The organism is Micromonospora sp. CPCC 206171 (assembly GCF_036906755.1).
In the GTDB taxonomy this organism is placed as follows: Bacteria; Actinomycetota; Actinomycetes; order Mycobacteriales; family Micromonosporaceae; genus Micromonospora; species Micromonospora purpureochromogenes.
On sequence record NZ_JBAKHT010000030.1, the window covers coordinates 1 to 56,489 of the forward strand.

The 56,489-nt window shown below is 73.2% G+C and carries 55 protein-coding genes (1 of these 55 running past the window's edge); 20 read left to right on the plus strand and 35 right to left on the minus strand.

Annotated features, from left to right (window positions below; genetic code table 11):
* Positions 1–121: 121 nt before the first annotated feature.
* Together V6U89_RS25775 and V6U89_RS25780 are read right to left on the minus strand one after the other, a co-directional pair.
* Entirely contained in the window at positions 122–778 is a 657-nt protein-coding gene (locus tag V6U89_RS25775) for a DedA family protein (protein WP_334574442.1), read from the minus strand.
* A 126-nt stretch (positions 779–904) separates the two neighbouring features.
* Positions 905–1,264, minus strand: coding sequence for a VOC family protein (locus tag V6U89_RS25780; protein WP_154936058.1), 360 nt, complete (start codon positions 1,262–1,264; stop codon positions 905–907).
* Between the two features lie 160 nt (positions 1,265–1,424).
* Between V6U89_RS25780 and V6U89_RS25785 the strand changes: the two genes are divergently transcribed.
* Complete coding sequence (locus V6U89_RS25785) at positions 1,425–4,277, plus strand: aconitate hydratase (RefSeq protein ID WP_334574445.1); 2,853 nt, start codon at positions 1,425–1,427, stop codon at positions 4,275–4,277.
* A 375-nt stretch (positions 4,278–4,652) separates the two neighbouring features.
* Here V6U89_RS25785 and V6U89_RS25790 read toward each other — a convergent pair whose 3' ends face one another.
* On the minus strand, positions 4,653–4,967 hold the full coding sequence (locus V6U89_RS25790) for a hypothetical protein (RefSeq protein WP_334574447.1): 315 nt from the start codon (positions 4,965–4,967) through the stop codon (positions 4,653–4,655).
* A 230-nt stretch (positions 4,968–5,197) separates the two neighbouring features.
* Here V6U89_RS25790 and V6U89_RS25795 point away from each other — a divergent pair, with 230 nt between their 5' ends.
* Together V6U89_RS25795 and V6U89_RS25800 are read left to right on the plus strand one after the other, a co-directional pair.
* Positions 5,198–5,962: a DUF5753 domain-containing protein gene (locus V6U89_RS25795; RefSeq protein ID WP_334574449.1), complete on the plus strand. Its 765-nt coding sequence runs from the start codon at positions 5,198–5,200 to the stop codon at positions 5,960–5,962.
* Entirely contained in the window at positions 5,953–6,141 is a 189-nt protein-coding gene (locus tag V6U89_RS25800; protein WP_334574451.1) for a DUF397 domain-containing protein, read from the plus strand. Before V6U89_RS25795 ends, V6U89_RS25800 begins: the two co-directional genes overlap by 10 nt.
* A 142-nt stretch (positions 6,142–6,283) precedes the next feature.
* Here V6U89_RS25800 and V6U89_RS25805 read toward each other — a convergent pair whose 3' ends face one another.
* From V6U89_RS25805 to V6U89_RS25840, 8 genes are all read right to left on the minus strand, one after another.
* The gene (locus V6U89_RS25805) at positions 6,284–6,886 is read right to left on the minus strand and encodes a GTP-binding protein (RefSeq protein WP_088961285.1); all 603 of its coding nucleotides are present in this window, start codon (positions 6,884–6,886) and stop codon (positions 6,284–6,286) included.
* The gene (locus V6U89_RS25810) at positions 6,867–7,250 is read right to left on the minus strand and encodes a DUF742 domain-containing protein (protein ID WP_334574456.1); all 384 of its coding nucleotides are present in this window, start codon (positions 7,248–7,250) and stop codon (positions 6,867–6,869) included. The genes V6U89_RS25805 and V6U89_RS25810 overlap by 20 nt, the downstream gene beginning before the upstream one ends.
* A gap of 5 nt (positions 7,251–7,255) precedes the next feature.
* Entirely contained in the window at positions 7,256–7,678 is a 423-nt protein-coding gene (locus V6U89_RS25815; RefSeq protein ID WP_088961283.1) for a roadblock/LC7 domain-containing protein, read from the minus strand.
* Positions 7,679–7,764: 86 nt separating this feature from the next.
* Positions 7,765–10,296 (minus strand): sensor histidine kinase, encoded by a 2,532-nt coding sequence (locus tag V6U89_RS25820; RefSeq protein ID WP_334574458.1) that lies wholly within the window; start codon positions 10,294–10,296, stop codon positions 7,765–7,767.
* A gap of 91 nt (positions 10,297–10,387) precedes the next feature.
* A complete protein-coding gene (locus V6U89_RS25825; RefSeq protein ID WP_334574460.1) occupies positions 10,388–12,001 on the minus strand; it encodes a prenyltransferase/squalene oxidase repeat-containing protein in 1,614 nt (537 codons plus the stop codon).
* Positions 11,998–12,900, minus strand: a complete 903-nt coding sequence (locus tag V6U89_RS25830; protein WP_334574463.1) for a terpene synthase family protein — start codon at positions 12,898–12,900, stop codon at positions 11,998–12,000. The genes V6U89_RS25825 and V6U89_RS25830 overlap by 4 nt, the downstream gene beginning before the upstream one ends.
* 5 nt (positions 12,901–12,905) lie before the next feature.
* Positions 12,906–14,288: a cytochrome P450 gene (locus V6U89_RS25835; RefSeq protein ID WP_334574465.1), complete on the minus strand. Its 1,383-nt coding sequence runs from the start codon at positions 14,286–14,288 to the stop codon at positions 12,906–12,908.
* 180 nt (positions 14,289–14,468) lie between these two features.
* Positions 14,469–15,389 (minus strand): GNAT family N-acetyltransferase, encoded by a 921-nt coding sequence (locus tag V6U89_RS25840; protein ID WP_334574467.1) that lies wholly within the window; start codon positions 15,387–15,389, stop codon positions 14,469–14,471.
* Between the two features lie 84 nt (positions 15,390–15,473).
* On the opposite strand from V6U89_RS25840, the gene V6U89_RS25845 reads away from it, so the two are divergent.
* Positions 15,474–15,722, plus strand: coding sequence for a DUF2630 family protein (locus V6U89_RS25845; RefSeq protein ID WP_334574470.1), 249 nt, complete (start codon positions 15,474–15,476; stop codon positions 15,720–15,722).
* Between the two features lie 82 nt (positions 15,723–15,804).
* On the opposite strand, the gene V6U89_RS25850 is transcribed toward V6U89_RS25845, so the two are convergent.
* The 3 genes from V6U89_RS25850 to V6U89_RS25860 form a co-directional block, all read right to left on the minus strand.
* On the minus strand, positions 15,805–16,734 hold the full coding sequence (locus tag V6U89_RS25850) for a serine protein kinase RIO (RefSeq protein WP_334574473.1): 930 nt from the start codon (positions 16,732–16,734) through the stop codon (positions 15,805–15,807).
* 185 nt (positions 16,735–16,919) lie between these two features.
* Positions 16,920–17,564, minus strand: a complete 645-nt coding sequence (locus V6U89_RS25855) for an HAD family hydrolase (RefSeq protein ID WP_334574475.1) — start codon at positions 17,562–17,564, stop codon at positions 16,920–16,922.
* 59 nt (positions 17,565–17,623) lie between these two features.
* Positions 17,624–18,496, minus strand: coding sequence for a carbon-nitrogen hydrolase family protein (locus V6U89_RS25860; RefSeq protein WP_334574477.1), 873 nt, complete (start codon positions 18,494–18,496; stop codon positions 17,624–17,626).
* A 105-nt stretch (positions 18,497–18,601) separates the two neighbouring features.
* On the opposite strand from V6U89_RS25860, the gene V6U89_RS25865 reads away from it, so the two are divergent.
* The 6 genes from V6U89_RS25865 (at position 18,602) to mug (ending at position 23,092) form a co-directional block, all read left to right on the plus strand.
* Positions 18,602–19,174 carry a TetR/AcrR family transcriptional regulator gene (locus tag V6U89_RS25865; protein ID WP_334574480.1) on the plus strand — a complete coding sequence of 191 codons (573 nt, stop codon included), beginning with the start codon at positions 18,602–18,604 and terminating at the stop codon, positions 19,172–19,174.
* A gap of 108 nt (positions 19,175–19,282) precedes the next feature.
* The gene (locus V6U89_RS25870) at positions 19,283–20,185 is read left to right on the plus strand and encodes a TIGR04222 domain-containing membrane protein (protein WP_334574545.1); all 903 of its coding nucleotides are present in this window, start codon (positions 19,283–19,285) and stop codon (positions 20,183–20,185) included.
* Positions 20,182–21,000 carry a DUF692 domain-containing protein gene (locus V6U89_RS25875; protein WP_334574481.1) on the plus strand — a complete coding sequence of 273 codons (819 nt, stop codon included), beginning with the start codon at positions 20,182–20,184 and terminating at the stop codon, positions 20,998–21,000. The genes V6U89_RS25870 and V6U89_RS25875 overlap by 4 nt, the downstream gene beginning before the upstream one ends.
* Entirely contained in the window at positions 20,997–21,482 is a 486-nt protein-coding gene (locus V6U89_RS25880) for a hypothetical protein (RefSeq protein ID WP_334574483.1), read from the plus strand. The genes V6U89_RS25875 and V6U89_RS25880 overlap by 4 nt, the downstream gene beginning before the upstream one ends.
* A gap of 48 nt (positions 21,483–21,530) precedes the next feature.
* Positions 21,531–22,292 (plus strand): SDR family oxidoreductase, encoded by a 762-nt coding sequence (locus V6U89_RS25885; protein WP_334574485.1) that lies wholly within the window; start codon positions 21,531–21,533, stop codon positions 22,290–22,292.
* Entirely contained in the window at positions 22,289–23,092 is an 804-nt protein-coding gene (gene mug / locus V6U89_RS30270) for a G/U mismatch-specific DNA glycosylase (RefSeq protein ID WP_442933988.1), read from the plus strand. Before V6U89_RS25885 ends, mug begins: the two co-directional genes overlap by 4 nt.
* A 33-nt stretch (positions 23,093–23,125) precedes the next feature.
* Here mug and V6U89_RS25895 read toward each other — a convergent pair whose 3' ends face one another.
* From V6U89_RS25895 to V6U89_RS25905, 3 genes are all read right to left on the minus strand, one after another.
* Complete coding sequence (locus V6U89_RS25895; protein ID WP_334574548.1) at positions 23,126–25,105, minus strand: ABC transporter ATP-binding protein; 1,980 nt, start codon at positions 25,103–25,105, stop codon at positions 23,126–23,128.
* Between the two features lie 114 nt (positions 25,106–25,219).
* A complete protein-coding gene (locus V6U89_RS25900; protein ID WP_334574487.1) occupies positions 25,220–25,987 on the minus strand; it encodes an enoyl-CoA hydratase/isomerase family protein in 768 nt (255 codons plus the stop codon).
* A 46-nt stretch (positions 25,988–26,033) separates the two neighbouring features.
* Positions 26,034–26,261, minus strand: a complete 228-nt coding sequence (locus V6U89_RS25905; protein ID WP_007462679.1) for a helix-turn-helix domain-containing protein — start codon at positions 26,259–26,261, stop codon at positions 26,034–26,036.
* Between the two features lie 209 nt (positions 26,262–26,470).
* Between V6U89_RS25905 and V6U89_RS25910 the strand changes: the two genes are divergently transcribed.
* A complete protein-coding gene (locus V6U89_RS25910; RefSeq protein ID WP_334574489.1) occupies positions 26,471–27,073 on the plus strand; it encodes a cadmium resistance transporter in 603 nt (200 codons plus the stop codon).
* Between the two features lie 23 nt (positions 27,074–27,096).
* On the opposite strand, the gene V6U89_RS25915 is transcribed toward V6U89_RS25910, so the two are convergent.
* A complete protein-coding gene (locus V6U89_RS25915) occupies positions 27,097–28,701 on the minus strand; it encodes an ABC-F family ATP-binding cassette domain-containing protein (protein ID WP_334574491.1) in 1,605 nt (534 codons plus the stop codon).
* Positions 28,702–28,945: 244 nt separating this feature from the next.
* On the opposite strand from V6U89_RS25915, the gene ypfJ reads away from it, so the two are divergent.
* Positions 28,946–29,857, plus strand: a complete 912-nt coding sequence (gene ypfJ / locus V6U89_RS25920) for a KPN_02809 family neutral zinc metallopeptidase (protein ID WP_334574550.1) — start codon at positions 28,946–28,948, stop codon at positions 29,855–29,857.
* A 114-nt stretch (positions 29,858–29,971) separates the two neighbouring features.
* Here ypfJ and V6U89_RS25925 read toward each other — a convergent pair whose 3' ends face one another.
* Entirely contained in the window at positions 29,972–30,658 is a 687-nt protein-coding gene (locus V6U89_RS25925) for a TMEM175 family protein (protein ID WP_334574493.1), read from the minus strand.
* 57 nt (positions 30,659–30,715) lie between these two features.
* Entirely contained in the window at positions 30,716–31,375 is a 660-nt protein-coding gene (locus V6U89_RS25930) for an acVLRF1 family peptidyl-tRNA hydrolase (RefSeq protein ID WP_334574495.1), read from the minus strand.
* 128 nt (positions 31,376–31,503) lie between these two features.
* Here V6U89_RS25930 and V6U89_RS25935 point away from each other — a divergent pair, with 128 nt between their 5' ends.
* Positions 31,504–34,770: a penicillin acylase family protein gene (locus tag V6U89_RS25935; RefSeq protein WP_334574497.1), complete on the plus strand. Its 3,267-nt coding sequence runs from the start codon at positions 31,504–31,506 to the stop codon at positions 34,768–34,770.
* A 10-nt stretch (positions 34,771–34,780) separates the two neighbouring features.
* Here the strand turns inward: V6U89_RS25935 and V6U89_RS25940 are convergent, their stop codons facing one another.
* From V6U89_RS25940 to V6U89_RS25980, 9 genes are all read right to left on the minus strand, one after another.
* Positions 34,781–35,404 carry a LysE family transporter gene (locus V6U89_RS25940; protein WP_334574499.1) on the minus strand — a complete coding sequence of 208 codons (624 nt, stop codon included), beginning with the start codon at positions 35,402–35,404 and terminating at the stop codon, positions 34,781–34,783.
* Between the two features lie 230 nt (positions 35,405–35,634).
* Positions 35,635–36,036, minus strand: a complete 402-nt coding sequence (locus V6U89_RS25945) for a metal-sulfur cluster assembly factor (RefSeq protein WP_334574501.1) — start codon at positions 36,034–36,036, stop codon at positions 35,635–35,637.
* Complete coding sequence (sufU, locus tag V6U89_RS25950; RefSeq protein WP_154943622.1) at positions 36,033–36,506, minus strand: Fe-S cluster assembly sulfur transfer protein SufU; 474 nt, start codon at positions 36,504–36,506, stop codon at positions 36,033–36,035. Before sufU ends, V6U89_RS25945 begins: the two co-directional genes overlap by 4 nt.
* Positions 36,506–37,810, minus strand: a complete 1,305-nt coding sequence (locus tag V6U89_RS25955; protein WP_334574503.1) for a cysteine desulfurase — start codon at positions 37,808–37,810, stop codon at positions 36,506–36,508. The genes sufU and V6U89_RS25955 overlap by 1 nt, the downstream gene beginning before the upstream one ends.
* 25 nt (positions 37,811–37,835) lie before the next feature.
* The gene (gene sufC / locus V6U89_RS25960) at positions 37,836–38,609 is read right to left on the minus strand and encodes a Fe-S cluster assembly ATPase SufC (protein WP_179805760.1); all 774 of its coding nucleotides are present in this window, start codon (positions 38,607–38,609) and stop codon (positions 37,836–37,838) included.
* On the minus strand, positions 38,609–38,935 hold the full coding sequence (locus V6U89_RS25965) for a non-heme iron oxygenase ferredoxin subunit (protein ID WP_334574506.1): 327 nt from the start codon (positions 38,933–38,935) through the stop codon (positions 38,609–38,611). The genes sufC and V6U89_RS25965 overlap by 1 nt, the downstream gene beginning before the upstream one ends.
* Complete coding sequence (gene sufD / locus V6U89_RS25970; protein ID WP_334574508.1) at positions 38,935–40,077, minus strand: Fe-S cluster assembly protein SufD; 1,143 nt, start codon at positions 40,075–40,077, stop codon at positions 38,935–38,937. The genes V6U89_RS25965 and sufD overlap by 1 nt, the downstream gene beginning before the upstream one ends.
* A gap of 87 nt (positions 40,078–40,164) precedes the next feature.
* On the minus strand, positions 40,165–41,595 hold the full coding sequence (gene sufB / locus V6U89_RS25975) for a Fe-S cluster assembly protein SufB (protein WP_334574510.1): 1,431 nt from the start codon (positions 41,593–41,595) through the stop codon (positions 40,165–40,167).
* Positions 41,592–42,299, minus strand: a complete 708-nt coding sequence (locus tag V6U89_RS25980) for a helix-turn-helix transcriptional regulator (protein ID WP_334574552.1) — start codon at positions 42,297–42,299, stop codon at positions 41,592–41,594. Before V6U89_RS25980 ends, sufB begins: the two co-directional genes overlap by 4 nt.
* A gap of 215 nt (positions 42,300–42,514) precedes the next feature.
* Between V6U89_RS25980 and V6U89_RS25985 the strand changes: the two genes are divergently transcribed.
* Entirely contained in the window at positions 42,515–43,492 is a 978-nt protein-coding gene (locus V6U89_RS25985) for a COX15/CtaA family protein (RefSeq protein WP_334574554.1), read from the plus strand.
* 116 nt (positions 43,493–43,608) lie between these two features.
* On the opposite strand, the gene V6U89_RS25990 is transcribed toward V6U89_RS25985, so the two are convergent.
* From V6U89_RS25990 to V6U89_RS26000, 3 genes are all read right to left on the minus strand, one after another.
* Positions 43,609–44,523: an ATP-grasp domain-containing protein gene (locus V6U89_RS25990; RefSeq protein WP_334574512.1), complete on the minus strand. Its 915-nt coding sequence runs from the start codon at positions 44,521–44,523 to the stop codon at positions 43,609–43,611.
* Positions 44,524–44,529: 6 nt separating this feature from the next.
* Positions 44,530–44,862, minus strand: a complete 333-nt coding sequence (locus tag V6U89_RS25995; protein ID WP_210779747.1) for a hypothetical protein — start codon at positions 44,860–44,862, stop codon at positions 44,530–44,532.
* Between the two features lie 250 nt (positions 44,863–45,112).
* Entirely contained in the window at positions 45,113–46,066 is a 954-nt protein-coding gene (locus V6U89_RS26000) for a heme o synthase (protein ID WP_334574519.1), read from the minus strand.
* 266 nt (positions 46,067–46,332) lie between these two features.
* Between V6U89_RS26000 and tkt the strand changes: the two genes are divergently transcribed.
* The 6 genes from tkt (at position 46,333) to pgl (ending at position 54,908) form a co-directional block, all read left to right on the plus strand.
* The gene (gene tkt / locus V6U89_RS26005) at positions 46,333–48,471 is read left to right on the plus strand and encodes a transketolase (protein ID WP_334574521.1); all 2,139 of its coding nucleotides are present in this window, start codon (positions 46,333–46,335) and stop codon (positions 48,469–48,471) included.
* A gap of 16 nt (positions 48,472–48,487) precedes the next feature.
* Positions 48,488–49,666, plus strand: a complete 1,179-nt coding sequence (tal, locus tag V6U89_RS26010; protein ID WP_334574523.1) for a transaldolase — start codon at positions 48,488–48,490, stop codon at positions 49,664–49,666.
* Between the two features lie 72 nt (positions 49,667–49,738).
* The gene (locus V6U89_RS26015; protein ID WP_334574525.1) at positions 49,739–51,388 is read left to right on the plus strand and encodes a glucose-6-phosphate isomerase; all 1,650 of its coding nucleotides are present in this window, start codon (positions 49,739–49,741) and stop codon (positions 51,386–51,388) included.
* A 10-nt stretch (positions 51,389–51,398) separates the two neighbouring features.
* Entirely contained in the window at positions 51,399–52,940 is a 1,542-nt protein-coding gene (zwf, locus tag V6U89_RS26020) for a glucose-6-phosphate dehydrogenase (RefSeq protein ID WP_442933989.1), read from the plus strand.
* Positions 52,941–53,001: 61 nt separating this feature from the next.
* A complete protein-coding gene (locus V6U89_RS26025; protein WP_334574529.1) occupies positions 53,002–54,018 on the plus strand; it encodes a glucose-6-phosphate dehydrogenase assembly protein OpcA in 1,017 nt (338 codons plus the stop codon).
* A 119-nt stretch (positions 54,019–54,137) separates the two neighbouring features.
* Positions 54,138–54,908, plus strand: coding sequence for a 6-phosphogluconolactonase (pgl, locus tag V6U89_RS26030; RefSeq protein WP_334574531.1), 771 nt, complete (start codon positions 54,138–54,140; stop codon positions 54,906–54,908).
* A gap of 52 nt (positions 54,909–54,960) precedes the next feature.
* On the opposite strand, the gene V6U89_RS26035 is transcribed toward pgl, so the two are convergent.
* From V6U89_RS26035 to tpiA, 3 genes are all read right to left on the minus strand, one after another.
* Positions 54,961–55,305: an RNA polymerase-binding protein RbpA gene (locus tag V6U89_RS26035; RefSeq protein ID WP_334574533.1), complete on the minus strand. Its 345-nt coding sequence runs from the start codon at positions 55,303–55,305 to the stop codon at positions 54,961–54,963.
* Between the two features lie 131 nt (positions 55,306–55,436).
* Positions 55,437–55,697 carry a preprotein translocase subunit SecG gene (gene secG, locus V6U89_RS26040; protein ID WP_210776685.1) on the minus strand — a complete coding sequence of 87 codons (261 nt, stop codon included), beginning with the start codon at positions 55,695–55,697 and terminating at the stop codon, positions 55,437–55,439.
* 95 nt (positions 55,698–55,792) lie between these two features.
* A protein-coding gene (tpiA, locus tag V6U89_RS26045; RefSeq protein ID WP_334574536.1) for a triose-phosphate isomerase crosses the window boundary here: on the minus strand, positions 55,793–56,489 show its 3' portion. Its footprint extends 95 nt past the window's final position; only the last 697 of its 792 coding nucleotides appear in the window; the start codon falls outside the window, past its right edge — the gene reads right to left on this strand; its stop codon occupies positions 55,793–55,795.

A 56,489-nucleotide genomic window follows, 5' to 3' on the forward strand; every position in this document is an offset into this window, starting at 1 on the left:
GCGTCGACAACCTCGCCGACTGGATCGCCACCCGCGGCTACTCCGCCACCGCCTGACCCACCAACGACAAGGGCCGGCCCCACCCGGGGCCGGCCCTTTCGTCGTCTCTGGTGGTGGCGGGTCAGCCGTCGCGGCCGGCCCGGACCGGCTCGGCCGGCTCCGACGTGGGCTCCTGGCCCAGGTGCCGGGCCCGGCGCCGCAGCCACCAGGTGCTGCCCAGTCCGGCGAGCACCGCGAGGACCAGGCCCGCCCAGGAGATGTCCTTGAGCCAGTGCTCGGCGGCCCGGCCGACGGAGTAGAGCAGGTAGGTCGTGCCGAAGGCCCAGACCAGGCCGCCGGCCGCGTTGGCGACCAGGAACCGGCGGTACGGCACGTGCAGCGCGCCCGCGAGGGGCCCGGCCAGGATGCGCAGCAGCGCGACGAACCGGCCGAAGAAGACCGCCCACACGCCGTGCCGGGCGAAGCTCTGCTCGGCTCGGGCGAGTTGCGCGGGGCCGAGGTGTCGGGGGAAGCGCCGCCCCAACCGGGCCAGCAGCGGACGGCCGCCGCGCCGGCCCACCGCGTACCCGATGGAGTCGCCGAGGATGGCGCCGAACGCCGCGGCGCAGGCCACCCACTCCGGCTCGACCACCCCCGCGGCGGCCAGCAGGGCGGAGCTGACCAGCACGATCTCGCCGGGGAGCGGGACACCCATGCTCTCGACACCGATCACCCCGGCGACGATCAGATAGACCGCGACCGGGGGCAGCGCGGAGAGCCAGTGCTGTACGTCGACCACCCGCCACCCCTTCCGATCCGACCCCGAACCCTACCCCCGCCGCCGAAGCCGGGTGGGGTGCTCGGCAGTTCGGCCGTCCCGCTCACCCCCGTCGGAGCGGGGCGGCCGGCGCGGAGCGGCGGCGTCTCAGCCGGTGATCGGGGCGACGAACTCCAGCCGGTTGCCGTGCGGGTCCTCGGTGTGGAACCGCCGCATGCCGGGCAACTCGTCGTCACCCCAGGTGACCGGGTGCCCGGCGGCGGCCAGCCGGGCGGCGAGGTCGTCCAGGTCGGGGCGGAGCAGGGCCGGGTGCGCCTTGCGGGCGGGGCGGAAGCCGTCCTCGACGCCCAGGTGCAGCTCCGCGCCGTACCCGGTGAACCAGCAACCACCGCGGGCGGCGAGGGCCGGCGGTTTGGGCTTTTCGACCAGGCCGAGCAGGCCGGCGTAGAAGGCCCGGGAGGCCTCCTCGGAGCCGCGTGGGCAGGCGAGCAGGACGTGATGGATCATGGTGGCACCTCCTCGTCCCGAACCCTGGCACGAGGTTGCGCGAATAGCAAGACGGACGTACGGTTTTGTTGACGACGACAATCGGCGGTAAGTGTCACCTAACCTGGGCGGCGCTCCGACCGGTGCGACAGACTGCTCAGGACTACTCACGGTCGCTGGTGTGAAGGAGTACGACGTGGCGAGCCTCGACACCTTCGGTGCGAAGACCCAGCTACGCGTCGGAGACGCGAGCTACGAGATTTTCAGGATTGACAAGGTGGAGGGCCACGACCGGCTGCCCTACAGCTTGAAGGTCCTGCTGGAGAACCTGCTGCGGACCGAGGACGGCGCGAACATCACCGCCGACCACATCCGCCAGCTCGGCGGCTGGGACCCGACCGCCGACCCCAGCGTGGAGATCCAGTTCACCCCGGCGCGGGTGCTCATGCAGGACTTCACCGGCGTGCCCTGCGTCGTGGACCTGGCCACCATGCGGGAGGCCGTCCGCGACCTCGGCGGCGACGCCACCAAGGTCAACCCGCTCGCTCCGGCCGAGCTGGTCATCGACCACTCCGTCATCGCCGACCTGTTCGGCCGCGAGGACGCCTTCGCGCGCAACGTCGAGCTGGAGTACGAGCGCAACAAGGAGCGCTACCAGTTCCTGCGCTGGGGCCAGACCGCGTTCAACGAGTTCAAGGTCGTCCCGCCGGGCACCGGCATCGTGCACCAGGTCAACATCGAGTACCTGGCCCGCACGGTCATGGAGCGCAACGGCCAGGCGTACCCGGACACCGTGGTCGGCACCGACTCGCACACCACGATGGTCAACGGCCTGGGCGTGCTGGGCTGGGGCGTCGGCGGCATCGAGGCCGAGGCCGCGATGCTCGGCCAGCCGGTCAGCATGCTGATCCCCCGGGTCGTCGGCTTCAAGCTGCACGGTGAGATGCCGGCCGGCACCACCGCCACCGACCTGGTGCTGACCATCACCGAGATGCTGCGCAAGCACGGCGTGGTCGGCAAGTTCGTCGAGTTCTACGGCCCCGGCGTCAGCGCCGTGCCGCTGGCCAACCGGGCCACCATCGGCAACATGTCCCCGGAGTACGGCTCCACCGTGGCGATCTTCCCGATCGACGCCGAGACCGTCCGCTACCTGGAGCTGACCGGCCGCGACCCGCAGCAGGTCGCGCTCGTCGAGGCGTACGCCAAGGAGCAGGGCCTCTGGCACGACCCGGAGCGCGAGCCGGAGTACTCCGAGCGGCTGGAGCTCGACCTGGGCACCATCGAGCCGTCGCTGGCCGGGCCGAAGCGCCCGCAGGACCGGGTGCCGCTGGGCAGCGCCAAGACGCTGTTCCGCTCCGCGCTGACCGACTACGTCGCCGACGACTCCGCCGGTGAGCGTGACCTCAAGCCGGGCGTCGCCCGCGAGCAGCTGCCGCGCGGCGCCAACGGCCCGGCCGACGAGGCCAGCGCCGAGTCCTTCCCGGCCAGCGACCCGCCGGCCAACGAGTTCAGCGACCCGGCCGACGAGCCGCGCGACCTGGAGACCGCCGCGGCCGGCGCCGGCGGGCGCGCCACCAACCCGGTCCGGGTGACCAGCCCCGACGGCGTCGAGTACGAGCTGGACCACGGCGCCGTGGTGATCGCCGCCATCACCTCCTGCACCAACACCTCCAACCCGCAGGTGATGATCGGCGCCGCGCTGCTCGCCCGCAACGCGGTCGACAAGGGCCTCACCCGCAAGCCGTGGGTGAAGACCACCCTGGCGCCGGGCTCCAAGGTCGTCATGGACTACTACGACCGCGCCGGCCTCACGCCCTACCTGGACAAGCTCGGCTTCAACCTGGTCGGCTACGGCTGCACCACCTGCATCGGCAACTCCGGCCCGCTGCCGGAGGAGGTCTCCGCCGCGGTCAACGAGGGCGACCTCGCCGTCGTCTCGGTGCTCTCCGGCAACCGGAACTTCGAGGGCCGGATCAACCCGGACGTCAAGATGAACTACCTGGCGTCCCCGCCGCTGGTGGTCGCGTACGCGCTCGCCGGCACGATGGACATCGACCTGGCCAACGAGCCGCTCGGCGAGGACACCGAGGGCAACCCGGTCTTCCTGCGCGACATCTGGCCGAACAGCACCGAGATCCAGGACGTCATCGCCCAGGCGATCGGCGCCACCGGCTTCAGCGCCGCGTACGCCGACGTCTTCGCCGGCGACGAGCGCTGGCAGTCGCTGCCCACCCCGACCGGCGACACCTTCGCCTGGGCGGACGACTCCACCTACGTCCGCAAGCCCCCGTACTTCGAGGGCATGCGGCAGGAGCCGAGCTCGGTCACCGACATCGCCGACGCGCGGGTGCTGGCCAAGCTGGGTGACTCGGTGACCACCGACCACATCTCCCCGGCCGGCTCGATCAAGGCCGACTCCCCCGCCGGTAAGTACCTCGCCGAGCACGGCGTGCCGCGCCACGAGTTCAACTCGTACGGCTCGCGGCGAGGCAACCACGAGGTGATGATCCGGGGCACCTTCGCCAACATCCGGCTGCGCAACCAACTGGTCCCGGGCGTCGAGGGCGGCTTCACGGTCAACCACCTGACCGGCGAGCAGAGCTCGATCTACGACGCCTCGATGGCGTACCAGGAGGCGGGCGTCCCGCTGGTCATCCTGGCCGGCAAGGAGTACGGCTCCGGCTCGTCGCGCGACTGGGCGGCCAAGGGCACCATGCTGCTCGGCGTCAAGGCGGTCATCGCCGAGTCGTACGAGCGGATCCACCGCTCCAACCTGATCGGCATGGGCGTGCTGCCGCTGCAGTTCCCGGTGGACACCACCTCGGAGTCGCTCGGCCTCACCGGCACGGAGACCTTCTCCATCACCGGCGTGACCGCGCTCAACGACGGCGACACCCCGCGCACGGTGCAGGTCACCACCGACACCGGCGTGGAGTTCGACGCCGTGGTCCGGATCGACACCCCGGGCGAGGCGGACTACTACCGGCACGGCGGCATCCTGCAGTACGTGCTGCGCCGGATGATCGCGAGCTGACCTCGTACGGCCGAAGGGCCGCTCCCCGCACTCGCGGGGAGCGGCCCTTCGGCCATTTCCCGGTCGCGCGCGGCGGGCCTCGCTCCGTCGCGCGGTCCGAGCGCCGCGTGGCCGGTCGGCACCGGGCGGGACCGGTCGACGCGGGCCCAGCAGCCCGGCGCACCCCCTCGACCAGCACGAACAGCTCACGCTTGGCGGTCGCGAGACCCCGGGAATCGAGCTGGTAGCCCTCGATCCAGGTCCACCCGTGGGGCGGGTGCCGGTCGCCCATCTCGCGAATCACCCGGACGACGATCGGTGCCACGAACTGCGGAGAGGCAGCCCGAGACAGCACAACGACGTCACCGGCACCGAACCTCGGGCGCGGGCCGCTGCTCATCGCAGCCTCAGCGCGACGGCGCGGGCCTCCTCATCGGTGAGGGGCAGGAACCAGAGGAAGCGGCGGACGATGGCGATCGGGTCCGGGCCGCCGGGCCGGCCGCGAAGGTCGCGGATCGCCCGGCGGGTGATCCGGGAGAACTCGGGGATCAGGGTCGCCCGCCGGGACGCGTTCGTCGGAGTCGCGCGCAGCGTCGGGCAGGGCCAGTCCCGACCGCAGGCGTCGCACCTCCACCACGGGCCGCCTGCGGTGTGCGCGGCGACCGGGCCACTCCCGGTCCGCCAGCGCGATGCGGGCACGACGTTCGTCACCCCGCCGGGGCCACGGTACGCAGGGGTGGGCGGCCCGATCGGCCCAGGCACGGTCGGGCGGGCCGGTGGCGGGTGGTACCTCGGCTTCGGAACCGGCCGCGGCTTGTCCTCAGGCATCGTCTTTGCTCCTTCGGCATCGGCTAACCGGCAGCTTGCCGAGGGTCGTCAGACAATCACACAGCGTTCGCTAATCTTCTTTGGACGGTTGTTTTGTTCCTGAGAGGACAGGCATGAACCATGCGTTTGTCGCCGCGCTGGCCGAGGCGGGCCACACGGCCGAGAGCCTCGCGGACCGCCTGGGGGTGCATCCGAAGACCGTCGCCCGGTGGGCCAACCCGGGACACATCCCGCAGAGCCGGCACCGCGCCACGGTCGCGAGCATCCTCGGACAGCACCCCGACACGCTCTGGCCGGACGCGGCTCACCGGCGCGAGCCGGTGTGGTTCCGGCCCTGGGTCGACATCGAGCGGGACGCTGTCGCACTGCGCGCGTTCCAACTCGCCTGGGTGCCGGGGCTGCTTCAGACCGAGGCGTACGCGCGCGTGACGCTTGAGTGGGAGGCGTTGGCACCGACCAAGGTTGAAGAGTTGGTCGCGGCCCGGATAGCTCGACAGTCGATCCTGGTCCGTGAGTGCGGGCCCTTGTTCGTCGCGGTGTTGGACGAGGGTGTCATTCGTCGGCAGGTCGGCGGTCGGGATCTCATGGCCGCTCAGCTCGCACATCTCGTGAGCTGCGCCGAGCTACCGAACCTCCAGCTTCATGTGGTGCCCCGAGACACGGCCGCGTATCCCGGGCTGAACGGGCCATTCATGCTCGCCGAACTGCCGGACGGGACGCGGGTGGGGCACGTCGACAGTCAGGCGCGTGCGCAGATCATCGAGCAGGCATCCGAGATTGCTACGCTGGAGCGAAGGTGGGAACGCTTACGCGGCGAGGCTCTGCCCCGACAGCGATCCCTGGACCTCTTGAAAGAAGCAGCGGCATCATGGACCTGACTGGCGCACAGTGGCGCAAGAGCACGAAGAGCGGCAGCAACGGCGGCGACTGCGTCGAGGTCGCGGACAACCTCGCGGGCGTCGTGGGCGTACGCGACTCCAAGGACCCCGCCGGTCCGGCCCTCACCTTCGCACCGGCCGCCTGGCGACGGTTCGTGGAGACGGCCAAGCGCGGCTGATCCCCCGACTCCGAGAGGCCCCCGGCGTTCCGCCGGGGGCCTTCGACGTTCCCGGGCGCGCGCCCGCCGCGAAATGCGGCGTGTCGCCGTATCCGGGTAGCTGGACACCGCGACACGCCGCAACCGGTGTCGATCGCGCCGGTCAGTCCTCGCGGCGGCGGGCCTCCCGGGTCTTCATGGCGTGCTCCATGAGCGTGACCAGCACGTCCCGGCTGGACTCCCGCTGCCGGGCGTCGCAGAGCAGCACCGGCACGCCCGGGTCCAGGTTGAGCGCCGCCTGCACCTCGTCCAGCTGGTAGCGCCGGGCATCCTCGAAGCAGTTCACCGCCACCACGAACGGGGTGCCCCGCTCCTCGAAGTAGTCGATCGAGGGGAAGCAGTCGGCCAGCCGGCGGGTGTCCGCCAGCACCACCGCGCCGATCGCGCCGAGGGCCAGCTCGTCCCAGACGAACCAGAACCGGTCCTGGCCCGGGGTGCCGAAGAGGTAGAGCACCAGGTCGTCGCTGATGGTGATCCGACCGAAGTCCATCGCCACCGTGGTGGTGGTCTTGTCCTCCACGCCGGACAGGTCGTCGACCCCGATGCCCGTCTCGGTCAGCACCTCCTCGGTGCGCAGCGGCCTGGTCTCGCTCACCGAGCCGACCATGGTGGTCTTGCCCGCGCCGAAGCCGCCGGCGATCAGGATCTTGATCGCGGTGGGCAGCGGCGGCGCTCCCGCCGGCCGGTCAGAGTGCCCGTAGTCCATTGATCACCGCCTCGAAGACGCTCTCGTCAGGTAGGCCGGCGCTGCCGCGCGGCGGCCGCACCATCACCAGTTCGCGGGCCACCAGGTCGCCGAGGAGGACCCGGACGGTCCCCACCGGCAGGTCCAGATGGGCGGCGACCTCCGCCACGGACTGCATCCGCTGGCAGAGCGCGACGATCGCCAGGTGTTCCGGGCCCAGCCCGGACTCCGCGCCGGCATCCGCGCGGGTCGCCGTCACCAGGGAGATGAGGTCGAACGTGCCGGTGACCGGGCGGGCCCGGCCGCGGGTGACCGCGTACGGGCGGACCACCGGTCCGGCGTGGTCGTCCACCCACCTGTCCTCGGAACCGCCCTCGACCCTCATCGCCGCTACTTCCCGCCAGCCGGCTGGTCGAGCCCCCGGGTCGGCGACGCGACGAACTTGCCCACCCGGGTCACCAGCATCGCCATCTCGTAGGCGATCAGACCGACGTCGGCGTCCTCGGCGGCGAGCACCGCCAGGCAGGCGTTGCGCCCGGCCGCCGTCACGAACAGGAACGACGACTGCATCTCGATGATGGTCTGCTGGACCTGCCCGCCGCCGAACCGTTTGCCCGCGCCCCGGGCCAGGCTCTGGATCCCGGCCGCCATCGCCGCCAGGTGCTCACCGTCGTCCCGGCTCAGCCCCCGCGACGAGGCCATCAGCAGGCCGTCGGAGGAGAGCGCCACGGCGTGTTCGGCCTGCTTCACCCGACCGACCAGATCGTCCAGCAGCCACGTCAGGTCGGCACTCGAAGCCGTCTTCTGCCCCACTCGTCGTCCTCTTCTCCCCCGGCTGGTGTCGCCGTACGTCGGTATTGCCGTGCCCCGTCGCGCGGTCGCTTCTCCTCGCGCCGCCGTCAGGTCGCCTGACCGTCCCCGTTCTCCGGCCCGTTGCCGGACCGCGCCCCGGTGGCGGCGCCTCCCAGCAGGCGGGCGGCATCGGTCCGGCCACGCCGGGTGCCCGTCTGGTAGGAGCTCATCATCTTGCGCACCTGCTCCGGCAGGCGCGCCGCCTGCTCGTCGGGCTCGTCCTCGGCCGCCTGCTCAGCGCGCAGTTCCGGCACGATGTTGGCCTGCCGTACCCGCACCGGCAGGCCGGAATCCGTCACCCGGCCGTCCGTGCCGGCCGGCGTCCGGTCGTCCGTGCCGGCGGACGTCCGCTCGTCGGTGGCCGCGTCCGGCACGGCCGCGTCGACCGGCGTCGGGACCGTCGCGGGCCGCTGCGGCGCGGCGGGCCGGGCCACGGTGGTCGGCAGGCCGGTCGGCACGGTGGGGCCGGTCAGGGCACCCTGGCCGGGCCGGGTCCGCGACCGGGTGGGTAGCCCCGCCGCGGACGGCGGCGGCGCAGTCCCGGCCCGGACCGGCAGCGCCGGAGTGTCCACCGGATCGCCGTCCGCGGCGGTGTCGCTGTCGGCCGCCGGGGCCCCGGCCGGCGGCGTGTCCTCGCCTGCGGCGACCGGCCGGGCCGACCCGGTGCCGACCGGGAAGCCGCCGGAGGTGTTCGCGTCCTGGCCGGTCTCCACCAGGTCGAGGGGGATCAGCACGATGGCGGTGGTGCCGCCGTACGCGGACTCCTTGAGCTGCACCTTCACCCCGTGCCGCTCGGTCAGCCGGCTGACCACGTAGAGGCCCAGCCGGGCGGCGTTGGCCAGGTTCAGCTCGGAGCGGTCCGCGATGCGGTCGTTGGCGGCGGCCAGGTCGTCCTCGGTCATGCCGAGGCCGCGGTCCTCGATCTCGATGGCGAAGCCGTTGGCGACCAGTTGGCCCCGCACCTCCACCGAGGTGTGCGGCGGGGAGAAGGAGAGGCCGTTCTCGATCAGCTCGGCCAGCAGGTGGATCACGTCACCGACCGCCCGGCCGGCGAGCGAGACGGGCCCCAGCGGCAGCACGTTGACCCGGGTGTAGTCCTCGACCTCGGCGACCGCGCCGCGCACCACGTCCACCATGGGCACGTTGCGTCGCCAGGCACGGCCCGGGGTCGAGCCGGAGAGCACGATCAGGTTCTCGGCGTTGCGCCGCATCCGGGTGGCCAGGTGGTCCACCCGGAACAGGTCCTCCAGCTCCTCCGCGTCCTGCTCGCGGCGCTCCATCGCGTCGAGCAGGGTGAGCTGGCGATGGACCAGGGCCTGCGTGCGCCGGGCCAGGCTGAGAAAGACCTCGCGGACGTTGCGGCGCAGCTCGGCCTGCTCGACCGCGGTCCGCACGGCGGTCTCCTGCACCACGTTGAACGCCTTGCCGACCTGGCCGATCTCGTCGTCGCCGAACTCCAGCGGTGGCGCCTCGGTGGCGACGTCGACCTGCTCGCCGTGCCCGAGCCGCTCCACGACGCCGGGCAGCCGCTCGTTGGCTAGCCGGAAGGCGGCCTCGCGCAGCCGTTCGAGCTGACGGACCAGGGCGCGGGCGGTGGTGATCGAGACGATCACCGAGGCGATGACGGCGATCAGGCCGAGGCCGGCGGCGAGCACCATCCGGACGATCACCCAGATCGCCACCGGGGTGGCCCGGTCGACCAGCGCGTCGCCGCTGGCCAGCACCGTGGCCTCCTGCTCCTGCAACGCCGGGGTGATGGCGGCCTGCCAGTCGTCGGCCTCGACGGGCAGTGGCGCGTTGGGGCGGCCGTCCCGGACCAGCCGGTCCTCCATCGACCGCAGCCGGACGAAGGACTGCCCGTCGGTCATCCGCACGTAGCGTTCACGGTCGGCGTCGGGCAGCTCGGCCAGCGCCTCGCCGGCGAGGAACCGCTGCGCGCCGACCAGGTGGGCGAACTGGGCGTACTCCCGGTCGTTGATCCGACCGGCGGCGGCCACCCCGGCGAAGAGGGCGTCCTCCTGGGACATCAGCTCCCGCACCCGGACCAGCTGGGTGAGCGTGGCGGTGTCCTTGGCAATCTGCTCGTCGTCCAGTTTGCCCAGTGACGCGTACACCCGGAACAGCGAGTCGAGCACCCCGGTGTACGAGTCGACGGCGCCGGCCCGGTCGACGGCGCGGGTGGCCACCGCGTCCCGCACCGCGCCCAGGGCGTCCAGCCGGGTGACCACCTCGTCGATCCGCTCCACCAGCTCGTCGCTGGAGGCAAGCCGGGCCCGCGAGCTGCGGGCCGACTCGGCGAAGTCGGCGGCCCGCTCCTCGCTGCGCCGGCGCTGCTCGCGCAGCTGCTCGGCCTGCTCCTGGCTCGGGCGGCCGAGGTAGGCCGCCGACATCCGGCGTTCCCGCTGGAGTTCGGTGAGCAGCGACTCACTCGGCTCGGCGATCTGCGCGTCGAGCGTCTGCACGCCGAGCACGTTGAGACCGTCGCGCAGGGTCACCCAGGCCGCGAAAGCCCAGAGCGCGGCCAGCGAGACCAGCAGGGCCACAACCTTGGTGCGTAGACTTGCACTGCGGGAACCCATCACACCCGTCCCTCGCCGGTCCTGATTCACGTTTCGGATTGGCCGAAAAGCGCGACCCCGGCCCCGGCGCACGCTAGCAGTGTCCGGAAGTTCACTCAAGCAGTGCAGACCAGGGGTCTGTCGGGGTATGGGCGCCACCGCGCAGCCGGTCGCCCGCCGCCTTGCGCGCGGCGATCACGGCCGCCCGTACGATCTGTCCAGGATGGTACAGGTCCTTGTCGTGCCACAATGGAGGGCAGTCGCGCTCACCGTCCATCGCGGACAGCCGGCGGGCCGCCACGGCCACGGCCGCGTCGAGCGAGGGCGAGGGCCGCCCCGCCAGGAGCACGAGCAGGCCGTACGCGGTCTCCTCCGCCGTGCCGGCCCACCGCCCCCAGGAGCCGTCCGACTGCTGGCTGTCGAGCACCCAGCCGACCGCCCGCTCCACCGCCGCCCGGGCCGACGGACCGCCGTGTTCGCGCAGGGCGAGCACCGCACAGCAGGTGGCGTAGTAGGGCGAGGCGTGCCAGCGGTCGGCCCACCGGCCGTCGGCCTCCTGCCGGTCGAGCAGCCAGCCGGTGAGCCGGCGCACCACCCCCGCCGCCCGGGGGCCACCGTCGCCGGGCTGCCGGCCCAGCGCCTCCAGCACGTGCGCGTTGGTGGTCACCGACGCGCCGTTCTCCCCCTGCCAGGTGCAGAAGTGCTCTCCGGTGTCGTACCCGGCCAGGCACGCCGGGTCGGCCGGTTGACCCAGCCGCGCCAGCGCGTACAGGGTGACCGCGGTGGTGTCGGCGTCGGTGGGCAGGCCCGGCCCGGTGGCGGCGCCGTCCGGGCCGAGCGCGGCGCGCAGCTCGGCGAGGATCCCGGCCGGCACCGACAGCGGCACGCCCACCCGGGCCAGGGTGGCCAGCACCCAGGAGCGTTCGAAGACCGTGATCGGGGTGGCGCAGGGCACCGGTCCCCCGTTGTCGGCGATCGCCTGGCGCAGGTAGTGCACGCTGGCCGGTGGGCTCCCGTCGGGGCCGCCGAGCCAGGCGGCGGTGGCGGCCGGGGAGGCGCCGACCGCGCCCGACGCGGTGGGGCTCACGGTGGGCAGTCGCCGCGCCGCCGGGCCGAGGACCTCCAGCGCGTGCCACAGCTTCGGCGGCATCGGACGGCCGGACCGGGCGAGCAGGCGTACCCGGTCGAGGCGCTGCGAGTCCATGCCGGCCGGCAGCGGCGGCGGGCCGGCCGCGCGCCGCTCGGCAAGCGCCGCCGGCGGCTCGGCCAGCCGGTCGCCGATCCGCTCGACCAGCGCCGGGACGATCAGGTCCGCGGCCGGCAGGTCCGGCACGGGGTACGTCGCCGGGCCGGCCGCCCGGTCGTACAGCAGGCGCAGCGCCCGGTCGACGGCGTTGCGCACGCCGTCCCGGGACCAGCCGACGGGGGTGTCCCGCTCCAGCGCGGCGAGCAGCCCCTCGACGGCGCTCAGCGTGGGCACCAGCGCGTAGCCCTCCGGCCCGCCCCAGCCGCCGTCCGGGCGCTGCCCGGCGAGCAGGAAGCGGATCCGTTCGGCGTGCTGCGGCAGCCAGGGCGCCAGGGAGACCAACCGACCGGTCTCGTACGGCGACGCGGACGTACGGCCCGCCGGACGGATGGTCAACCCGGCGACCAGCTCGCCCGCCGCCATCGCGTACCCGGGATCCTCCGGCGGTGCGGCGTCCCGGGCCAGAGCCTCCGTGCTCACGCCACCCCCCAGAAGTCCGTCGACCGGTAGAAGCCGCTGGTGTAGCCGAGCTGCCGGGTCAGGTAGGCCGCCTCCCGGGGGCAGTCGGCGCGCAGCTCGTCGAGCAGCTCGGTGGCCCGGGCGAGAAGGCCGGTCAGCTCCCGCTCGACGACGGCCCGGTCCTCGACCAGCATGATCGCGTTGAGGTCGCCCCAGCGCAGGTCTCGCTCGTAGGTGGCCAGGTCGTTGACCAGCCGCAGGGCGCGTTGCACCGCGTCGCTGGCGGCGACCAGCCGATCGAGCCGGTCGGGTGTGTCCGGGCCGCCGGTGGAGATCCAGTGCCCCACGTTCACCACGGTGCAGGCCAGGTTGTCGGCGTTGGCCAGGTAGTCGGCGAGCGACGGCAGCGGCAGCAGGTCGTCGCGGCCGGCCGTCCGCCAGTGCCATTCCCGCCGCATCGCCTCCAGCGTCCGGCGCACCGCCTCCCGCCACACCCCGCCCAGCGTGGCGAAGGCCGGCGCGGCGGCCAGGTCGGCGCGGAACTCGGCGAGGAACCGGCCCAGCGGGTCGTTCGCCGTCGCGGGTGCCCCGGCGGCGACCGCGAGCTGCCGGCGCACCAGCTGGTCGATCTCGGCGGCGGAGGTGGCCAGGTGGTCCACCTGCCAGTCCAGCGCGAACCCCCAGAGCACCGCCCGGTTGGTCAACCGCAGCTCGGCAGCGTCGCACTCGGGGGCGCTGAACGCGATGGCCAGGGCGACGCTGCTGGCCAGGGCCGCGTCGAAGGGCCCGGCGGCGAAGAGGTCCGGGTGGGCGGCCAGGCAGCGGTGCAGGTCCCGCTGGCCCTGCGCGGCGAGGGCGCAGATCCGGCCGTGCTCGGCGGCCTCCCGCAGCTCGTCTATCGCCCGCACGTCAGGTGCCACGGCGGTCAGGCCAGGGCCGGCTGGCGGTGCGGGGTGAGCATCAGCGGCACCGGCCCCCCGGCTCGCAGTGAGGCGGCGAGCTGCGGTGCCGGCATCCCGGGCTCGCAGAGCCGGTACCGGAACCGGCTGAACAGGGTCGCCAGGATCAGCGTCGCCTCCAGCTGGAACAGGTACTGCCCGATGCACTGGTGGGCGCCGCCACCGAACGGGAAGTAGGCGTACCGGTGCGCGCGCCGGGGCGCATCGGGGGCGAAGCGCTCCGGGTCGAAGACCTCCGGGCGGTCCCAGAACCGGGCCAGCCGCTGGGTGACGTAGGGGCTGAGGGCGATCGTCGCGCCGGCGGAGATCCGGGCGCCGCCGATGACGTCGTCGGCGACCGCCGTCCGCGGGACCAGCCAACCCGACGGATAGGCGCGGAGCAGCTCGTCCAGCACCATCCGGGTGTAGCGCAGCTCGCCGACCTGCTCCCGGGTGACCACCTCGCCGGGGCCGACCACCCGGTCGATCTCCTCGTAGAGCCGGGCGGCGACGTCGGGCACCTGCTCCAGCAGCGGGAAGAGCCAGGTGAGCACCGTGTACGTGGTCTCGGTGGTGGTGGCGAAGGTGGACACCACGTCGTCGCGGACCCGCCGCTCGTCCAACCTGTTGCCGTCGGCGTCCCTGGCCCTGGCCAGCGTGGCGAGGATGTCGTCGCCGCCCTCGGGGCTGGCGCGCTCGGCGCGGACCAGCGGGAGCAGGATCTCGTCGATGTTCCGCACGGCCCGACGGAAGGCCCGGTCGCCGGGCATCGGCACGGCGTCCGGCAGGAACGGGGCGAGCAACCGGAACCGCAGCGCGGTCGCCACGGTGTTCTGCTCCACGACCACCCGTCTGGCGTCGGCGGTGTCGATTTTGGCGCCGAAGAAGACCCGGCTGACGGCCGCGCAGATGATGCGGGAAACCTCGGCGGCCGCGTCGACCGGGGTGCCGTCGCGCGCCGGGCCGGCCAGCTCGTCCACGGCGTCGCTGATCGCCCGGCTCATGTCGGCCACGGCGGCGTCGAGCCGCTTGGGGGTGAAGTGCGGCTGGAGCCGCCGCCGGCTCGCCTCCCACTTCGGACCCTCCGAGAGGATCCCGTCACCGCCCAGCTTCCGGACCGACCGCCACAGCATGCTGTCGCCGGCCCGGGTGTAGTTCGCGGCGTTGTCCCGCAGCACGTGCTGGACGTGCGCCGGCTCGGTGACCAGGTACGGCCGGATGGTGCCCAGGTTCAGCCGGACGACCTGCCCGGGCGTCGCGTCGGCGAGGCCGACCAGGGTGCCCAGCGGGTCGCGCAGCAGCTTGGGCAGCGTGCGACGCAGGGTGGCGACGTGCGGCTTGCGGTGAACCGGGGCGGTCGACTCAGTCATGGCTCACCTGCACGGGTCCTCCTCCGGTGCCGCGCCACCTCGCGCTGCGTGGTGCTGTGGTGATGGCGCGTGACGGTTGCGGTGAGCATGTCACTGATGAAAAGGCTTTTCCAGATTTTGCGTCCGGAGAAATTCTCACAGTCAACGAAGTCGTCCACTGTGCACGGTCGCTTCCGGACGTCAGCTCGACAGATCGCGCAGGTAGCGCCACTCCGCGGCCACCGGCCGGTAACCTAATCGGCGGTTCAGCGTGAGCATCGGCACATTACCGGCGTCGTTGCTCGTGTACGCGTACCGCAGCCCGGCCGCCCGGGCCCGGCTCAGCGAGCGGCGCTTGACCGCGCGGGCCAGCCCCCGGCCCCGGTGCCCGCGCCGGGTGCCGGTCATCCCCGACCGGTAGCGGACCCGGCCGTCGGTCAGCGCGAAGCCGAACGCGAGCACCTCCCCGCCCCGGACGGCCACCGTGGTCAGGTCCCGGTCCAGGTCGGGACGCTCCCAGTAGGCGGTCCGCCAGTCGGCGTAGCTGATCTCGTCCATCGTCACCTCGCCCGGCTCGTCGCGGGAGGCGTCGAGGTCGGCCAGGTAGAGCGGGTGCGGGTCGGGCAGCTCGGCCGCGGCGAGCAGCCGCACCCCGGCCGGCAGCGCCGGGGCCGGGGGCAGCTCCGCCTCGGCCAGGTCCAGCAGCAGGAACTCGGCGCGCCGTCCGCGCCGGTAGCCGCGCCGCTCGGCGAAGCCGGTGCTGGCCGGGTCGTCGGCCACCTTCGCGTACGCGGCCAGCGCCCCCAGCTCGGCCAGCCGCCGCTCGGCGGCGACGAGCAGGGCGCTGCCCGCACCCGCGCCGCGCCACCGCGGGTGCACCGACAGGTTGGCGAAGCCCAGCCCCGGATCCGCGCTCTCGTGCAGCAGCCCGGTCCGCGCCTCGCCGACCACTCTCCCGGCGCTCTCGGCGACCAGCACGCCGAACCGCTCGGCGGCCGGCGCGCCGGTGAGCCGCCAGCCCAGCCACTCCTCGGTGATCATCTGGTACGGCGCGGCGGCGGCCAGCACCTCGGCGACCGCCGGCACGTCGGCGGGTCGCAGCGGGCGTACGACAGGGGCCATGGTGGCCGAACCTACCCCGACGCGGCGCCGTCCGGGGGGTGCGAATCCGGGCGCGCCGGGGCGCCCTGTGCCAGGCTCAGGGGCATGGACGACACCACCATCCTGAACCGGATCTCGGAACTCGTCGACGAGGAGCACCGGCTGCGCTCCGCGGCGCAGGCCAACGAGTCCGGCACCGACGACGAGGCACGCGAGCGGCTGCGCGCGTTGGAGGAGTCCCTGGACCAGTGCTGGGACCTGCTGCGCCGCCGCCGGGCGGCCCGGAGCGCGCACGGCGACCCGGACTCTCAGGGCGAGCGCCCGATCCCGGAGGTCGAGCGCTACCTCCAGTAGAGCGGCCAGGCGGGCGGCGACGCCCGGCGGGCGGGACGGGTACGCCCCGGACGGTCAGCGGACCGTCCGGGGCGTACCCGGATCAGCGGATGCCGGCCTCGTGCAGCAGCAACGCGGTCAGCTCGGCCGGGTCGACCTCGGCCGCCGGCAGCCCCCGCGCGGCGAACCAGGCGCCCACCACCTTCACGTCCCGGGCCAGGAACTCCGGCCCCTGCGGGTTGGCCACCACGTCGACCACCTGCGGCAGGTCGATCATGACGAGGCGCCCCCGGTGCACCAGCAGGTTGTACGGCGACAGGTCGCCGTGGGCGTACCCGGCGCGGGCCAGCACGACCAGCGCGTCCACCATCTGTTCCCACAGCGAGCGCAGCTCGCCCGCCTCCGGGCGCAGCTGGGCCAGCCGGGGCGCCGCCGCGCCCTCGTCGGCGTCGCCGACGAACTCCAGCATCAGCTCGGTGCCGATCAACTGGACCGGGTAGGGCACGGCGATCCGCCCGGAGTCCGCGCCGATCTCCCAGAGCCGGCTGAGGGCGGCGAACTCGGCCGCGGCCCACTGCCCGGCGATCATCTGCCGACCGAACGCGGTACGCCCGGCCATCGCCCGGTTCTCCCGGGACCGCCGCACCCGGCGCCCCTCCAGGTAGCCGGCATCGCGGTGGAAGAGCCGGTGCTGGGCGTCCCGGTAGCGCTTGACGGCCAGCAGGCAGGACCGGTCGGTGTCCGGCACCGCACGGCGGACGAGGTGGACGTCCGCCTCCTTGCCGGTCTTGAGCACACCGAGCTCGGTGTCCCGGGCGGCCAGCTCGGTGACCAGCCACTCGGGATGGGGTTCGGGGCCGTGGACGGCCTCGTCCCAGGAGGACCAGCGGTCCTCGGGTTCGGGCTCGTCGTCGGGCTCGACGAGGGCCGGCTCGACGTGCCGGCCGTGCTTCAGGAAGTGTGGTTCGTCGTCGTCGAAGCGGCTCTTGCCGCGGCCACGGCGCTGCGGCGCCGGGAGGTCGTGTTCGCGCACGGAAGTGGTGATCCCTTGATCGAGGCTGATGGAGGCAGGTGGAACGACCCTGCAAAGACGGCCATGACCGACCTCCTTCTCCTCGACCGGGCTCGACCCGGCTGCGCACCCGCGCGGCACCATGCTGACCGCCGCCCGAGCCGGCGGCAACCGAATTACCGGATCCCGCCCGGGCCGCCCCTGCCTCAGGCCGCGAGCACCGTGGCGACGGCCGCGATCAGCGAGTCGACGGTGCGGGTCGGGGCGAACCGGTTGTCCGGCCAGGTACGCCCCCGGTGCAACCAGACGCTGGGCAGGCCGACGGCGGCCGCCCCGCCGATGTCCGCCTCCGGGCTGTCCCCCACCACCCACGCCCCGCGCAGCGGCATCCGGGCCCGCTGGGCGGCCAGCGCGAAGATCCGCGGGTTGGGCTTGCTGACCCCGGCCTCCTCCGAGATCACCCAGTCGGCGACGTACCGGTCCAGCCCGGTCTGCCGGATCTTGGCGTCCTGCTGGCGGACCGAGCCGTTGGTGACGACCACCGGCACCCAGCCGGCGTCGTCGGCGATCCGCAGCGCGCAGGCGACCAGCGGGTCGAGGCGGGTGTTCGCCACCACCCCGTCGTGCAGTTCCTCGACCAGGTCGATCGAGGGGATGCGCAGCGCGTACCGGTCGCGGATGGCGTCGGCGACGTCCCACCGGTCGGTGAGCCCGTCGGCGTCGATGGAGAGCAACCAGTCGATGTCGGTGTGGGGCGCGCCGATGCTGTCCAGGAACCGCTCACCCCAGGCGCGGAACGGCCCCGCCCGGTCGAGCAGGGTGTTGTCCAGGTCGAGCAGGAGCAGCGGCACGCGGGCACCTTACGGGAGAGGGGTCGCCGTCGACATGGCCGGGCGGGCGGCGACGTCCGTCAGGCCGGCAGCGCCGTTCGGGGGAGCCCCTGGTCGGCGGGCCGGTCGGTGAGCATCGAGTGGGCCGAGCGGGTGGCCGCCAGCGCGGCCGGGTCCAGGGTGGCGACCAGCACGGCCTCACCGTCGTCGGCGCCGCGCACCAGCGGCCGCCCCTCCGGGTCGTAGACCGCCGCGCCACCGTTGAACCGCCACGGGTCGGCGCCTCCGACGGCGTTGGCGAAGACGACGTACATGGTGTTGTCCAGGGCCCGGGCGGCGTAGTAGAGGTCGCGCCGGTGCGCCGAGCCGGCGAGGTAGCCACTCGGGCAGAGGTAGCCGTGCGCGCCGTCGGCCGCGGCGGCCCGGGCGTGCTCCGGGAAGCACCCGTCGTAGCAGATGCCCAGCCCGAGCCGCCAGTCGTCGACCAGCAGGGTGGCACCCCGCCGGCCGGCGTCGAACAGCTCCCGCTCGCCACCCCAGAGCTGCTGCTTGTCGTACCCGACCCGGATCGCGCCGGTCGGGTCGGCGACCAGGGCGGAGATGGTCCGGCGGCCGTCCGGGTGGCGGACCGCGGCGCCGACGACCAGGGTGATCCGGTTGTCGCGGGCGGCGGCCCGCAGCGGGTCGAGCCGGGGGTCGTCAACCGCGCCGTCGCCGGTCGCGGCCACGTCCGTGCCGGCCGGATCGGCGGCCAGCGTCGGCGGATGGTACGCCGGCAGGAACAGCTCCGGCAGCACGGCGACCCGGGCGCCGGCACCGGCGGCCCGGACGGCCAGGCCGGCGGCGACCCGCGCGTTGCCGGGCACGTCGCCGGGGACCGGGTCGGCCTGCACGGCGGCGACGGTCAGCGGGGCGGACGGAACGGGGGCGGAGGCGACCGGGGGCGTCGTCACCCGCCGATCCTAACCGGATCGCCCCGGCCGGCCCGTCCCACCACGCAAGATCCCAAGCCGTACGTACGGTTTGCGTAACGGAGGGTCAGCTGGGACGATCGACCCGTGCCCAGAGTAAGTCAGGACCAGCTCGACGCGCGCCGACAGGAGATCCTCGCCGCGGCGCGAGCCTGTTTCGCCCGGCACGGCTACGAGGGCGCCACCGTGCGCCGGCTGGAGGAGGCCACCGGGCTGTCCCGGGGCGCCATCTTCCACCACTTCCGCGACAAGGACTCGCTCTTCCTCGCCGTGGCCGAGGACGACGCGGCGGCCATGGTGGAGACCGTTGCCCGCAACGGCCTCGTCCAGGTCATGCGGGACCTGCTGGCCCGGGCGGTCTCCCCCGACACCACCGGCTGGCTGGGCAGCCAGCTGGAGGTCTCCCGCCGGCTGCGCACCGACCCGGCGTTCGCCCGCCGCTGGGCCGAGCGCTCGGCCGCCATCGCCGAGGCCACCCGGGACCGGCTGGTCCGGCAGCGGGAGGCCGGAGTGCTGCGCGAGGACGTCCCGATCGACGTGCTGGCCCAGTTCCTGGAGCTGGCGTACGACGGCCTGGTGCTGCACCTGGCGATGGGCCGGCCGGCCGGCGACCTGGGCCCCGTGCTGGACCTGGTCGAGGAGGCCGTGCGCCGGCGCTGACCGCCGGACGTATCGGCTTGGTAACTCGGCCAGCACGACGGTCGGCGCGTGGCGGCCCTGCTCCACAATGAGGCCGCGATCCCCTCGCGTGACAGGAGCAGAGCCATGATGCTGGCGGCCGACACCTGGGGCATTTCGGGCCCGACGTTCCTCCGGTTCTATCTGCTGGCGGCCCTGGTGGTCGTCGTCGGCTCGATCGTCTACCGGTCCCGGATCCTCGCCGGGCAGCCGGCGGTCGGGGCCGGCCAGCTCGGGCCGCAGCAGGTCGCGTACCTCAACGGCGGCGACCAGCTCGCGATCTGGACGGCGCTGGGCGGCCTGCGCGGCTGCGGTGCGGTCGGGGTGCGCCCCGACCGGCGGCTCACCACCGGCGGCCCGCTGCCCAGCGGCCTCACCCCGCTGGACCAGGCGGTTCTCCACGCCGCCCGGAACGGTCTGCACACCCGGGAGCTGGCCCGCGAACAGCGGGTGTCCCGCGCCCTCACCGAGCTGCGCGAGGGCCTGCAACGACAGGGCCTGGCGCTGGACCCCGAGCAGCGTGGCGCGGCGCGTCGGGGCGCGTGGCTGGTGCTCGCGCTGATGGCGCTCGGCGCGGCCCGGATCGCCGCCGGGCTGGCCAATGGCCGAGCGGTCGGGTTCCTGCTGCTCGCCGTCCTCGCCCTGATCGTTCCGCTGGTGCTGCTCTCCCGGGTGCCGTGGCGTACCCGGGCGGCCGACGCCGCGGTGCGCGAGCTGCGCCGGAGCAACAGCCACCTCGCCCCCGCCTCCGCACCCGCCTACGCCACCTACGGCGCGGCCGGTGCGGCCATGGGGGTGGCGCTGTTCGGCACCGCCTCGCTCTGGGCCCTGGACCCGGGCTTCGCCGAGCAGGCCGAGATCCAGCGGCAGGCGCTGAACAGCAGCGGCGGCAGTGGCGGCTCCTGCGGCGGCGGCAGTTCCTGCGGTGGCGGCGGCAGCTCCTGCGGCGGCGGTGGCGGGTGCGGCGGCGGCGGCGGTGGGTGCGGCGGATGACCGGTCCGAGCGGCGTGGGCATCGGCTGGCGGCCAGAGATCGCCGGGTTCGTCGCCGAACTGCCCGGGCTGCGCTTCGTCGAGGTGGTGGCCGAGTCGGTCCCGTCGACCGGCCCGCTCCCGCCGGGGCTGGCCGAGCTGCGCGGGCGCGACGTCACGGTCGTACCGCACGGGGTGCGGCTCTCCCTCGGCGGCGCGGAACCGGTCGACCCGGCCCGGGTGGCCCACCTGGCCCGGGTCGCCGAACTCCTCGACGCGCCGCTGGTCAGCGAGCACATCGCGTTCGTCCGGGCCGGCGGCCTGGAGGCCGGCCACCTGCTGCCGCTGCCACGCAGCCGGGAGGCGGTGGCCGCGATGGTGGCCAACGTCCGACGGGCGCAGGCGCAGCTGCCGGTGCCGATCGCGCTGGAGCCGATCGCCGCGCTCTTCGACTGGCCCGACGACGAGCTGGACGAGGCGGACTTCCTCACCGAGATCCTGGACGCCACCGGGGCGACGCTGCTGCTCGACGTCGCCAACCTGCACGCCAACGCCTGCAACCGGGGCGGCGACCCGCTCGCCCTGCTCGACCGGCTCCCGCTGGACCGGGTCGCCTACGTGCACGTGGCCGGGGGTGCCGAGCGGGGCGGCTTCTACCACGACACGCACACCGACCCGGTGCCGCCGGAGGTGCTCGACCTGGTCGGCGCGCTCTGCGCCCGCCGCCGGCCCCCGGCGCTGCTGCTGGAACGCGACGGGCACTACCCGCCCGCGCCCGCCCTGCGGGCCGAGCTGGACGCGCTCGCCGCCGCCTCCGGATTCCCGGTGGTCACGTGAGCGACCGGACGGTGCCCGGTCCGCCCGGCGGAGCGCCGGGCGGCGAACTGGGCGCCCGGCAGGCGGCGCTGGTGGCGGCGCTGGTCGCCGGGGCGCCCCTCCCGGCCGGCTTCGCGCCCGGGCCGGTGCGGGCCGCCCGGGTCGCCCTGCTCGGCAAGCGGGCCGGCGAGGTGGCCCGGCACTGGCCGCTGCTCGCCGCCGCCCTCGGCGACGCCTGGTGGGACACCTTCCGCGAGTGGGCGGCCGAACGCCCCACCAACGGCTCGCTGCGCGACGGCTGGGACCTGGCCCGCAGCCTGCGCGAGCGGGGCACGCTGCCCCCGCTCGGCGCGGAGGAGCTGGCCGTCCGCGAGGCGGGCAGCCGCTACGACGGGCACCACCCGCCGCGATCCCGCCGGCTGCCGGCCGTCGCCCGCGCCGGCGGCGCCGTCGCGGTGCAGCTCGCCGGTCGGGTACGCCTGCTGCGCCCCGTCCGGCGCTGACCGCCCCACCCGGTGCGTCCGGTAGCCGGGTACGGCAGGATCGGCGGCATGGATCTCGGACTCACCGACCGGGTGTACGTGCTGACCGGCGCCTCCCGGGGCCTGGGCTTCGCCACCGCCGAGTGCCTCGTGGCCGACGGTGCGCGGGTCGTCCTCTCCGCCCGCGCCCCGGAGCGCGTCGCCGAGGCCGTCGAGCGGCTCGGCGGTCCCCGGCACGCCATCGGGCTCACCGCCGACCTGGCCGACCCGGAGACGCCGCAGCGGCTCGTGGTGGCGGCGCGGGAGCACTTCGGCCGGCTGGACGGCGCGCTGGTCTCGGTCGGCGGCCCGCCCCGGGGCACCGCCGCCCAGGTGACCGACGAGCAGTGGCGGCAGTCCTTCGAGACGGTCTTCCTCGGCAGCGTCCGCGCCGCCCGTACGGTGGCCGGCGCGCTCACCGACGGCGGCGCGATCGGGTTGGTGCTCTCCACCTCGGCCCGCGGCCCGGTCCCGGGCCTCGGCATCTCCAACGGCCTGCGCCCCGGCCTGGCCGGGGTGGCCAAGGACATGGCCGACGAGTACGGCCCGCGCGGCGTGCGCGTGCTCGGCCTGCTGCCCGGACGGATCATGACCGACCGCAACCGGGAACTCTTCGCCGCCACCGGGGACGCCGAGGCGGCCCGGGCCGAGGCGGAGGCCGGCATCCCGCTGCGCCGGATCGGCGACCCGACGGAGTTCGGGCGGGTCGCCGCGTTCCTGCTCTCCCCCGCCGCGAGCTACGTCACCGGGGTCACCGTGCCGGTCGACGGCGGCGCGCTGCGCGGCCTGTGAGCCCCGCCGACCGCGCCGACGACCCGGCCGGTTCCCGCCCGGGTCGGCCGGTCGCCCGGGCCGGGTCCGGGCCACGGGGCTCCCAGTCCGGCCGGCGGCCGGGGCCGCCGTCCGGCCGGCCGCCCGCCGGGGCACCGCCCGGGGCCGCCGACGCGACGCTGGGGACCGCCGCCGCGGCCGGGGGACCGCCCGACGCGACGCCGGAAACCGCCAACGCGGCTCGGGGATCGTCAGGCGGGACACGGGGAGCCGCCGGCGGCCGGCCCACGAAGGACGAGCTGGCGGCCGCGGCCGACCGGACCATTCCGGACCTGATCGCGCCCGGGCTGGACGTGCTCTTCGTCGGCATCAACCCCGGGCTCTGGTCGGCGGCCACCGGCTGGCACTTCGCCCGACCCGGCAACCGCTTCTGGCCGGCGCTGCACCGGGGCGGCTTCACCCCGCGCCAGCTGCACCCGAGCGAACAGGACCAGCTCCCCGGCCTCGGCCTGGGCATCACCAACATGGTGGCCCGGGCCAGCGCCCGCGCCGACGAACTGACCCCGGCGGAGCTGGTGGCCGGGGCGGAGATCCTGACCGGCAAGGTCGCCCACTACCGGCCGGCCTGGGTGGCGGTGGTCGGGGTGACCGCGTACCGGATCGGGTTCGCCCGGCCGAAGGCCGGTTTCGGCCCGCAGCCGGAGACGCTGGCCGGGGCCCGGCTCTGGGTGCTGCCGAACCCGAGCGGCCTGAACGCGCACTTCACCCCGGAGACGCTCGGGGCGGCCTTCGGAGAGCTGCGGGCGGCCGTCGCCGGCTAGTGGCCCGTCGCCGGGCTGGTGGCCCGTCGCCGGCTAGTTGGCCGCCGCCGGCGGCAGCGCCTCGTGGGCGACGTACGTGCCCAGCGGCACCGTGGTGATCACCGGCTCGGGCTCCGTCGCCGCGTACGGCGCCGGCGAGTCGGCGACCGCGAACTGGGTGCGGTACAGCTCGGCGTAGAGCCCGCCGACCGCGACCAGCTCCTCGTGCCGGCCCCGCTCCACGATCCGGCCGTCGTCGAGGACCAGGATCTGGTCGGCGTCGCGGACCGTGGAGAGCCGGTGCGCGATGACCAGCGCGGTACGCCCGGTCAGCGCGACCGCCAGCGCCCGCTGCACCGCGGCCTCGCTCTCCGAGTCCAGGTGGGCGGTGGCCTCGTCGAGGATCACGATCGACGGCGCCTTGAGCAGCAGCCGGGCGATGGCGATGCGCTGCTTCTCGCCGCCGGAGAAGCGGTAGCCGCGCTCACCGACCATCGTCTCCAGCCCCTCGGGCAGCGCCCGGACCAGGTCGGCGACCTGCGCGCCGGCCAGCGCCGCCCAGATCTCGTCGTCGGTGGCGTCCGGCTTGGCGTAGCGCAGGTTCTCGGCGATCGTCTCGTGGAACAGGTGCGAGTCCTGGGTGACCACGCCGATCTCGTCGCGCAGCGAGGCGAGGGTGGCGTCGCGGACGTCCACGCCGCCGACGCGCACCTCGCCGTCGGTGACGTCGTAGATCCGGGAGATCAGCATCGACAGCGTCGACTTGCCGGCGCCGGAGGGCCCGACCAGGGCCACCATCTGACCGGGCTCGACGGTGAACGACACGCCCTTGAGCACCGGCTCGTTGACCGTACGGTCCAGGGTGGCGACCTCCTCCAGCGAGGCCAGCGACACCTCGGCGGCGGCCGGGTAGCGGAACCGCACGTCGCGGAACTCGACCCGCCCGTTGCCGCGCGGCACCGGCACCGCGTCCGGCTTCTCCTCGATGCCGGGGCGCAGGTCCAGCACCTCGAAGACCCGGTCGAAGGAGACCAGCGCGCTCATCACGTCCACCCGGACGTTGGACAGCGCGGTCAGCGGGCCGTAGAGGCGGGTGAGCAGCAGCGCGAGGGTGACCACGGTGCCGGCGCTGACCGCACCGGTGACCGCGAGCCAACCGCCGAGCCCGTAGGTCAGCGCCTGGGCCAGCGAGGCGACCAGCAGCATCGCCACAAAGAACGTCCGCGAGTACATGGCCGACTGGATGCCGATGTCGCGGACCCGCTCGGCCCGGCCGGCGAAGCGGCGGGCCTCGATCTCGGGCGAGCCGAAGAGCTTGACCAGCAGGGCCCCGGCCACGCCGAACCGCTCGGTCATCGTCGCGTTCATCTTGGCGTCGAGGTTGTACGACTCCCGGGTGATCTCGGCCAGCCGCTTCCCGACCCGCCGGGCCGGGATGATGAAGATCGGCAGCAGGATCAGCGAGAGCGTGGTGATCTGCCAGGAGAGGGTGAACATCACGCCGGCGGTCAGCACCAGCTGGATGACGTTGCTGACCACCCCGGAGAGGGTGGAGGTGAACGCCCGCTGGGCGCCCATCACGTCGTTGTTGAGCCGGCTGACCAGGGCGCCGGTCTGGGTCCGGGTGAAGAACTGCAACGGCATCCGCTGCACGTGGTCGTAGACCCGGGTGCGCAGGTCGAGGATGATCCCCTCGCCGATCCGGGCGGAGTACCAGCGCTGGGCGAGGGAGAAGAGGGCGTCGGCGACCGCCAGCGCGGCGATCACCAGCGCCAGGCGGACCACGGTCGCCCCGGCCTCGGCGCCGCCCCGGGTGATGGCGTTGATGACCTTTCCGGCCAGCACCGGGGTGGCCACCCCGATGATCGCGGCGATCACCACGGTGACCAGGAAGACGACGATGTCCCGCCGGTACGGCTCCGCGAAGGCCACGATCCGCCGGGCGGTGCCGCGCTTGAGCCGGTGCGCGGAGACCTCGTCGCTGCTGCGCATCGACCGGAGCATGCTCCACCCGGCCATGCCCCCACCGGACATCGGGTTGGACATCGGTCACCTCCGGGATCTGCGGCAGCGCGCACCGTCGGGTTCGATTCTCCCGACGACTACGACAACCTCAGTAGTAACCCGGATCTTCCCGAACGGTCCTTACTATTCTCCCCGTCCGGCGAGATCGCGCAGGCGGCGGGTCTGCGCCTCCCGCTCGGCGCGCTGCTGGTCGGCGTGCGAGCGACCGGCCGCGCCGGCGAGCAACGCCTTGATCTCGACCACCGCGTCGCGGTTGTTGGCCAGCAGCCCGGCGGCGAGGTCCCGTACCGCGCCGTCCAGGTCGGCGGGGGGCACCACCAGCGTGGCCAGCCCGATCCGGTCCGCCTCGGCGGCGTCCATCCGCCGGCCGGTCGCGCAGATCTCCAGGGCGCGCGAATATCCGACCAGCTCGACGAGGCGCTTCGTCCCGGCGAGGTCAGGCACCAGGCCCAGCGTCACCTCGGCCATGGAGAGCTTGGCGTCCTCGGCGAGCACCCGGAGGTCGCAGGCGAGCGCCAGCTGGAAGCCGGCGCCGATGGCGTGCCCCTGCACGGCCGCCACGGAGATCACGTCGGGGCGGTGCAGCCAGCTGAAGCCGCCCTGGAACTCGGCGATCCGGTCGGCGCACTCCTGCTCGGGCAGGGTCGCCAGCTCGGCGAACGAACCCGGCCCGGACGCGCCGGCCACCGACAGGTCGAGGCCGGCGGAGAAGGACCGCCCCTCGCCGCGCACCACGACGACACGTACGTCGCCGGGGAGATCCCGCGAGAAGTCGCTCATCGCGCGCCACATCGCCGGGGTCTGCGCGTTGAGCACGTCGGGCCGGCACAACGTCACCGTCGCCACCGGCCCGTCGCAGTCGAGTCGTACCCCGGTCGTCTCGGCGGTCACCGGACGGCCCGGACCACGACGCTGATGGACGACGCTGGTGGGCGGGTCACGCCTTCTTGCGGCGCCGGGCGCCGCCGCGCTGCCGCAGCTGGACGCCGGACTCGGTGAGCACCCGGTGGATGAACCCGTAGGAACGTCCGGTCGAGGCCGCGAGCGCGCGGATGCTCTCACCCGAGGTGTACCGCTTTACCAGGTCCTTGGCGAGCGTCTGACGCTCGGCTCCGACGATCCGGCGACCCTTCTCAGTGCTGGTGGCTGTGCCAGTGGCTGCCATGCTGATTCCTCACGTCCCAGACTGTGCGGTTCGGATACGGTCCCACCTATTAGACCGCCTCGAACGATCATGCGCCAGATATCAACTCTTCGCCAACCGACACGCTATGCAATGTCAGCTTCCCGATAGAGTGATCCTTCCGACCGGCCCGCAGGACGTGCGCGCCTGGGCCGTTCAGAGCCCGCCCGGCGGCCCGTACCCTGCCCGGCGTGACCGACCTCTTCGCCGCCGCGGCCGGCGCGGCCCTGGTGTTCGCCGCGACCAACGTGGACGACATCGTCGTGCTCACCGTGCTCTTCGTGGCCGCCCGCGCCACCGGCCGACCCCTACCCTGGCGGATCGTGGCGGGCCAGTACCTGGGCATCGGCGCGCTGGCCGCGACCGCGCTGGTGGTCGCGGCGGGGCTGCTCGTGGTGCCCGACCCGTGGACCGGCCTGCTCGGCCTGCTGCCGATCGGTCTCGGAATCCGGGCCCTGCTGGCACACACCGACGACGAGGCGCCCCCGGCGGTGGTCGGCGGTGCGCTCGGGGTGGCCGGCGTGACCATGGCCAACGGCGCGGACAACATCGCCGTCTACGTGCCGGTGTTCCGCTCCCTGGAGCCGGCGGCCGGGCTGGTCTGGCTGGTGGTCTTCGCCGCCCTGGTGGCGCTCTGGTGCGCGGTCGCGACCGTACTGGGCGGGCATCCCCGGGTGGTCCGGCTGGTCGGCCGGGCCGGCCACTGGCTGGTACCGGCGATCTTCGTCGGCGTCGGCCTGGTCATCCTGGTCACCTCCGGCGTGCTGACCCGCCTGGCCGACCTAACCACCTGAGCCCCCCACCGGGCGCAGCCCCGTCAGGCCAGTTCGACCAGTTCGAGCAGGTCGTCGCTCCAGGCGTCCTCGTCGCCGTCGGGGAGCAGGATCGCGCGGTCGGGCTTGAGCGCCAGCACCGCGCCGGGGTCGTGGGTGACCAGCACGATCGCGCCCGGGTAGTTGGCGATGGCGTCGAGCACCTGCTCCCGGCTGACCGGGTCGAGGTTGTTGGTCGGCTCGTCCAGCAGCAGCACGTTGGCCCCGGAGCAGACCAGGGTGGAGAGGGCGAGCCGGGTCTTCTCGCCGCCGGAGAGCACCCCGGCCGGCTTGTCCACGTCATCCCCGGAGAAGAGGAAGGCACCGAGGATCTTGCGCAGGTCGGTGTCGGACTGCTCGATGGCGGCGGCGCGCATGTTCTCCAGCACGGTCCGCTCGACGTCCAGGGTCTCGTGCTCCTGGGCGTAGTAGCCCAGCCGCAGGCCGTGCCCGGCGTGCACCTCGCCGGTGTCCGGCGTGAGCAGGCCGCCGAGCATCCGCAGCAGGGTGGTCTTGCCGGCGCCGTTGAGCCCGAGGATGGCGACCCGGGAACCCCGGTCCACCGCGACGTTCACGTCGGTGAAGATCTCCAGCGAGCCGTACGACTTGGAGAGGCCGGTCGCGGTCAGCGGGGTCTTGCCGCACGGTGCCGGCGTGGGGAAGCGCACCTTCGCCACCTTGTCGGAGACGCGTACCTCCTCCAGGCCGGAGATCAGCTTCTCGGCGCGGCGGGCCATGTTCTGCGCGGCGACGGTCTTGGTGGCCTTGGCCCGCATCTTGTCGGCCTGGGCCATCAGGGCGCCGGCCTTCTTCTCGGCGTTGGCCCGTTCCCGGCGGCGGCGCCGCTCGTCGGTCTCCCGCGCCTCCAGGTACGCCTTCCAGCCCAGGTTGTAGACGTCGACCACCGAGCGGGTGGCGTCGAGGAACCACACCTTGTTGACCACCGACTCCAGCAGCGCGCCGTCGTGGGAGATGACGATCAGGCCGCCCTTGTGGTTGGCGAGGAAGTTGCGCAACCAGGTGATCGAGTCGGCGTCGAGGTGGTTGGTGGGCTCGTCGAGCAGCAGGATGCCGCCGCCGTTCTCGCCGGCGTCGCGGAACAGGATCCGGGCCAGCTCGATGCGGCGGCGCTGGCCGCCGGAGAGGGTGCCGATGGTCTGGGCGAGCGCCCGGTCGGGCAGCCCGAGGTTGGCGCAGATCCGGGCCGCCTCGGCCTCGGCGGCGTACCCGCCGAGGGCGGCGAACTGGTCCTCCAGCGCGCCGTAGCGGCGGACCAGTTTGTCGTCGGCGTCCTCGGCGAGCTTCTCCTCGAGCTCCTTCATCTGCGCCATCAGCACGTCCAGCCCGCGGGCGGAGAGCACCCGGTCCCGCCCGGTGACCTCCAGGTCGCCGGTACGCGGGTCCTGCGGCAGGTAGCCGATCGCGCTGCGCCGGTCGATCTGGCCGGCGTACGGCTGCCCCTCCCCCGCCAGCACCTTCAGCGTGGTGGTCTTGCCGGCGCCGTTGCGGCCCACCAGGCCGATCCGGTCACCCGGCTGCACCCGCAGGGTGGTGTCGGACAGCAGGATCCGGGCGCCGGCACGCAGCTCCAGGCCGGTGGCAGTGATCATTTTCCGGTACTCGCTCTCGGGGTCTGGAAGGGCTGACTCAGGGCACGCGAAACGGCCGGCGGGCCCGATGGACCGTCGGCGCGGGGCGGTTCAGCCTTCGCAGAGCAGCACGAGCCAAGTGTACCGGGCCGGCTTCGGCGCCCCGCCCGGATTACCGAGCAAGATCATCGGGTACCGAAACGCCGTCCGGACCCGGTCCGGTACCGCAACCACCAAACGTGATGAATCGGTGATCGGGGTCAACATGGAGCTGAACGAGAACGCGCAGATCGACACCAGTCAGGTGGACGATCGGCGAGGGTCCGGCGGGGGCGGCGGGATGGGTATTCCCATCCCGATCGGCGGCGGTCGCGGAGGAATCGTCGGCATCATCATCGCCGTACTGGTCGCGCTGGTCGGCGGCGGCTTCGGACTGAACGCCGCGACCAACGGCGGCGGTGAGCAGGGCGACAACACGTCGCTGCAGCAGAAGTGCTCGGCCGACGACGCGCTCCAGCAGCTGGACTGCCGCAACACCGCCTACGTCAACTCGATCCAGGCCTACTGGCAGGCCGCGCTACCGGAGAAGTTCGGCGAGCAGTACCGGCCGTCGAAGACGGTCTTCTTCAGCCAGGGCGTGAACACCGGCTGCGGCCAGGCCGACTCCGGCGTGGGCCCGTTCTACTGCCCGGCCGACGACCTGGTCTACATCGACCTGACCTTCTACCGGGTGCTGGCCGACCAGCTCGGCGCGGAGGGCGAGTTCGCCCAGCCGTACGTGCTCGCCCACGAGTACGGCCACCACGTGCAGGACCTGCTCGGCACCGAGGCGCAGATGCGCCGCCAGCAGCAGCGCGACCCGGACAACGCCAACGCGCTGTCGGTGAAGCTGGAGCTCCAGGCCGACTGCTACGCAGGCGCCTGGGCGAAGAACGCCACCGGCACCGCCGACGCGAAGGGCCAGAAGATCTTCAAGAGCGTCAGCGAGCAGGACATCGCGCAGGCGATCGACACCGCCGAGAAGATCGGCGACGACGCCATCTCGGAGCGGGCGAACCGCCCGGTGAACCCCGAGGAGTTCACCCACGGCTCCTCGGCGCAGCGCAAGGAGTGGTTCAGCCGCGGCTACGACAGCGGCGACCCGAAGTCCTGCGACACCTTCGGCGGCAGCCGCTGAGCGCCCCGGTCCGAGGTGCCCGGCGGCGGCCGGTGGGTTCCCCACCCACCGGCCGCCGTGGCGTTTCCGGGTCACCGGTTCCGGCCGCGGCCGGCCAGGACGGCTGTCGTCGAGTCAGGTTCGCCGTCGACCCGGCAGCCGCCGGTGACCGCGCCGCCTGAGCCCCTGGCTCGTGACGGCGTGGTAGATGATCATGACGATGATCCCGATCAGGCCGGCTACCGGGTTGACGAACCAGCCGACTGCGGCGCTGCCGCCGTAGAGGATCACGCCGGTGACGGGCCGGGCCCGCTGGGCGTGGAGGTACTCGATGGAGATGTCGGGTGCCCGCAGTGCGGGGTGGCGTTCCAGGTAGGCGAAGAAGGCCAGCCAGGGTACCGACATCAGCGCGGCGGACAGTGCGTACAGGACCACCGCCACCCGCTGGTCGGCGGCGCCCGCATGGGTGAATGCCGACGCGAGCACCGCGGTGGGAAACGGGATGATCACGGCGCCGAGCAGGAGGGCGAGGTTGATCCAGTTGAGTGCGAGGTTCGTCCGGCCGACCAGGAGCAGCAGCGCGTGGTGGTTCAGCCAGAGCACGCCGATGTAGACGAACGAGATCACGAAGGCGAGGTAGGCGGCCTTCTCGTGCAGTAGGGCGTCGAGCAGCCCACCGGATTCGTACGCCGGTGGGCGAAGTTCCAGCACCAGGAGGGTGATGACGATCGCGAAGACCCCGTCGCTGAACGCCGTCATCCGGTCGGTCTCGGTCGTCCTCGTGCCCTGCGCCGGCGGCACGGCCCCCTCGCGTGCGGCCATGTCCGCAGGCTAGCGGCCGGCACGCGACGAGTTGGCCACGCCACACCGAGCAGCGGTTCAGGCGGCGTCGGGTGCGGCGTCGCGGACCAGGATCCGCACCGCGCGGGCCGCGGCGATCGCGGCGACCAACACCGCGTGCCGGGGCTCGGGGACGTCGAGCAGCCGCTCGGCCCGCAGCGCGGCGAGCGGGGCCAGCCGCCGGTCGGCGAGCACGGTGTCGACGGCCCGCCGGTCACCGCCGCAGACCAGCGCGCGCAGCGTCGCCGCCTCCGGCAGCAGCAGCCGTACGGCCAGCTCGGCCGCGTCGCCGAGGGCCGCCTTCGCCTGGTTGTCCCGCCGCCGGGCGAAGCGCTGCTGTGACCACCCGCCCGCCGCGGTACGGCCCTGCACGTAGCGGGTGTCCACCTTGGAGACCGCCAGCTCCTCCCCCACCGCGACGCCGACCGCCACCGCGCCCTTGCGGGCCAGCAACAGGCCGATCCGGCGCGGCTCGGCCGCGGCAGCCACGAATTCGGGTACGTCGTGAGTGGCCGGCGCCCCGGGCGGGGTGTGCAGCTGGGCGGTCGCGCCGTCCGGGGCGGCGAGCAGCAGGCCGTACCCGGTCAGGGTGGTGGTGGGCGGGCCGTGCCGGTCGGCGAAGCCCTCGACCCAGCGGGCGACGCGGGTCGGGTCGACCTCGACCCACCGGCCACCCCCGGCTGCGGGTCGACTGGTCATGGCCGAACGGTACCGAATTGCCGGGCCACGGGCGGCGCCCCACTCCAGGCCTTTCACGGGCATCGATGAACGCTTACCATCCGGTAACCGAATGTTTCTCGGATCCATCCTCCGTCTGCGAGGTACCCATGCAGCCACGCGGTCCCGTCCCACCGCACCCCGCCCGCCGCGCCGCCGCCCGCCGGCTGACCGCCGCCGCCGCGGCGACGGTCACCGTGGCGGCCCTGCTCACCGTCTCCCCCGCCGCCCCGGTCGCCGCCGCGCCCGCCGCCACCACCGCCACCACCAGCGGATTCGCCGCGGGCGACCACTGTCTCGGCGAATGCTCGGACATCCTGCCGCCGGGACAGAACGGCAACGCCACCCTCGTCGAGGTGCTCGCCAACCAGGCCCTGGGCACCCTGCCCCGGCACGCCGGTGACCAGCTCGGCCGGTACGCCGACCTGGTCTACGGCTATGCGGGGCTGCGCGAGGACCAGCTCGGCGCGTTCTTCAACGACGCCGGCTTCGGGGTGCCGGCCGATCAGGTCGAGCGCAGCTACTCGCCGCGCGCCGACGTGACTATCGTGCGCGACCGGGCGACCGGCGTCCCGCACGTCACCGGCAGCACCCGCGGCGGCACCATGTTCGGGGCCGGCTACGCCGGCGCCGAGGACCGACTGTTCACCATCGACCTGCTCCGCCACGTCGGGCGGGGCACGCTCACCCCGTTCGCCGGTGGCGCGCCCGGCAACCGGGCGCTGGAGCAGAGCGTCTGGCGCAACTCGCCGTACACCGAGGCGGACCTGGCGGCGCAGGTGGAGGCGCTGCGGCGCAAGGGCCCCCGGGGCGAGCAGCTCTACAGCGACGTGCAGGAGTACCTCGCCGGGATCAACGCCTACATCGGGCACTGCATGGCGCACCGCAACTGCCCCGGCGAGTACGTGCTCACCGGGCACCTGGACGCGGTCACCAACGCCGGTGGGCCCGAGCCGTTCCGGATGACCGACCTGATCGCCATCGCCGGCGTGGTGGGCGGGCTGTTCGGCGGCGGGGGCGGCAACGAGATGCAGTCGGCGCTGGTCCGGCTGGCCGCGCGGGCCCGCTACGGCGTGGTCGAGGGCGATCGGGTCTGGACCGCCTTCCGCAGCCAGGAGAACCCGGAGACGGTGCTGACCCTGCACGACGGGCAGAGCTTCCCCTACGGTGACGCCCCCGCGAACGCGGCCAGCGTGGTGCTGCCGGACGGCGGCTCGGCCCGGGTGGAACCGGTGGTCAGCGACGCCACCGGCACGGCCGCCGGCGCCGCCGCCGGCGGGCCGTCCGAGCTGGCCGCCGCGCTGTCCGGGCTGACCATCGGCCGGGCCAACCGGGGCATGTCGAACGCGGCGGTGATCTCGGCCGAGCACTCCGCCACCGGCCACCCGATCGCCGTGTTCGGCCCGCAGACCGGCTACTTCTCGCCCCAGCTGCTGATGGTGCAGGAGTTGCAGGGGCCGGGGATCAGCGCGCGCGGCGCCGCCTTCGCCGGGCTCAACCTCTACGTGCTGCTGGGCCGGGGTCAGGACTACGCCTGGAGCGCCACCTCGTCGGCCCACGACATCACCGACACCTACGCCCTGCCGCTGTGCACGCTGGACGGCAGCGCACCCACCCTGGCCAGCAACCACTACCGCTACCGGGGTCGCTGCCAGCCGATGGAGGAGATCTCCCACGTCAACGCCTGGCGGCCCACCCTCGCCGACGGCACCGCCGCCGGGTCGTACCGGCTGGTCGCCCGGCGCACCGCACTCGGCCTGGTCGCCTGGCGGGGCACCGTGGGCGGCCAGCCGCACGCCTTCACCCACCTGCGCGCCACCTACCGGCACGAGGCGGACTCGGCGATCGGCTTCCAGATGTTCAACGACCCGGCCGCGATGGGCGACGCCACGGCGTTCCGCGAGTCCGCCGGCACCATCGGGTACGCGTTCAACTGGTTCTACGTGAACTCCACCCAGTCGGCGTACGCCAACTCGGGGCTCAACCCGGTGCGCGCTGCCGGGTCCGACCCGAACCTGCCGATGAAGGCCGATCCGGCGTACGAGTGGCGCGACTTCGACCCGGTCGCCAACACCGCCGCGTACCAACCCCTGGCCGCGCATCCGTACTCGGTGGACCAGGACTACTACGTGAGCTGGAACAACAAGCAGGCCAAGGACTTCGGCGCCGCCGACGGCAACTTCAGCTTCGGCCCGGTGCACCGGGTGAACCTGCTGGACCGGCCGATCCGAGCGGCGCTGGCGGACGGGCGTACCTTCGACCGGGCCACGCTGACCTCGCTGGTCGAGCGGGCCGGCCTGACCGACCTGCGCGGCGCCGAGGTGCTCGACGAGCTGATCCGGGTGCTGGAGAGCCAGCCGGTCACCGACGCCGACCTGGCCGCCGTGGTGGGCAAGCTCCGGGCCTGGCGCGCCGAGGGCGCACTGCGGGTCGAGACGGCCCGCGGCACCAAGGTGTACCGGCACGCGGACGCGATCCGGATCTTCGACGCCTGGTGGCCGCTGCTGGTCAACGGCCAGTTCCGGGCACCGCTCGGCCCGGAGCTGTACCAGGCGCTGGTCAACGCCATGCAGATCAACGAGTCGCCGTCCGGGCAGCAGCGCGGCGACCAGTCCACCCTGCCCACCTCCGCCAACGAGGCGCAGGGGCACAAGGGCTCGTCGTTCCAGTACGGCTGGTGGGGGTACGTCGACGCCGACCTGCGCGCGGTGCTGGGCGAGCCGGTGCCCGGCGGCTCGGACCGCCGGTACTGCGGCGGCGGTGACCTCGCCGCCTGCCGGCAGATCCTGCTGGACACGCTGCGCAGCGCCGCCGCCCGACCGGCCACCGAGGTCTACCCCGGCGACGCGACCTGCGCGGCCGGCGACCAGTGGTGCGCCGACGCCATCGTGCAGTCCCCGCTCGGCGGGCTGAAGCAGCCCGTCATCGCCTGGCAGAACCGGCCGACCTACCAGCAGGTGGTGTCGTTCCCGGCCCGCCGCGGCGACGACCTGACCAACCTGGCCGCCGGCCGCCCGGTCACCGCCTCCAGCAGCCAGCTCTTCCTCCCGGCCAGCCGGGCGGTGGACGGCGACCCGGGCACCCGGTGGTCGAGCGGCTGGTCGGACCACCAGTCGATCACCGTGGACCTCGGTGCGGTCCGGCCGGTGGCCCGCGCGGTGCTGCGCTGGGAGGCGGCGTACGCCCGGTCGTACCGGATCGACGTCTCCACCGACGGCGCCGCCTGGCGGACCGTCTGGTCCACCACCGCCGGGGACGGTGGCACCGACAACGACCGGTTCGCCACGACGAGTGCCCGCTACGTGCGGATGGTCGGGCTGACCCGGGCCACCTCCTACGGCTTCTCGCTCTGGGAACTGGAGGTGTACCCGCACTGAACCGGCCGGCTCACCAGATCATCCGCAGCGCCAGCAGCCCGATCAGCGCGCTGGCCAGCAGCGCGGTGACCAGCCGGCCACGGTCGGAGGTGAGCAGCCGACCGAGCAGCGAGCCGCCGCCGGCGACCAGCAGCTGCCAGCTCGCCGAGGCGGCGAACGCCGCGGCCACGAAGGCCACCTGGCCGGCGGGCGTCCACCCACCGGACGCCTGCCGGCCGATCACCAGGGCCACGAAGTAGACGATGGTCATCGGGTTGAGCAGGGTGAGCGCCAGCAGCCCGGCGAAGGCCCGGCCCGGCGTGGACAGACCCCGCTCGGCCCGCGCCGGGCCGGCCGGGCGACGGTGCCGGCGCAGCGCGCCCACGGCGAGCTGCCCGGCGAGGAAGAGCAGGATCACGACGGCCGCCCAGCGCAACGGGGTGGCGAGCGGGCGCACCAGACCGGCGAGGGCGGCGCCGCCGAGCATGGCCAGGGCGGCGTAGAGGCCGTCCGCCGCGGCCACCCCGAGGGCGGCGGCGGCGCCGACCCGCAACGAGGTACGGGCGGTGAGTCCGATGACCACGATGGCGATCGCCCCGACCGGCACCGCCACCCCGTAGCCGGCGAGCAGGCCGGCGAGCAGCGCGTCACCCATGGCGGCGGGTGTCGGGTCGCAGCCGCCACGGCAGCGGCCGCTGTCGCCCGGCGGCGATGGCCGCGGCGACAGGGACGGTGCGGGACGACGTCGACTCGATCATGCGGCGATTGTCGCCGGACGCCGTCCGGGCCCGCCACCGGTTATCCGTGGGTGCATGCGGGCCGCACCGACGACAAAGGCCCCGACCTGAGGTCGGGGCCTGTCGTCCGGCCAGCCGGCGCGGTGGGTCAGACGTTGAAGCCGAGCGAGCGGAGCTGGTCGCGCCCCTCGTCGGTGATCTTGTCCGGGCCCCACGGCGGCAGCCAGACCCAGTTGATCCGGATGTCGTTGACCAGTCCCCCGCCGGGGCCGGTGGTCAGCGCCTGCCGGGCCTGGTCCTCGATCACGTCGGTGAGCGGGCAGGCCGCCGAGGTGAGCGTCATGTCCAGCGTCGCGACGTTCTCGTCGTCGACGTGCACGCCGTACACCAGGCCGAGGTCGACCACGTTGATGCCGAGCTCCGGGTCGACGACGTCCTTCATCGCCTCCTCGATGTCGGCGACGGCGGCCTTGCCGCCGGTCGCCGGGGTGGCCGCGCCAGCTTCCGCCACGGCGCCGCCCGCCGTGGCGGCGGTCTCCTCAGAACTCATGCCTTCACCTCCGTCGGGCTCACGCCCACGCCGGCGCGTGCCGCGGCATCCTTGAACGCCATCCACGGCAGCAGCGCGCACTTGACCCGGGCGGGGTAGCGGGCGACGCCCGCGAAAGCCACCCCGTCACCGAGTACGTCCTCGTCCGGCGTGACCTGGCCCCGCCCGGACATCAACTCGACGAACGCCTCGTGCACGGCGAACGCCTCACCCGCACCCCGACCGCGCAGCAGTTCGTGCAGCACGCTCGCCGACGCCTGGCTGATCGAGCAGCCCATCCCGTCGTACGAGATGTCGTCGAGGGTGTCGCCGTCGGTGGCCACCCGGACGGTGATCTCGTCACCGCAGGTCGGGTTGACGTGGTGCGCCTCGGCGACCCGGGCGTCCGGGTCGGCGTCGCGCAGGCCACGGCCGTGCGGGTGCTTGTAGTGGTCCAGGATGATCTCCTGGTAGAGCTGGTCGAGCTGCATCAGTCGAACACCTTCCGCGCCTGCTCGAGCCCCGCCACCAGGGCGTCGATCTCCTCCGTGGTGGTGTACAGGTAGAACGACGCCCGCGTCATGGCCGGCACGCCGAACCGGGTGCACACCGGCTTCGCGCAGTGGTGCCCCACCCGCACCTGCACGCCGAGCGAGTCGAGGACCTGCCCCACGTCGTGCGGGTGGATGTCACCGAGCGCGAACGAGATCGTCCCGCCCCGGCCGACGGGCACCGTCGGGCCGAAGACGCGCAGCCCCGGCACGGTGGCGAGGGCGTCCAGCGCGTACGTCGTCAGCTCCTTCTCGTGCCACTGGATGGCGCGCATCCCGACGCCGGTGAGGTAGTCGACCGCCGCGCCGAGCGCGACCGCCTCCGCGATCGGCGGGGTGCCGGCCTCGAACCGAGCCGGTGGCGCGGCGAACGTCGAGCGCGCCATCGACACCGTCTCGATCATCGAGCCGCCGCCGAGCACCGGGGGCATCGCGGCGAGCAGCTCGCCCCGGCCCCAGAGCACGCCGATGCCGGTCGGGCCGCACATCTTGTGGCCGGTGAAGACGATGAAGTCGGCGTCGTAGTCGACCACGTCCATCGGCATGTGCGGCACCGACTGCGAGCAGTCGAGCAGCAGCAGCGCCCCCACCTCGCGGACCCGCTGGGTGATCCGGGAGGTGGCGTTGACCGTGCCGAGGATGTTGGACATGTGCACCAGCGAGACGATCTTCGTCCGCTCGGTGACCAGTTCCTCCAGCCCCGACTCGTCCAGCCGCCCGTTGTCGGTGACCGGGAACCAGCGCAGCGTGGCGCCGGTGCGCTCGCAGAGCAGCTGCCACGGGACGATGTTCGAGTGGTGCTCCATCTCGGAGATCACCACCTCGTCCCCGGGGCCGAGCCGGAACCGGGGGTCGGCGTCGGGCCGCAGCGAGGCGTTGGAGAACGCGTACGCCACGATGTTGATCGCCTCGGTGGAGTTCTTGGTGAACACCACCTCGTCCACGCTCGGCGCGTTGATGAACGCGGCGACCTTCGCCCGCGCCCCCTCGTACGCCTCGGTCGCCTCGGTGCCCAGGGTGTGCACCGAGCGCGACACGTTGGCGTTGTGCACCGCGTAGTGCTCGGCGAGCACGTCAAGCACCTGACGCGGCTTGTGCGAGGTGTTGGCGCTGTCGAGATAGACCAGCCGGTGCCCGTTGATCTCCCGGTCCAGGATCGGGAAGTCGGCGCGCACTGCTGCCACGTCGAAGCGTGGCACGTCGTCGTACTGCGGCATCCCGGACGGGATCGCGATGGTGGTCATCTCAGCCGGCCCCTGTCGTGTCGTGTCAGGCCCGCGCCGAGCCGGCCCCGGCGGCGTACCGCTCGTAGCCCTCGGCCTCGAGCTTGTCGGCCAGCTCCGGCCCGCCCTGCTCGACGATCCGGCCGGCGACGAAGACGTGCACGAAGTCCGGCTTGATGTAGCGCAGGATGCGGGTGTAGTGGGTGATCAGCAGCACGCCGGTGTCGCCGGTGTCGCGGACCCGGTTCACGCCCTCGCTGACCACGCGCAGCGCGTCCACGTCGAGGCCGGAGTCGGTCTCGTCGAGGATGGCGATCTTCGGCTTGAGCAGCTCCAGCTGCACGATCTCGTGCCGCTTCTTCTCACCGCCGGAGAAGCCCTCGTTGACGTTGCGCTGGGCGAACGCCGGGTCCATCTGCAGGCGCTCCATGGCGCCGCGCAGCTCGCCGCCCCAGGTGCGCAGCTTCGGCGCCTCGCCGTCGATGGCGGTCTTGGCGGTACGCAGGAAGTTGGCCACCGAGACGCCGGGGACCTCGACCGGGTACTGCATGGCCAGGAAGAGGCCGGCGCGGGCCCGCTCGTCGACGGACATGGCCAGCACGTCCTCGCCGTCGAGGGTCACCGAGCCGCCGGTGATCTCGTACTTGGGGTGGCCGGCGATCGAGTACGCCAGGGTGGACTTGCCGGAACCGTTCGGCCCCATGATCGCGTGCGTCTCACCCGAGCGGACGGTCAGGTCGACACCGGCCAGGATCGGCTTGAGCTCACCCTCGGGCAGCTTGACCGACACCTTCAGGTCGCGGATCTCCAGGGTGCTCATTATCGGGTCACTCCATTGCTCGGCGTCAGGCTGACGTAGATGTCGCCGTCGCGGACTTCGACGGGATAGACGGGGACGGGTTCGGTGGCGGGCAGGCCGGTGGGCTCACCAGTCCGTAGGTCGAAACGGGATCCGTGCAGCCAGCATTCCAGCGTGCACCCGTCGACCTCGCCCTCGGACAGGGCCACCGCGGCGTGCGAGCACTCGTCGTACACGGCGTAGAAGGTGTCGTCCTCGCCGTGCACGACGGCGATCTGGGTGCCGTCCACGTCCGCGCTGATCGCGGTGCCCTTCGGCACGTCCTCGGTCGAGCAGATCTTGATCATCAGGCGCCCGCCTTGGCCAGCCGGGCCTCGATCGCGTCGCCGAGCCGCTCGCGCAGCTCCTCGACCGGGATCTTGTTGATCAGCTCGGCGAAGAAGCCGCGCACCACCAGGCGACGGGCCTCGCCCTCCGGGATGCCCCGGGCCATCAGGTAGAACAGCTGCTCGTCGTCGAAGCGGCCGGTCGCGCTCGCGTGGCCGGCGCCGGCGATCTCGCCGGTCTCGATCTCCAGGTTGGGTACGGAGTCGGCCCGCGCGCCGTCGGAGAGCAGCAGGTTCCGGTTGATCTCGTACGTGTCGGTGCCGGTCGCCTCGGCGCGGATCAGCACGTCGCCCACCCAGACGGTGTGCGCGTCGTCGCCCTGCAGGGCACCCCGGTAGCCGACGTAGCTGCGGCAGTCCGGCACGTTGTGGTCGACCAGCTGCCGGTGCTCCAGGTGCTGGCCGCCGTCGGCGAAGTAGACGCCGTACAGCTCGGCCTCGCCGCCCCGGCCGGTGTACTCCACCGAGGTGTACTGCCGGACCAGGTCGCCGCCGAGGCTGGCCTGGATGTGCGTCACCTTGGCGTCGCGGCCCAGCTTGATCTTGAGGTGCTGGGCCTGCACCGCGTCGGCGGCCCAGTCCGCGACGGTGACCAGGATCAGCTTCGCGCCCTCGGCCACCGACACCTCGACGTTGTCGGCCAGGGTGGCCGAGCCGACGTGCTCCAGCACCAGGGTGACCTCGGCGAACCGGCCCACGTCGACGAAGGTGTGCCCGAAGGCCAGCCCCTCGACGCCGTCGCCGACCACCCGCAGTGTCACCGGTGCGCCGACCACGGCGTCCCGGGCGACCTCCACCAGCAGCGCGTCCCCCGCGCCGCCGTACGCCAGGGCGCTGACCCGGTCGACCGGGGTGAGCACGCTGCCCACCCGCGGGTCGTCCGCGCCGATCTGCCCGACGGTGACGCCCTCGGGCAGGTCGCCGTACTCGTGCCGGACCGTGGCGGTGGCGGCCTGCGCCGCACCGGCCAGCCCGCGCAGCCGCTTGAGCGGGGTGAAGCGCCACTCCTCCTCCAGGCCGGTGAGGGCCGGGAAGTCGGCGACGTCGTACGAGCGGAGCGCCTGCGTCTTGGTGCTGGGCGGCGCGGAAGCCTGGGTAGTCATCTCTTCCTTGGTCTGTTCTGGCGACGACAATGTCTGGTGCCGGGTCGGGCGGACCGGGACGCCGGCCCGCCCGTGCGGCGGGCGGCGTCAGCCGACCGCGCCCTCCATCTGGAGCTCGATCAGGCGGTTGAGCTCCAGGGCGTACTCCATCGGGAGCTCCTTGGCAATCGGCTCGATGAAGCCACGCACGATCATCGCCATCGCCTCGTCCTCGCTCAGACCGCGGCTCATCAGGTAGAAGAGCTGGTCGTCGCTGATCTTGGAGACGGTCGCCTCGTGCCCCATCGCCACGTCGTCCTCGCGGATGTCGACGTAGGGGTAGGTGTCCGAGCGGGAGATGGTGTCGACCAGCAGCGCGTCGCACTTGACCGTGCTCCGGCTGTGGTGCGAGCCCTCCAGCACCTGGACCAGGCCCCGGTACGACGTACGGCCGCCGCCCCGGGCGATCGACTTCGACACGATGGTGGAGGAGGTGTGCGGCGCGGCGTGCACCATCTTGGCGCCGGCGTCCTGGTGCTGGCCCTCGCCGGCCATGGCCACCGAGAGCACCTCGCCCTTGGCGTGCTCGCCGGTCATGTAGACCGCCGGGTACTTCATGGTCACCTTGGAGCCGATGTTGCCGTCGACCCACTCCATCGTCGCGCCCTCGTGGCAGACGGCGCGCTTGGTCACCAGGTTGTACACGTTGTTCGACCAGTTCTGGATGGTCGTGTAGCGGCAGCGCGCGTTCTTCTTGACGATGATCTCCACCACCGCGCTGTGCAGCGAGTCGGAGGAGTAGAGCGGCGCGGTGCAGCCCTCGACGTAGTGCACGTACGCGCCCTCGTCGACGATGATCAGCGTGCGCTCGAACTGGCCCATGTTCTCCGTGTTGATCCGGAAGTAGGCCTGCAGCGGGATCTCCACGTGCACGCCCTTCGGCACGTAGATGAACGAGCCACCGGACCACACGGAGGTGTTCAGCGCGGCGAACTTGTTGTCGCCGACCGGGATCACCGTGCCGAAGTACTCCTTGAAGATGTCCTCGTGCTCGCGCAGCGCGGTGTCGGTGTCCAGGAAGATGACACCCTGCTCCTCGAGGTCCTCACGGATCTTGTGGTAGACCACCTCGGACTCGTACTGCGCCGCGACACCGGCGACCAGGCGCTGCTTCTCCGCCTCCGGGATGCCCAGCCGGTCGTAGGTGTTCTTGATGTCCTCGGGCAGGTCCTCCCAGCTGGTGGCCTGCTTCTCGGTGGACCGGACGAAGTACTTGATGTTGTCGAAGTCGATCCCGGTGAGGTCCGCGCCCCAGGCCGGCATCGGCTTGCGACCGAACAGCCGCAGGCCCTTCAGGCGCAGGTCGAGCATCCAGGCCGGCTCGTTCTTCTTCGCCGAGATGTCCCGTACCACCGCCTCGTTGAGACCGCGCTGGGCGACCGCCCCGGCGACGTCGGGGTCGGACCAGCCGTACTCGTAGCGACCCAGGGCGGCGAGCTGCTCTTCCTGGGTCAGGGGCTGGACGATCTGCTCGGTCATCTATCTGTCCTCACAGTGGTGACGGTGTTACCGGACTGGGCACGCGGCTGGGCCGGGATGTGCGTGGTGCACACCCCGTCGCCGTGCGCGATGGTGGCCAGGCGCTGCACGTGGGTGCCGACCAGGCGGGAGATCACCGCGGTCTCGGCCTCGCACAGCTGGGGAAACTCGGCGGCCACGTGCGCCACCGGGCAGTGGTGCTGACAGAGCTGGCCGCCGGAGGCGATCGTGGACGCGTTGGCAGCGTAACCCTCGGCGGTGAGGGCGCTCGCGAGCGCCTCCGCCCGCGCGAGCGGGTCGTCCCCGGCGTCCTCCATGGCGGCCCGGCAGCGGGCCTCCAACGCGGCGACCTGGTCGGCGGCGAACGCCTCGACCGCCGACGAACCGCCGTTGCGGGCGATCCAACGCAGCGCGGCCGTGGCCATGTTGTCGTAGTGGTGGGTGCCGCAGCGGACCCGGGCGGCCTCGGTCAGCAGGAAGACCTTCGCCGGGCGACCGCGCCCACGGCTGCCGCGCACGGCCTGCTCGCGGGCGATGACGTCACCGTCGGCGAGCATCGCGTCGAGGTGCCGGCGGATCGCGGCCGGGCTGAGCCCCAGCGCCGAGCCGAGCTGGGCGGCGGTGGTCGCCCCCCGCTCCAGCAGCAGCTGGGTGACCCGGTCCCGGGTGGAGAGGTCGGTGGACGCGGCCTGCGACAACTCCAGCTCGGCGCGTCTGACGCCGCGCCGGGACCGGACGCCGTCGCCGGCGACCGGGGCGGTCGCCGACGGGTGCCCAGGAAGCGCCGCCGCGTTTTTCACAACGCCAACGTTACGTAATTCGCCGGACGCCCGCAAACCCGGCCCCCGGTGATCCCTGACACCGGGCCGGCGGAGTCACCCGACCGTGCTCCACTACGGTGCGTAGGATTCGCTCCGTGATGCGATCCGTCCGGTTCCCGGCCTCCGCCGCGCTGCGTCGCCTGCTCGACCGGTTCCCCGTGTCGACCGCGCTGCTGCGCCGCCTCGCGTACGCCTCGATCATCTCGAACGTGGCGATCGTGGTGACCGGTGGGGCGGTCCGGCTCACCGCCTCCGGTCTCGGCTGCCCGACCTGGCCCCGCTGCACCGACGACTCGTACACCACCACGGCCGAGATGGGTGTGCACGGGGCGATCGAGTTCGGCAACCGGCTGGTCACCTTCGTCGTCGGCGTCATCGCGCTGGCCACCGTCCTCGCGGCGCTGGCCCACCGGCCGCGCCGCCGGGAGCTGGTCCAACTGTCGGTGGCGGTCTTCCTGGGCATCCCGGCGCAGATCATCCTCGGCGGCATCACCGTGCGCACCCACCTCAACCCGTGGGTGGTCGGCCTGCACTTCCTGCTCTCGATGGTGGTGATCGGCGTCGCGTACGCGCTCTGGCGGCGGATCGTGGACCCGGACGCACCGTCGGTGCCCGCGGTGCCCACCCCCCTGCGCACCCTGGCGCTGCTCACCACGGCGGTCAGCGCCGCCGTCCTGGTGGTGGGCACCTGGGTGACCGGCAGCGGCCCGCACGCCGGCGACCATGGCGCCAAGCGCAACGGTCTGGACCCGGAGTCGATCTCCCAGGTGCACGCCGACGGCGTCTTCCTGCTGATCGGGCTCTCGGTGGCGCTGATCTTCGCCTTCCGGGCGGTCGGCGCGACCCGGGCCACCCGGGCCGCCGTGGTGCTGGTGGCGGTGGAGCTCTCCCAGGGCCTGATCGGGTTCGTGCAGTACTTCACGCAGCTGCCGGCGCTGCTGGTCGGCGCGCACATGCTCGGCTCCTGCCTGGTGCTGCTGGCCACCCTGTCGGTGCTCTGGTCGACCAGCGAACGCCGCCTGTCCCCCGCCCCGGCCACCCCCTCCCCCGAGCAACGCATCCCCGCCACCGCCTGACCGCGCGCCCCGGAAGCGCAGATACAGAGAAAGAGTGGCTATTCCGGCTCGGATAGCCACTCTTTCTCTGTATCTGCGGGCGCTGAGGGGGTTGGGTGGGGGCGGGGCGGGGTGGGTCAGGGGGTGAGGTGGGTGAGGATGGCGTCGGCGAGGCGGGCGGGGGCGCCGTCGGCGTAGCCGAGGAAGAGCGACGGCTCGGTCAGCTCCAGCTCCACCAGGACGGGCGCGCCGTCCGGGCCGGGGATCAGGTCCACCCGGGCGTAGAGCAGGCGCTCGGTGCCGCCCGGCACCTCGGCCAGGACCCGCTCCGCGACGGCCAACTGCTCGGCACCGGCGGTGCGGGCGCTGATCTCCTCGGGCTTGTAGAGCCCGTCCACGCCGAGGTCCGGGCCGTCCAGCATCGCGCCCTTGCGGATCGCGTGGCTGAACGCCAGGCCCTGCGGGCCGGCCAGGAACAGCAGCGCCGTCTCACCGGCCGTGTCCACGGCGTCGAGGTACGGCTGCACCATGGTCAGCCGGCCGGCGTCCGACAGCCGCCGCACGTGCGCGGCGGCCAGCTCGCGGTGCCCCGGGTCGGCCAGGTCGTAGCGGCCGGTGTCCTGGCTGCCGGCGCTGACCGCCGGCTTGATGACGTACTCGCCCGAGTCGGCGGGCGGTCGCCAGGACTCCCCCGGCGCCACCCACGAGGTCGAAACGACCGGCACGCCGGCCGCCGACAACTCGCCGAGGTAGCGCTTGTCGGTGTTCCAGCGGACCACGTCGGCGGGGTTGACCAGGGCCGGCACGGTCTGCGCCCAGGCGACGAACTCGTCGCGGCGCAGCGCGTAGTCCCAGGGTGAGCGGAGCACGACCAGGTCGTACCCGGCCCAGTCGACCCCCGGGTCGTCCCAGACGGCCACCTCTGCGGTGACGCCGCGGGCGGCCAGCGGGGCGAGTACGAGTCGGTCGTCCGGGTCGAGGTCGGCGAGCCGGTCACAGGTGACGAGAGCGACCCGGGGTTCCCCCCGGGTCGACTGGTGGTGGTTGGTCAATTTATGTCAACGGGCCATCGTGCGCCGGGCCATCGACCGCCAGAGGTCGTTGCTCGGACGCATCTGGTCCATCAGTTCACGCTCCCAGGCGTTCTCGACGGTGACTCCCGCCTTGGCGCACGCCTGCCGCGCGACGACGGTGTCGTCCGCGAACTGGTCGGCCCACGCGCCGTCCTCGCCGACGAGGACGATCCGTGCGCCACGCTTGCCGACGTACTCGATGACCGCCTTGGCGCCACCGTGGCCGGCGGCGAACGACTTGATGCCCGAGACCAGCCCGTTGGGGGCGTTCTCGGCGGTCTGCTCAGCCGTCAGCGTCGTATCGGATCCATCTGCCATGACGCGAAGCCTAAGCAGACATCCACCCGTGCGCGCGAGAAGGATGAACTATTTGTGATGCCAATTACCTACGGGTTTAAGGAAGACCACAGGTAATTTGCCCGTACTTGTCGGATAAGTACCCACGAATCGGGCGGCCAGGATCGCCCCGATGAGTCCGAGTTGCGGCGATGGAAAAGCCCGAAAACCGACTCTGAAAAGTCATGACCCTGACTGTGACGGACCGGACCGGAAGGCCGCCCGACGGCGGTCAGACCAGCGCGTCGAGGGCGACGGCGGCGAAGAGGATGGTCAGGTAGGTCGTCGACCAGTGGAACAGCCGCATCGGCTTGACGGCCTCGCCCCGGGTCACCCGGCGGCAGAGCCGGTGCGCCTCGAGCACGAAGATCCCGCCCACCACCAGGGTCGGCACGCCGTAGATCGGGCTCATCCCCATCGGCCAGAGCGCCAGCGAGAGCAGCACGGTGATCCAGGCGAAGGTCAGGATCTCGGCGTTGACCCGGCGGGCCGAGGCAACCACCGGCAGCATCGGGATGCCCGCTCGGGCGTAGTCGTCCTTGTACTTCATCGCCAGGGGGTAGAAGTGCGGCATCTGCCAGAAGAAGACCACGCCGAAGAGCACCCAGGCCTGCGGCGCCAGCGAGCCGGTGACCGCCGCCCAGCCGATCAGCACCGGGGCCGCCCCGCAGGCGCCGCCCCAGAAGGTGTTCGTCGGGGTGGTGCGCTTGAGCCAGAGCGTGTAAACGACGTCGTAGTAGACGATCGCCGCCAGGGTCAGCCCGGCCGCCAGCAGGTTGGTGAAGGCGGCCATCAGGACCACCGACACCACCGCCAGCACCAGGCCGAAGACGAGCGCGTTGCGCGGCGAGACGGTGTGCGCCGGCAGCGGACGGCGCTTCGTACGCCGCATCAGCTGGTCGATGTCCCGGTCGATGTAGCAGTTGATCACGCTGGCCGCACCGGCCGCGAGCGAGCCGCCGACCAGCACCACGGCCACCAGCCAGAGCGACGGCAGGCCGCCGTCGGCGAGCATCATCGCCGGCACCGTGGTGACCAGCAGCAGCTCGACGATGCGGGGCTTGGTCAACGCGACGTACGCGGCGACGACCGCCCGAACGTCGCGGCGGGCCGGCTCCGCGACCACCGTGCGCACCGGCGGCTGCCCGGCAGAGTCGCTGACGGGGCGCTCGGTGATCATGCTCACGGATTGCCACCTTCCGGCATCGGCAGGGGTGATCAGGTCGGCGGGACCCGGGGAGGGTCGACACACCGACCCACAGACTACGCGTCGTCGTTTTGGCTGCCCGGGCGACCCGAGAACGGTGCGGGCCGTCACACCGACTCCGCTGAACGACCAGACGGGTCCGACCCGTACCCAACAGGGTGGAGTGATCCCCGGGCGGACGTTTAGGGCCGCTCGATAGGGTCATCAGTGAGGGTTCCGCCCATCTGCCGAGGAGCACAACCATCGTGGCTGCCAACCGACCCGAGCACCCCGCACTCAACTGGACCGACCTCGACCGCCGGGCCGTCGACACCGTCCGCGTGCTGGCCATGGACGCCGTGGAGAAATCCGGCAACGGCCACCCGGGCACCGCGATGAGCCTGGCGCCCGCGGCGTACCTGCTCTTCAACCGGGTGATGCGCCACAACCCGGCCGACCCGAACTGGCCCGGCCGGGACCGGTTCGTCCTCTCCGCCGGGCACTCCAGCCTGACCCTCTACATCCAGCTCTTCCTCTCCGGCTACCCCCTCGCGCTGGAGGACCTGCAGTCGCTGCGGCAGTGGGGCTCGCTCACCCCCGGGCACCCGGAGCACGGGCACACCCCCGGCGTGGAGACCACCACCGGCCCGCTCGGCCAGGGCCTGGGCAACGCCGTCGGCATGGCGATGGCCGCCCGCCGCGAGCGGGGCCTGTTCGACCCGGAGAGCGAGCCGGGCGGCTCGGTCTTCGACCACGACATCTGGTGCATCGCCTCCGACGGCGACATCGAGGAGGGCATCAGCCACGAGGTCAGTGCGCTCGCCGGGCACCAGCAGCTGGGCAACCTCACGGTGATCTACGACGACAACGAGATCTCCATCGAGGACGACACCCGGATCGCCAAGAGCGAGGACGTGGCGGCCCGCTACGAGGCGTACGGCTGGCACGTGCAGACCGTCGACTGGCGGACCGGCGACGCCGACCAGGGCGACTACCACGAGGACGTGGCGGCGCTGCACCAGGCGCTGCTGGCCGCCAAGGCGGAGACCGGGCGTCCCTCCTTCATCGCGCTGCGCACCATCATCGGCTGGCCCGCGCCCAACAAGAAGAACACCGGCAAGATCCACGGCTCGGCGCTCGGTGCCGACGAGGTGGCCGCCACCAAGCAGCTGCTCGGCTTCGACCCGGCGCAGAGCTTCGAGGTCGACGAGGAGGTGCTCGGCCACGCCCGCCAGGTGATGACCCGGGGTGAGTCCGCCCAGCGGGAGTGGACGACCGCGTTCGACGCCTGGTCGCAGGCCAACCCCGAGCGCAAGGCGCTCTGGGAGCGGATGGCCGGCCGGGTGCTGCCGCAGGGCTGGACCGAGGCCCTGCCGAGCTTCCCCGCCGACGCCAAGGGCGTGGCCACCCGGGCCGCCTCCGGCAAGGTGCTGGAGGCGCTCGCCCCGGTGCTGCCGGAGCTCTGGGGCGGCTCGGCCGACCTGGCGGAGAGCAACAACACCACCATGAAGGGTGAGCCGTCGTTCATCCCGGCCACCCACGCCACCAAGGACTTCCCGGGCCACGAGTACGGCCGCACGCTGCACTTCGGCATCCGCGAGCACGCCATGGGAGCGATCCTCAACGGCATCGCCCTGCACGGCGGCACCCGCCCGTACGGCGGCACCTTCCTGGTGTTCAGCGACTACATGCGCCCCTCGGTGCGGCTGGCGGCGCTGATGAAGCTGCCGGTGGTCTACGTCTGGACGCACGACTCGATCGGCCTGGGCGAGGACGGCCCGACCCACCAGCCGGTGGAGCACCTGACCGCGCTGCGCGCCATCCCCGGCCTGGACGTGGTCCGCCCGGCGGACGCCAACGAGACCGCCTGGGCCTGGCGGCAGGCGTTGGAGCACACCGACCGGCCGACCGCGCTGGCGCTGAGCCGTCAGGCGCTGCCGACGCTGGACCGGTCGACGCTGGGCAGCGCCGAGGGCGTCGCCAAGGGCGGCTACGTGCTGGCCGAGGCGTCCACCGGCAAGCCGCAGGTGATCATCGTCGGCACCGGCTCCGAGGTGCAGCTCTGCCTCACCGCCCGGGAGCGGCTGGAGGCCGACGGCACCCCCACCCGGGTCGTTTCCATGCCCTGCCAGGAGTGGTTCTACGAGCAGGACGAGGCGTACCGGGAGTCGGTGCTGCCGCGCGGGGTAAAGGCACGGGTGAGCGTGGAGGCGGGCATCGCCATGTCCTGGCGCGGGATCGTCGGCGAGTGCGGCGAGAGCGTGAGCCTGGAGCACTACGGCGCGAGCGCCCCGCACACCGTGCTCTTCGAGCAGTTCGGGTTCACCCCCGACCGGATCGTGGCCGCCGCGCACGCGGCGCTGACCCGGGTGGGCGACATCACCGGTTTCACGACCGGCAACTGAGGGGAGCGTGGACGGCATGACTGACTTGCTGGGTGAGCTCAGCGCCGCGGGTGTGGCGATCTGGCTCGATGATCTTTCCCGGACCCGACTGAGCTCCGGCGGGCTGGACCAGCTGCGCCGGGAGAAGCACCTGGTCGGGGTGACCTCCAACCCGACCATCTTCGCCAAGGCGCTGAGCGACGCGGACGAGTACAACTGGCAACTGAAGGACCTCGCCATCCGTGGGGTGGACGTCGAGGAGTCCGTCCGCATGCTCACCACGTACGACGTGCGGTGGGCCTGTGACGTGATGCGGCCGGCGTACGACGCGAGCGCGGGTGTCGACGGCCGGGTTTCCATCGAGGTGGACCCGCGGCTGGCCCACGAGACGGAAAAGACGGTCGCCGAGGCCGGGGCGCTGTGGTGGCTGATCGACCGGCCCAACCTCTTCATCAAGATCCCGGCCACCGAGGCGGGGTTGCCGGCGATCACCGCGACCCTCGCCCAGGGGATCAGCGTGAACGTGACGCTGATCTTCGGCCTGGACCGCTACTCGCAGGTCATGGAGGCCTTCCTCGCCGGCCTGGAGCAGGCGAAGGCGAACGGCCACGACCTGTCCAAGATCGGCTCGGTGGCGTCCTTCTTCGTCTCCCGCGTCGACTCCGAGGTCGACAAGCGATTGGAGAAGATCGGCTCCGACGAGGCCAAGGCGCTGCGCGGCAAGGCGGCCGTCGCCAACGCCCGGCTGGCGTACGAGCGCTACGGCAAGGTCTTCTCCTCCGACCGCTGGCAGGCCCTGGCCGACGCGGGCGCCCACCCGCAGCGGCCGCTGTGGGCGTCCACCTCGACGAAGAACCCGGACTACCGGGACGTCATCTACGTCGAGGAGCTGATCGCCCCCGGCACGGTCAACACCATGCCGGAATCGGTCATCCACGCCTACGCCGACCACGGCGAGACCCGGGGCGACACCATCACCGGGGCGTACGACGAGGCCCGCAAGGTCTTCACCGACCTGGAGTCGGTGGGCGTCGACATGTCCGACGTGATCGCCACCCTGGAGCGCGAGGGCGTGGAGAAGTTCGAGGCCAGCTGGCTGGAGCTGCTCGACGGGGTGCGCAAGTCCCTCACCGCCGCCGCGCAGGGCACCGGCGCCCCCAACAAGGCCGCGAAGGGCAACGCGCAGGCCGCCGAGCAGGCCGGGGGCAACGCGTGACGGATAGCGTCGGACGCGTCGCGGGGCCCCGCCCCGCGGTGCTCCACGCCGCCACCCGGCGCGGGTGGCGACATGGGTGACCTGCTGGCCGGCCCGGCGGACGTCGCCGCCGGGCTGGCCGTGCACGGCGCGGACGCGGTCGACAGGTCCGCGCCCGCGTCCGTGCGGGACGCGTTGGTGGGCCGGGAGGTCCCGGCCCGGCTGGCCGCCGGGGACCCCGGACTCTGGGGGCCGGCCGTCGAGGAGGAGGCGAAGACCCGCCTCGGCTGGCTGGACACCCACCGCCGCAGCCGGGAGCTGCTCCCCCAGCTCGCCGAGCTGGCGGCGGAACTGGAGGACCTGGACCACGTGGTGCTCGCCGGGATGGGCGGTTCCTCGCTCGCCGCCGAGACCATCACGCGCACCCTGGGCCGGCCGCTGACCGTGCTCGACACCACCGACCCGGGTCGGGTCCGGGCGGCGTTGGCCGACCGGCTGGAGCGCACGGTGGTCGTGGTGGCCAGCAAGTCCGGCACGACGGTGGAGACCGACAGCCACCGCCGGGCGTACTGGCAGGCGTTCCTGGACGCCGGGATGACCGAGGCCGAGGCGGCCCGGCACTTCGTGGTGGTCACCGACCCGGGCTCCCCGCTGGAGGCGACCGCCGACGAGATGGGCGTGGTGGTGCTGCCGGCCGACCCGCAGGTGGGTGGGCGGTACTCGGCGCTGACCGCGTTCGGCCTGGTCCCCGCCGCGCTGGCCGGGGTGGAGGTCACCGAGCTGCTGGACGACGCCGAGGCGGTGTCGGCCGCGCTGGGCGCGGACCGGGACAATCCGGGCCTGGCGCTCGGGGCGGCGCTCGCCGCGGCGGCCACCACCGGCCGGGACAAGGTCGCCCTGGTCCCCGACGGCACCGGCCTGGACGGCCTGGGCGACTGGATCGAGCAGCTGCTCGCCGAGTCGACCGGCAAGGCCGGGCTCGGCGTCCTGCCCGTGGTGGTGGAGTCCCCGCAGGCGCCGGGCGCGACCGGACCGGACGTGCTGACCGTCAGCCACGGCGGCGCGCTGACCGCGGGGGACGTCCCCGGCGGCGGCTGCGAACCCGACCTGGCGGTGAACGGCCCCCTCGGGGCCCAGTTCCTGACCTGGGAGTACGCGACCGCGGTCGCGGCGGTGGTGCTCGGCGTCGACCCGTTCGACCAGCCGGACGTCGCCGCGAGCAAGGACAACACCCGGCGGATCCTGGAATCCGGACCGCCGGCGCAGGCCCCCTCGTCCACGGAGGGCGCGATCGAGGTGTACGCCCCGCCGGGCGCGCCCGCCGACCTCACCGGCGCGCTGCGCCACCTGCTGGACGGTGTGGACGACGCGGGCTACCTCGCCGTGACCGCCTACCTGGACCGGGTGGACGACGCGGCCGCGGCGCGGCTGCGGCCGCTGCTGGCGCGGGCCGCCGGCCGGCCGGTCACCTTCGGCTGGGGCCCCCGGTGCCTGCACTCCACCGGGCAGTACCACAAGGGCGGCCCGCCGGTCGGCAGCCACCTTCAGCTCACCGGCGCGGTGCACGTTGATCTCCCGGTGCCGGGCCGGCCGTACTCCTTCGGGAAGCTGCAGGCGGCGCAGGCCGCCGGCGACCGGCAGGCGCTGGCCGACCGGGGTCGACCCGTGCTACGCCTGCACCTGACCGACAGGTCGCCGGGCCTGGCCCAGCTGCTGGATGCGATCGAACGATGGCGGGCGTGACATGGACGACATGGACCAGACGGAGCGAGGAGGCGGCGTGAACCCGCTGCGCGACGCGCAGGACCGGCGACTGCCCCGGATCCCGGAGCCCTGCGCTCTGGTGATCTTCGGAGTCACCGGTGACCTGGCGCGCAAGAAGCTGCTGCCAGCGGTCTACGACCTGGCCAACCGGGGGCTGCTGCCGCCCGGGTTCGTGGTGCTGGGCTTCGCGCGGCGCGACTGGGGCGACGGCGACTTCGAGTCGCTGGCCCACGACGCGGCCAAGAAGCACGCCCGTACCCCCTGGCGGGAGGAGGTCTGGTCGCGGCTCGCCGGCAACATCAAGTTCGTCGGTGGCTCGTTCGACGACGACTCCGCCTTCGACCACCTCGCCGCCACCCTCGACGAGCTGCGGGACAGCCACGGCATCCACGGCAACGCCGCGTTCTACTTCTCGATCCCGCCGGCCGCCTTCCCGGTGGTGCTCAAGCAACTGGCCCGCACCGGAATGGCTGACAACGCCAGGTCCGGCGGCTGGCGCCGGGTGGTGGTGGAGAAGCCGTTCGGCAACGACCTGCCGTCGGCCAAGGAGCTCAACGACCTGGTCGACGACGTCTTCACCCGCCAGGACGTCTTCCGGATCGACCACTACCTGGGCAAGGAGACGGTCCAGAACATCCTCGCCCTGCGGTTCGCCAACAACCTGTTCGAGCCGCTGTGGAACTCCAAGTACGTCGACTCGGTGCAGATCACCATGGCCGAGGACGTCGGCATCGGCACCCGGGCCGGCTTCTACGACTCCGTCGGCACCGCCCGCGACGTGCTCCAGAACCACCTCCTCCAACTGCTCGCCCTGGTGGCGATGGAGGAGCCGACCAGCTTCGACGCCGACGAGATCCGGACCGAGAAGCTGAAGGTGCTCAAGGCGATCACGCTGCCCAGGGACATCTCCCAGGGCACCGTGCGCGGGCAGTACCTGCCCGGCTGGGTCGGCGGCGAGCGGGCCCTCGGCTACCTGGAGGAGGAGGGCGTCCCGGAGGACTCGACCACCGAGACGTACGTCGCCGTGGAGCTGGGCATCCAGAACCGCCGCTGGGCGGGGGTGCCGTTCTACATCCGGGCCGGCAAGCGGCTGCCCCGCCGGGTCACCGAGGTGGCGGTCGTGTTCAAGAAGGCGCCGCACCTGCCGTTCAACGCGGCCGACATGGAGTCGCTCGGCCCCAACCAGCTCGTCATCCGGGTGCAGCCGGACGAGGGCGTGGTGCTGAAGTTCGGCTCCAAGGTGCCGGGCACGACCATGGAGGTCCGGGACATCGCGATGGACTTCCAGTACGGCGAGGCGTTCACCGAGTCCAGCCCCGAGGCGTACGAGCGGCTGGTGCTGGACGTGCTGATCGGCGACCGGACGCTCTTCCCGGACGCCGCCGAGGTGGAGCAGAGCTGGCAGGTGGTGGACCCGCTGGAGCACGCCTGGGCGGGCACCAAGCCGGAGCCGTACCGGGCCGGCGAGTGGGGCCCCCGGGCGGCCGACGAGATGCTGGCGCGCGAGGGCCGCGCCTGGCGGCGGGCATGAGCGCGCGGATGATCGGACACAGCGGCGTGCGCGGGCACAGCCAGCGGACCGGGAGGCTCCAGTGATCGGCCTGTGGGACACCACCGGGAACGAGGTGGTCAAGGCGCTCGCCGCCGAGCGGCGCAGCGCGGGTGGGGTGGCCAGCGGCATGGCGCTGACCCTCATCGTGGTGGTGGACGAGAAGCGGGTCCGCGAGGCGGAGGCGGCGGCGACCATCGCCGCGGCGGCCCACCCGTGCCGGCTGCTGGTGGTCGTCCGCACCGACGTGGAACGGGAGCGCAACCGGCTGGACGCGGAGATCGTCGTCGGCGGGCGGCTCGGCCCGTGCGAGGCGGTGGTGACCCGGATGTACGGCCGGCTGGCCCTGCACGCGGAGTCCGTGGTGATGCCGCTGCTGGTGCCGGACGTCCCGGTGGTGACCTGGTGGCACGCCGACCCGCCGGCGGAGATCGCCACCGACTTCCTCGGCGTGGTCGCCGACCGGCGGATCACCGACGCCGCCCAGGCGGTCGACCCGATCGAGGCGCTGCGCCAGCGGGCCCACGACTACGCCCCCGGCGACACCGACCTGGCGTGGACCCGGATCACCCCGTGGCGCACCCTGGTCGCCGGAGCGTTCGACACCACCGAGGCCCGGGTCACCGAGGCGACGGTGGTCGCGCCGCGCACCGACCCGACCGCGGCGCTGATGCGCGGCTGGCTGGCGGCCCGGCTCGGCATCGACCCGGTGTGGGAGCACACCGACGAGTACCCGCGCATGCGCGAGGTGCAGCTGCGCTGCGCCAATGGCGACGAGCTGACGCTGACCCGCGACGACAACATGGCGGTGTTCCGGCGTACCGGTCAGGAGGACCGGGCCCTGCCGCTGGTGCGCCGCCCGCTCGGCGACGAGCTGGCCGAGGAGCTGCGCCGGCTCGACGCCGACCAGGTGTACGCCGAGGCGCTGGGCGCGGCGGCCGGCATCTCCGGCCTGGACCAGCAGCCCGCCGGGCGGGTGCACGTCTGGAAGGACCCGGCGACCGCGCAGCGGGCCGAGGCCGGGGTCACCGCCCACGCCGGCACCAGCGCGACCCCCTGACCGCCGCCCGGGAGCCGACACGCTTCCCGGGGCGCGGGAGGGGTGACGGACGGGCCGACCGGCCCCCGGGCACGACGAACACGGACCGCGCGAGCGCGGTCGGGAGACGAAGGCACAACATGAGTGAGGCGAGTGTCGCCGTACACGCCGACGCCGACCTGCTGGCGCAGGCGGTGGCGGCCCGGCTGGTGGTGAAGCTGCTCGACGCGCAGGCGGACCGGGGTCAGGCGTCGGTGGTGCTGACCGGAGGGCGGGTCGCCGCCGCGGTGTACCGGGCGGTCGCCGCGCTGCCGGCCCGGGACGCCGTCGACTGGGCGCGGGTGGACGTCTGGTGGGGCGACGAGCGGTTCCTGCCCGCCGGCGACCCGGAGCGCAACGAGACGCAGGCCCGGGCGGCGCTGCTGGACGCCGTACCGCTGGACCCGGCCCGGGTGCACCCCATGCCGGCCTCCGACGGCCCGCTGGGCGCCGACCCGGAGGCCGGTGCCGCCGCGTACGCCGAGGAGCTGGCCCGGGCCGCGCGGCCCGGCCATGCCGCGCTCCCCCACTTCGACGTGCTGATGCTGGGCGTCGGCGAGGACGGGCACGTGGCGTCGGTCTTCCCCGAGCACCCGGTGCACTACGACAACCGGCCGGTCAGCGCGGTGCGGGGCAGCCCGAAGCCGCCGCCGCTGCGGACCACGCTCACCCTGCCGACGATCAACACCGCCGAGGAGGTCTGGCTGGTGGCCAGCGGCGCCGACAAGGCCCGGGCGGTCGGCATGGCGCTGGCCGGGGCGGGCCCGGTCCAACTGCCGGCAGCCGGCGCGCGGGGCGTGTCGCGTACCCTCTGGCTGCTCGACCGGTCGGCGGCGGCCGACGTGCCACCCCGCTCGCGCAGCCTGCGCTGAGGCATCACGACGAGGAGCCCCGGCCCCCGGTGGGGGTCGGGGCTCCGGCGTCTCACTCCCGGCCGCGACGGCGGCGCAGCGCGGCGAGGGCCTCGGCCAGGATGGCTGCCCCCTCCTCCTCGCTGCGCCGCTCCTTCACGTACGCCAGATGGGTCTTGAAGGGCTCGGGACGACTCCGCCCGGGCGGGTTCTCCGCGTCCCGGCCGGCGGGCAGCCCGCAGCGGGGGCAGTCCCACTGCGGGGGCGCCTCGGCGTCCACCGCCATCCTGATCTCCGTGGCGTGCCCGTTGCGGCACCAGTAGGTCACCGCCCGGCGGGGTGCGGGCTCGTAGCGCTCGGCGGGGCGTTCGGGGGCGGACCCGATCCGTGAGCCACGGATGACGTTGCCACTGGGCACGGCTGCTCGCTCCTGTCGTCGGAGGGACCGCCGCTCGGCAGGGGGGTGGGCGGCGGCGACGCGCTGCACAACGAACTGCGCGCGGTCCGTAACGGACCGCGCGCAGATTGTACGCCGAGACGCCGACGGGCTCAGGCCCCGGTGTTGAGCTGGAGCCGGAGCCAGAGGCCGAGCCCCACGATGCAGGCGAACCAGACGATGCTCACCAGGACGGTGTACCGGTCGAGGTTCTTCTCGGCCACGGACGAGCCGGCCAGGCTGGAGCTGACGCCGCCGCCGAACATGCTCGACAACCCGCCGCCCTTACCCCGGTGCAGCAGGATCAGCATGGTGAGCAGAACGCTCGTGATGACCAGCAACACGATCAACGTGTATGCGAACCAGATCGGCATGGCTGGGGTCAGTCCTCTCGTTACGATCCTCGCCCGGACAGATCGGGCACGGTGGCACCGACCGGTGGACGGGCGGCCTCAAGGATAGCGAGCGATCAGCGGGCGGTGTGCTCCGGGAACCGGCAGATCTTCGCGAACTCCTCGGCGTCCAGGCTGGCGCCGCCCACCAGGGCCCCGTCCACGTCCGGCTGGGCCATGATCGCGGCCACGTTCGAGGACTTGACCGACCCGCCGTAGAGGATCCGGACCTGGTCCGCGGTGCCCTGGTCGAAGGTCTCGACCAGCCGCTTGCGCACCTCGCCGCAGACCTCCTGGGCGTCCTCCGGCGTCGCCGTCTTGCCGGTGCCGATCGCCCAGACCGGCTCGTACGCCACGACGACCTTGGCCACCTGCTCGGCGGTGAGCCCGCGCAGGGCGCCGTCGAGCTGGTCGCAGCAGTGCGGCACGTGCCGCAGCTGCTCCCGGACCTCCAGGCCCTCACCGATGCAGAGGATCGGGGTGAGCCCGTTGGCCAGCGCCGCCGTCACCTTGGCGTTGACGATCGCGTCGGACTCGTAGTGGTAGGCGCGCCGCTCGGAGTGCCCCACCACCACGTACGTGCAGCCCAGCTTGGCCAGCATCGGCCCGGCGATGTCCCCGGTGTAGGCGCCCGACTCGTACGGCGACAGGTCCTGCGCGCCGTAGCCGATCAGCAGCTTGTCGCCGTCCACCGCGGTCTGCACGGTGCGCAGGTCGGTGAAGGGCGGCAGGACCACCGTCTCGACCTCGGTGAGCTGCTTCTCGGTGAGGCTC

Bases quoted from the DNA above. Each gene is read 5' to 3' on its own strand.
- V6U89_RS25780 (WP_154936058.1), bottom strand. From the start codon at position 1,264: ATGATCCATCACGTCCTGCTCGCCTGCCCACGCGGCTCCGAGGAGGCC.
- V6U89_RS25795 (WP_334574449.1), top strand. From the start codon at position 5,198: ATGAACCATGCGTTTGTCGCCGCGCTGGCCGAGGCGGGCCACACGGCC.
- V6U89_RS25800 (WP_334574451.1), top strand. From the start codon at position 5,953: ATGGACCTGACTGGCGCACAGTGGCGCAAGAGCACGAAGAGCGGCAGC.
- V6U89_RS25805 (WP_088961285.1), bottom strand. From the start codon at position 6,886: ATGGACTACGGGCACTCTGACCGGCCGGCGGGAGCGCCGCCGCTGCCC.
- V6U89_RS25810 (WP_334574456.1), bottom strand. From the start codon at position 7,250: ATGAGGGTCGAGGGCGGTTCCGAGGACAGGTGGGTGGACGACCACGCC.
- V6U89_RS25820 (WP_334574458.1), bottom strand. From the start codon at position 10,296: ATGGGTTCCCGCAGTGCAAGTCTACGCACCAAGGTTGTGGCCCTGCTG.
- V6U89_RS25835 (WP_334574465.1), bottom strand. From the start codon at position 14,288: ATGACTGAGTCGACCGCCCCGGTTCACCGCAAGCCGCACGTCGCCACC.
- V6U89_RS25840 (WP_334574467.1), bottom strand. From the start codon at position 15,389: ATGGCCCCTGTCGTACGCCCGCTGCGACCCGCCGACGTGCCGGCGGTC.
- V6U89_RS25845 (WP_334574470.1), top strand. From the start codon at position 15,474: ATGGACGACACCACCATCCTGAACCGGATCTCGGAACTCGTCGACGAG.
- V6U89_RS25870 (WP_334574545.1), top strand. From the start codon at position 19,283: ATGCTGGCGGCCGACACCTGGGGCATTTCGGGCCCGACGTTCCTCCGG.
- V6U89_RS25875 (WP_334574481.1), top strand. From the start codon at position 20,182: ATGACCGGTCCGAGCGGCGTGGGCATCGGCTGGCGGCCAGAGATCGCC.
- V6U89_RS25885 (WP_334574485.1), top strand. From the start codon at position 21,531: ATGGATCTCGGACTCACCGACCGGGTGTACGTGCTGACCGGCGCCTCC.
- V6U89_RS25895 (WP_334574548.1), bottom strand. From the start codon at position 25,105: ATGTCCGGTGGGGGCATGGCCGGGTGGAGCATGCTCCGGTCGATGCGC.
- V6U89_RS25905 (WP_007462679.1), bottom strand. From the start codon at position 26,261: ATGGCAGCCACTGGCACAGCCACCAGCACTGAGAAGGGTCGCCGGATC.
- V6U89_RS25915 (WP_334574491.1), bottom strand. From the start codon at position 28,701: ATGATCACTGCCACCGGCCTGGAGCTGCGTGCCGGCGCCCGGATCCTG.
- ypfJ (WP_334574550.1), top strand. From the start codon at position 28,946: ATGGAGCTGAACGAGAACGCGCAGATCGACACCAGTCAGGTGGACGAT.
- V6U89_RS25925 (WP_334574493.1), bottom strand. From the start codon at position 30,658: ATGGCCGCACGCGAGGGGGCCGTGCCGCCGGCGCAGGGCACGAGGACG.
- V6U89_RS25930 (WP_334574495.1), bottom strand. From the start codon at position 31,375: ATGACCAGTCGACCCGCAGCCGGGGGTGGCCGGTGGGTCGAGGTCGAC.
- V6U89_RS25935 (WP_334574497.1), top strand. From the start codon at position 31,504: ATGCAGCCACGCGGTCCCGTCCCACCGCACCCCGCCCGCCGCGCCGCC.
- V6U89_RS25940 (WP_334574499.1), bottom strand. From the start codon at position 35,404: ATGGGTGACGCGCTGCTCGCCGGCCTGCTCGCCGGCTACGGGGTGGCG.
- V6U89_RS25945 (WP_334574501.1), bottom strand. From the start codon at position 36,036: ATGAGTTCTGAGGAGACCGCCGCCACGGCGGGCGGCGCCGTGGCGGAA.
- sufU (WP_154943622.1), bottom strand. From the start codon at position 36,506: ATGCAGCTCGACCAGCTCTACCAGGAGATCATCCTGGACCACTACAAG.
- V6U89_RS25955 (WP_334574503.1), bottom strand. From the start codon at position 37,810: ATGACCACCATCGCGATCCCGTCCGGGATGCCGCAGTACGACGACGTG.
- sufC (WP_179805760.1), bottom strand. From the start codon at position 38,609: ATGAGCACCCTGGAGATCCGCGACCTGAAGGTGTCGGTCAAGCTGCCC.
- V6U89_RS25965 (WP_334574506.1), bottom strand. From the start codon at position 38,935: ATGATCAAGATCTGCTCGACCGAGGACGTGCCGAAGGGCACCGCGATC.
- sufD (WP_334574508.1), bottom strand. From the start codon at position 40,077: ATGACTACCCAGGCTTCCGCGCCGCCCAGCACCAAGACGCAGGCGCTC.
- sufB (WP_334574510.1), bottom strand. From the start codon at position 41,595: ATGACCGAGCAGATCGTCCAGCCCCTGACCCAGGAAGAGCAGCTCGCC.
- V6U89_RS25985 (WP_334574554.1), top strand. From the start codon at position 42,515: ATGCGATCCGTCCGGTTCCCGGCCTCCGCCGCGCTGCGTCGCCTGCTC.
- V6U89_RS25995 (WP_210779747.1), bottom strand. From the start codon at position 44,862: ATGGCAGATGGATCCGATACGACGCTGACGGCTGAGCAGACCGCCGAG.
- tal (WP_334574523.1), top strand. From the start codon at position 48,488: ATGACTGACTTGCTGGGTGAGCTCAGCGCCGCGGGTGTGGCGATCTGG.
- V6U89_RS26015 (WP_334574525.1), top strand. From the start codon at position 49,739: ATGGGTGACCTGCTGGCCGGCCCGGCGGACGTCGCCGCCGGGCTGGCC.
- zwf (WP_442933989.1), top strand. From the start codon at position 51,399: ATGGACCAGACGGAGCGAGGAGGCGGCGTGAACCCGCTGCGCGACGCG.
- pgl (WP_334574531.1), top strand. From the start codon at position 54,138: ATGAGTGAGGCGAGTGTCGCCGTACACGCCGACGCCGACCTGCTGGCG.
- secG (WP_210776685.1), bottom strand. From the start codon at position 55,697: ATGCCGATCTGGTTCGCATACACGTTGATCGTGTTGCTGGTCATCACG.